Source organism: Tateyamaria sp. GN1-10, assembly GCF_055693845.1.
Genome location: NZ_JBVFUR010000004.1, coordinates 1,566,823 through 1,620,253, shown reverse-complemented (window position 1 = coordinate 1,620,253; position 53,431 = coordinate 1,566,823). Strand labels below are relative to the sequence as shown.

Genomic DNA, 53,431 nt, shown 5'->3' with positions numbered 1-53,431 from the left:
CTTGATCATGGTCACGGTGTTCGAGATCTGGCGCTATTTCCCGCTGTCCTTCCTTTTCATCCTTGCGCGGATGCAATCCATCGACACGGATATGTACGAGGCTGCCGATATGGATGGCGCGTCACCCTTCCAGAAGTTCTGGTACCTGTCGCTGCCCATGCTCTTGGGTATCCTGTCGGTCCTGTTCCTGCTGCGCTTCATCTGGACCTTCAACAAGTTCGACGACATTTTCCTGCTGACGGGCGGCAATGCGGGCACGCGGACACTGACGGTGAACGTCTATGAACAAGCCTTCGCCATCTCGAACATTGGTGCCGGTGCGGCTGTGGCTGTGGTGATCTTTGCCACGCTGCTTTTGTTCAGCTTCTTCTTCTTCAAGTACATTTCTCAGGAGGAAGGACTGTGATGTCGGGTGCCGCAAAACAAGTTTGTGTCTTGCCGGAGGCGGGCGGGGAGCGCGCGCTACGCGCGCAAGGGCTCTGCCCTTCGGCCTGCGGCCTCATCCCGAAGTTTATCTGGCAAAGTGAAGGAGGATCGGCATGAGCAGTCTGCGTCAAGGCGCGGTGACCGGGGCCGTCATCGGTTTGTTCTGGGCCTTTGTCATCGCCGTCACGGTGTCTGTTACCTTGTCCTTTGCTTCTGGCCTTGGGTTTCGGCCCGGCAGTCTGGGGTGCCTGATCCTTGGGTTGGGCGGCGGCATGGCAAGCATCTACTTGCGCGATGCACGACTGGTTATGAGTGGCTTCATCCTGCTGTGCGTCGTATTGATGTTCACACCGCTGTCGCCGATCCTGTTTCAAGAGAACGTCCCGGTTCTGTGGCAGCTTATGGCCGTCGTCTCCTTTGGTCTGTTCATGATCTGGCCCCTGACCCTCATGCTGGTCGAGGCGCATCCCGGTCCGCTCACCCGACATGCGTTTGAGGATGCGGTGATCCGGTTCCTGACCGGGTTCGGCTACATCGTCTTTACCGCCGCCGTGCTGATCCCCTTCTACGTGATGGTGATGACCAGCCTGAAATCGCAGCAGGCGCTGCTGAAGAACCCGCTCGATTTCTCCATCGAACTGAGCCGCGGCTGGGATCTGTTTCGCAGCTACATCGAGTTGTTCGGCCAGTTCAATTTCGGCAGCTACCTTTGGACCAGCTTCTATGTCTCGGTCCTGACGGTGCTGATCACGCTGCTGTTCTCGGTCCCTGGCGCCTATGCCGTGGCACGGCTGCGGTTCAAGGGGCGGGCGGCGTTTTCGCGGTCAATCCTGCTGATCTACATGGTCCCGATGATCGTGCTGGCGCTGCCAATCTACATCACCTTCTCCATGACGGGTCTGCGCAACACCATTCCAGGTCTGCTGATGATCTATCCGGTCACCACGATCCCCGTCGCGCTCTACATGCTGCAGGGATATTTCCGCGGCCTGCCCGGAGAGGTCGAAGAGGCGGGCCTCATGGACGGCCTGAGCCGCCTGCAAGTGATCTGGAAGATCACCCTGCCCCTGTCGCTGCCCGCGATGGTGTCGGTGTCGCTTTATGTCTTCATGATCGCCTGGAACGAATTTCTGCTGGCCTTCATGCTGCTGGACGATCCGTCGAAATTCACGCTGACCCGCGGGGTCGCGATGCTGAACTCCTCTGAAATTCCGCGCCAGCACCTGATGGCGGGCGCCGTGATCGCGACCATTCCGATCATGGCCCTGTTCCTGGGGCTGGAACGGTTCATGACGAAAGGGCTGACCGCCGGGTCGGTAAAGGGATGATGCGAGACATGACATCCACGGACATGCGCGACGAGGAAGCGCGCGCAATCCTGAAACGCAACGACAAGGGTGGGTACACGATCCCAACCTCGGGCCTGTATCCCTACCAATGGAACTGGGACAGTGCCTTTGCCGCAGTGGGTTTTGCCGAGTTCGACATCGACCGCGCCTGGGTCGAAATCGAAACCCTGTTCTCGGGCCAGTGGGACAACGGGATGGTGCCACACATCCTGTTCCATGTGCCGGACGAAGGGTACTTCCCCAATCACGACGTATGGCAGGGCACCGGTCCGATCCCATCGTCCGGCATCAGCCAACCGCCCGTCGCCGCGACCATGGCGCGGATGGTACTGGAAAAGGATACCGCCGTCGGTCGGGACCGCGTGGCCACACTTTATCCCAAGATGGTCGCCTGGCATCGCTGGTTCATGGACTGGCGCCTGGACCAAGGTGCAGTCTGCGTCACTCACCCGTGGGAAGCCGGACGCGACAATGCCCCCGACTGGGACGCGGCCATGGCCGCCATCACCCCCGAAGGCGTTGGAGACTACACGCGCCGCGACACGACCCATGTCGACAGCTCAATGCGGCCCACGAAATATGACTACGATCGATATATCTGGCTGGTGCAACGGGGCGCACGGTTGGGCTGGGATGAAGCCACAATGCTGCAGGACACCCCCTTCCGCGTGGCCGACCCGACCATGACCTTTATCCTGTTGCGTGCCACCCGTGACCTTATCGCGATCGGCGAGATGCTGGACGCGGATGTGCGCGAACTGCAAGGCTGGGCAGAAACGCTCAAGGTGGGCGCACAGACCCTCTGGAACCGGGCCCTAGGCTGCTTTGACAGCCGCGATGTGGTCAGCGGCCGCTGGTCCGGGTCAATCTCGAACGCGTCCTTCCTGTGCTGGTATGCCGGCATCAATCATCCCGACATGCGGGCGCGTCTGGCCGAGGTTCTGGCCCTTTGCAAATATGGCGTGCCCTCGCTGACCCCGGATGACACTCGCTTTGACGGCAAGCGCTATTGGCGCGGTCCGGTCTGGGGGATGATGAACCTGATGATCGGAACCGGCCTGTCCGAAATGGGCCTGGCCCAGGGCGATGCGCTCAGGCACAGCACCGCCGACCTGATCGCCGAACACGGCTTTGCCGAATACTTCGATCCCCGCGACGGGTCACCGGCGGGCGGCAGCACTTTCACATGGACGGCGGCCGTTTGGCTGGCCTGGGCCTCTCCAACCAATCAAGGAGCCTGAGCAATGGGCGCGATCACTCTCAACGCTGTCGAGAAATGGTATGGCGAGGTGCAGGTCATCAAGGGCGTCAATCTGGCGATCAACGATGGTGAGTTCATCGTCTTTGTTGGCCCCTCGGGTTGCGGCAAGTCCACCCTGCTGCGCATGATCGGGGGGCTTGAGGATATCAGCCGTGGTTCCCTGCTCATCGACGGGAAGGATGTCACCGATCAGCCGCCCAGCAAACGTGGCTTGTCGATGGTGTTCCAGTCCTATGCGCTCTACCCGCACATGTCGGTGCGGGACAATATGGGGTTCTCGCTGAAAACGGCGGGCGCACCCAAGGCCGAGATTGCAGAGAAGGTGGACGCTGCCGCCGAGACGCTGAAACTGGATCAGTATCTGGAGCGTCGGCCCAAGGACCTGTCGGGCGGGCAGCGCCAGCGTGTTGCCATTGGCCGCTCCATCGTACGCGAACCGACGGCGTTCCTGTTCGACGAGCCGCTATCGAACCTCGACGCGGCCCTGCGGGTCGAGATGCGTTATGAGATTTCCAAGCTGCACCAGTCCCTGTCAGCCACCATGATCTACGTCACCCACGACCAGGTCGAGGCGATGACACTGGCAGACCGGATCGTGGTGCTGGATGCGGGCCGGATCATCCAGGTCGGCACGCCGCGCGAGCTTTATAACCATCCGGGCAACGTGTTCGTGGCGCAGTTCATTGGCAGCCCGAAGATGAATGTGTTTGGGTGTTCTACAGCGAATGGCAGTTACACCGTGCCGGGCGGGCGCGGCGGTCCTTACAGCCTGAGCGGTGCGGCCACGCAGATGGGCATCCGGCCCGAACATGTTGCCGTAGGCGCAGCGGGCACTGGTCAATGCGATGGCACGGTCGATGTGGCAGAGTATCTGGGTGCCGACACGTTTGTGCTCCTGGATTGCGGGGCGGCAGGGCAGATCAACGTGCGGATTTCAGGTGATGCGGAGTTGAAGGTCGGCGACGTTGTGGGCCTCAGCTTCGATCCGGAGCGCACGCATTTCTTTGATGCCGACGGGAATACGATCAACACATGAGTCGTGTTAGGATACGACGCTAGTCATCCCACTCAACGTCGAACTTGGTCACAACCGCCCGCACCTGATCCTCGGTCAGGCCCTGCGCGGCCATGCCCCGGGTCATCAACGCGAGCCGCGCCGTATCTTCCAGCTCCTCAATGGCATTGCAGGCGGCCTCGACATCCTTGCCGGCCACCACCGGGCCATGGTTGGCCAGCATCACCGCTGACCGCTTGCCTGCAAGGCCGCGCACGGCCTCGCCCATTGCCGGATCACCGGGCAGGAAGAAGGGCAGAAGCTGCACCTTGCCCAGCTTCATGATGCCGTAAGGTGTGAGGGGCGGCAGGAAATTGTCGGCATCCGCATCTGGCAGCATGGACAGCGCGACCGAGTGACAGGAATGCAGATGCACCACCGCACCTGCCGTGCTGCGGGTGTCATAAAACGCGGTGTGCAAGGGCATTTCCTTCGTGGGTTTGTCGCCCGCCACATGGGCACCCGACGCATCAAACCGGCTCAGCCGCCCCGGATCAAGCCGCCCAAAGCTGGTGCCCGTGGGCGACACCAACAGCCCACCATCATCCGTCCGGGCCGAGATGTTGCCAGTCGATCCATGGGTCAGCCCCCGGTCGAACAAGGACTTAGCAAGCAGGCATATCTGTTCGCGCAACGCGCTTTCTTCACTCATGCCTGCAACACCCGATCCGCTTTTTCAAAGAAATCTTCGGCCCCGAAATTCCCCGACTTCAACGCCACAACCAGATCAGGCCCAGCCCGTAGCGCAGGCACACCGGGATCAATCTCCGGCCCGATGTCGAGCGTATCAAGCTCCAGCCCCTCGACCACCGCACCGGATGTCTCGCCCCCGGCCGTGATGATCCGGGTTGCCCCGCCGTCGCGCACCGCGCGCGCCACGTCGGCAAAAAAGCCCTCCAAAGCCTCTGCCGACCGCTCACGGCCAAACTGATCCTGCACCTGTCGCACCACCTCCGGATCGGCAGACGAATACAGCAGCGGCACGCCCTCCTGCGCCAAGGCCCACGCCGCCGCATCGCCAGCGGTCAACCGCCCCTCGATTACATCCGCTGCCACAACCTCGCAGGCCGGATGCCGCGCTGCGTGATAGGCAACCTGCGCCCGCGTCGCTACGGAACAGGAGCCGGACAACGCCACGGCGCGACCGCCCTGCCCGACCCAGGGAACGGCACCGGCCGCACAGCCAAAATTCGCAGGCAATCCCAGCGCCACACCCGACCCACCGGTGATCAGCCGCAAGTCCCGCGCCGCTGCGCCAATGGCGCGCAAGTCTTCATCCCGGATTGCGTCAACCACGATGTGGCGCTTGCCCGCCTCATGCTCGGCCTGCAATGCCTCGCGGATCGCCTCCGCGCCAGCAAACACCGATGCAGCCCCCACATGCCCAACATCATACCGCGTCTGCGGTGCCAACCATCGCCGCAAATCCGGGTCCGTCATCGGCGTGAGCGGATGGTTCTGCATCCCGCTCTCGCTCAGCAGCACATCATTCACGAACAAATGCCCCTGATAGACCGATCGCCCTGTACCCGGAAAAGCGGGACATACAATGACCCGGTGGGCATCCAACGCCTCTGCCAAGGCATCCGCGACGGGGCCGATATTGCCCTCCGGCGTCGAGTCAAAGGTTGAACAATACTTAAAGAAAAACTGCGTGCACCCCTGCGCGCGCAGCCAGTCCAAAGCCTCCAGCGACTTCACCACCGCCTCGGCCGGATCGATCGACCGGGACTTCAATGCCACAACGCCCGCCTCCACAGACGGATCCGCGTCGCCTGCAGGCACGCCGGTATATTGCGTCGTCCGCATGCCTTCCTTGGCCAGCGTGTTGGCCAGATCGCTTGATCCGGTGAAATCGTCCCCGATACATCCCAGTTTCAACGCGCCTCTCCCTTCGTTTTAACGCACGAAAGCACTGGCACCGCACGATTGGCAACCCCGGCAGCATGCGACACGAAAATTTCGGGATTTCCGCGACGGCGCAACAGCCTGTACCCCTTGCGAACAAGGGCGCGGCACCTGTAGGTTCACCCGACATGCGACAAGCCTGAAAGGGGCGCACCTTGGCCTTCACTCCTGCGATCACCGGCACGGGCGTCTTCACGCCAGAGCAATCCATTTCCAACGCGGAACTGGTCGAGGCTTTCAACGCTTACGCGGACCTCTACAACACCGAACATGCCGATGCGATCGCGGCAGGTGAGGTTGATCCCAAGGATCACTCATCAGAAGAGTTCATCTTAAAGGCCTCGGGCATCGAACGGCGCTACGTCATGGACAAATCCGGTGTGCTCGACCCCAAGGTCATGCACCCCCTGCTGCGCCAGCGCAGCGATGACGAACCATCGATCATGGCTGAAATGGCGGTTGATGCGGCAAACAAGGCACTGACACAGGCGGGCAAGACGGCGGCGGATGTGGATGCTGTCATCTGCGCTGCGTCAAACCTCGAACGTGCCTACCCTGCGGTCGCCATCGAAATTCAGGAACTTCTCGGGATCCAGGGCTTTGCCTTCGACATGAACGTCGCCTGTTCGTCCGCCACGTTTGGCATCCAGGCGGCGGCAGACATGGTACGCTCGGGCTCCATCCGGTCAGCGCTGGTGGTGAACCCCGAAATCTGCTCGGCCCACCTGGAATGGCGCGACCGCGACTGCCATTTCATCTTTGGCGACGTGGCAACGGCCACCCTGATCGAACGGGCCGAAGAGGCGAAAGGCCCCTATTTCGAAATCAAATCGACCCGCTGCGGCACCGCGTTTTCCAACAACATCCGCAATAACAACGGTTATTTGCGCCGGTCCCGCCCCGACGGGCTGGCCGACCGCCGCGACATGCAGTTCATGCAGAACGGGCGCAAAGTGTTCAAGGAAGTGCTACCCATGGTCAGCCAGCACATCGCCAACCACATGGGCGACGAAGGGGTCGAAGCGGCGGACCTGAAACGGCTCTGGCTGCATCAGGCCAACAAGACCATGAACGACTTCATCGGGAAAAAGTACTGGGGCGCACGCCGGAACCCGGCGAACAGCCCAACATCCTGCAGGACTATGCCAACACCTCTTCGGCCGGATCCATCATCGCCTTTTCGAAGTATTCAGGCGATCTCGGTGACGGGGACAAGGGGATCATCTGCTCGTTCGGTGCGGGGTACTCTGTGGGGTCTGTTCTGGTTGAACGGCACGGATAACGGCTAAGCCCCATACGACAAATGCATTGTGCCGCGATGAAACGTCACCGCGGCACGCAAATTCAGGTTTTGTCTTTCAGGCGGAAGCGGTCGCCTCAATCTCGAACATCAAACCGGGCAAGGCCAGGCGGGTGACACCCAGCAGAGTCATGGGCGGCGCGCACTGGATCGGACCAAAGCGCATGCCCATGAGGTCAAAATTCTTCAGCGCCTCATCCACATCCGTCGCATAGACACCCAGCCGGGTCACGTTGGCCAGGCTCATGCCCGCGCCTTCCAGAACAGCTTCGAGGTTGTCGAGCGCCAGGGCGATCTGCGCGCGCATGTCACCCGGGTGCTGCGGGGCACCATTGCCATCCACCGCCGTTTGGCCCGCGCAGATCAGCTGCCTTGATGCGCCTTCGATGATTTCGCCCTGATTGTAGCCCAGGTTCAGGGACCAGTCCCAAGGGTTCACTGCGGTCCGTTGCATTGTCATTTTCTCCTTCATGACGTGTCTGAAAGAGGCTTAGAGCTATTTGGTGCTAAAATTTGTCACCAAATGTGTTACCCTTCTCATATGAACATTCGACAACGACATGACAGCATCGTGCGTACCCTGCGGCGCAACGGCAGTTCCACCATTGACGATCTGGCGCGCGACGTCGGCGCTTCGCGGCGCACCGTGTTGCGCGATATCAGCGCCTTGCGCGACGAAGGCTTTGTCATCCATTCCGAAAGTGGGCGCGGCGGTGGCATTCAGCTTGATCCGCAATCCATGCAGACAACCGCGCGCCTTGCCGTGTCCGAGGTCTTTGCCCTGTTGATCAGCGTAGCCGCGATGCGCGCCGCACAGAACCTGCCCTTCTCCGATCTGGCGGATGCAGGGCTGGCCAAGATCGAAAAGTCACTGCCATCCGACAAGGTCCGCGATCTGCGGCGGTTTCTGGATTGCCTGCATATCGGTCAACTGTCACCGCATCAGGACCTGTCCGATTTGGGGCCGATGGATGCGGATCTGCTGCCTGTCTTTGAAACCGGGTTCCTGCAACGGGTGCATATCCAGTTCGACTATCGCGACGCCAAGGGGAACAAGACACGGCGCAAGGTCGAACCGCAAGCGATGCTGATCCTGCAACCGTTGTGGTATCTGGTGGCGTGGGATCCGACGCGGGACGATTTCCGCCACTTCAGAATGGACCGCATCAGCCGCCCCGAATGCCTTGAGGATGAACCGTTTCGCTGGCGTCACGTGCCGTTCGAGGATGATGTGTGCCCCTACGCGGATTTGCAGCGCTAGGGTCCGTCGCCCCTACCCGTCGCCCACAGCATCCCGCCAATGCCGCCTGCACAGCGACACGTAGGTCTCGTTTCCACCGATCTGCACCTGTGCACCATCGGTGATCGCGCGACCATCGGCATCCCGCCGGATCACCATCGTCGCCTTCTTTCCGCAATGGCAGATCGTGCGCACCTCGCGCATCTCGTCGGCCAGCGCCAGCAACGTGGCAGACCCGGGAAAAAGCTTGCCGCGAAAATCCACCCGCAACCCGTAGCACATCACCGGCATTCGCAGATCATCGACGGCGCGGGCAAGCTGCCACACCTGATCTTCGGTCAGGAACTGCGCTTCGTCGACGAAGACACAGGCGACAGGCCCCTCTGTTTGCCGTGCGACAAGCTTCCGGAACAGATCGTCGGCGGTTGTGAACGTGTCAGCCTCTGCCCCGATCCCGATCCGCGAGGCAATGCGCCCCGCCCCGGCCCGATCATCAAGGGATGCCGTCAGCAGATAGGGCTCCATGCCCCGCTCACGGTAGTTATGCGCGGCCTGCAACAGCACAGTCGACTTGCCCGCGTTCATGGTGGAGTAGTGGAAATAAAGCTTTGCCATGGGCGGCTGCTTAAATCGGTCGGCATGTCTGGGCAAGACCGGGTGGGTGCAAGGGCCGCGCGCATGGTCTTGTCGCCTGCGTCGCACGCCCCTGCGCCGCTTCGGCACTGGATGACACTAAGGTGGGCAATGGATGCTTGCGCACCCGAATTGGGGATAATGCCCACCCCGTTACTGGAAACCTCCGACGGCCCCACCACACCTGCTGCCGGTCAGACCGGCCTGTCGCCCCCACGGGACAGAGGATGTGGCGGACCTCACCCGAACCCGGCGCTTGGGGGCACCGGGCACTTGTTACATCCCGAAAACCACTGGGATGCTTTTAAAAATGACATTTGCTGGCGAGACGATTAATGGGAAAAGACCGGCCAAGTTCCCCCGCACAGGTGGTTGAACTGGGGAATTGCGTAGTAAGGGGGCAGGCTCATGACCGTTGGCAGCTATTTGAAAAAACACACCGAGTCCTTGGTGAAGGATGTCGGGATCGAAGCGGCGTGCAAACTGACCGGCAAGTCCAAGGCGACCCTGGGCCGATACTACTCCGACAACGAAGAGCACTCGGATCGCTTCATGCCCGTCGACGCGGTGATCGCATTGGAAGAAGCGGCAAGCTACCCGCACGTCACCGGCGCGCTGGCCGAACTGCAAGGCATCACGCTCAGCCACGATGACCGCCGCCCCAATTCTGACCGTCCCGGTGGTGTGAATTCCGACGTGATCGCGCTCAGCCAACGCTTTGCCATGTTGATGACCGAATACCAGCAATCGATCGAAGATGGCGTGATCACGGTCAACGAAGCCAAGCGATTGCTGAAAGAAACGACCTTGCTGCAACAGGTGCTGATCGACATGAAACTGCACCTTGAGGATGAAAGTGCCTGAGGATCTTCCGGCCCTTGTGGCCGAAGCGTTGCCGCAGATCGATACAGATGCCTTGCGCGCACCCGATGATCCGGGTCATCCACCGCGCATCCTGCTGCTTTACGGCTCGCTGCGCGATGTCAGCTACTCCCGCCGCGCCGCCGAAGAAGCGGCTCGTATTCTAAGGCATTTGGGCTGCGAAACACAGCTATTCGACCCGTCCGGCCTGCCGCTTGTCGATGATGCTGACGGGGCTCACCCCAAGGTGGTCGAACTGCGTGAACTGGCGACATGGTCCGAAGGCATGGTCTGGTCCAGCCCGGAACGCCACGGCGCCATGACCGGCCTGATGAAGACCCAGATCGACTGGCTACCCCTTTCCATGAAAGGCGGCATTCGCCCCACGCAGGGCAAGACGCTGGCCGTCATGCAGGTGTCCGGCGGATCACAAAGCTTCAATGCGGTAAACCAGATGCGTATCCTGGGCCGCTGGATGCGAATGGTCACCATCCCCAACCAATCCAGTATCGCCAAGGCGTGGCTGGAATTCGAGGACGGACGCCTGCCCGAGGGGCCGTTCTATCGCCGAGTCGTTGACGTGATGGAAGAGCTGGTGAAATTCACCTGGATGGTGCGGGGGCGTCAGGACTATCTGGTCGATCGCTATTCCGAACGGGCTGAAAGCGTCGAGGACGTGCACAAGCGGGTGTCGCTGAAAAAGCTGTAACTCTGCGAAGGTCAGAGCAAACCGCGACGGATTATCAGGGTCGGCAACCTCGAATTCCTACCGTCTGGCCTCACTGAGCGGACCAATCACCTCGATCCGGTTGGTCCACACATAGCCATCAAAAGCGTCCGGGACCTTGCCAAAGGCATCTGCGTCATCGATCCCGGTCGAAAACCCCGACCCGTCGTAGGGACCGGCCAGAATGACATCGGTTCCAACCGCCTCGAAACGACGGGTGAAGCGATGCGGCCATCCCCACAGAAAGCCTGCATAGTTTTGCGGAACCATGACAATCGTGTTGCGACAACTCTCCGGCACATAGCCACTCCAGCCTAGAATGAAGTACCGAACGAGGCAGGCCTGCAAAGAGGATCTATCAAATCCGCGCAGGTCAGTCGTTGCCTCCAATGCCACCCGCGTGGGTGGCCGCCCGCCATAGACACCATAAACCTGCGCGCGCGCCTCTGGCTTTTGCAGTATCTCGGCAAGCGCTACGCCCTCCTCATTACGACGACTTTTGAAATTGACAAGGAACTGGCCCGCCATGTTCTCCGCGAACACTTGCTCCAGCGACGGCATCAACCCTATCCCTTGTCCACGTAAGGGATAGGTGCCTGTGCCATCATCGATCCGGTAGCCCACATCAAGTGCCTGAAGCGCAGCGAAACTCTGTTGATGTGTGACGCCTGTTCCGTCAGTGCGACAATCCACCGTCCAATCATGGAAGACGGCAAACACATAGTCAGCCGTCAGATGAACATCGATCTCCACCACATCCGCTCCGAAGCGAAACGCCTCTCGCATGGAGGGCAGCGTGTTCTCGACGAAAGCATGTTCAATAGGCTCAACCGGCGACGCGTGACAGGCATCATTCGACCTGTCGGACCCGGTATAGATGTGATGAACGCCCCGATGGGCGATCACACGGGTTTTATGCTGATCCACCCCAGCGACAAAAAGCGACGTGTTCGCCCCCCACACGCCCAACACCAGAAGCAAAGCCACACAGGTCAGTCGTTTCATTATGCGCCGCATGGCTGGACACTAGAACGCGTGCAGACGTGTTGAAACGGCGAAAACAAACCTGCGCGCGGCAAAAGCAAGGATACGCCGGGTTCCCATCAAGCGCGCCCAAGTGGTGGGTCGCAGCTTGCCATCAATCGTCACTGGTCCAATCGGTTTTAAAGCTGGCGCTTACTATTGCGTGGTTGAGCGCCTTATGGCCTCACGGTAACGTCTTCCAGTTGCTGTTTTCCTGCCACAACAGCGATCAATGCGGAACCGAACGAGGCTTTTTCCAACACCTTGCCCGCTGCCGGGACGCAGGATGCGTTACGCCTGGTTAAAATCGTCCTTCCGGACCGTGCGGCGATCAACCCACTGATCCCACGCTCAGAACTGCAAAAGGTAAATTCCCGCCAAACCCGCCGAACGCCTTGTCCCCGCGGGGACACATCACTCTAAACCGCGTTTGGCAGCGGTTTTTCGTCCAGAAATGCCACGATATTCTCCACCGCCATCAGCCCCATCGCCTCCCGTACCTCAAGCGCGGCAGTGCCCAGATGCGGCAGCAAAGTCACGTTGTCCAAAGCCCGCAAGGCCTCCGGCACGGCAGGTTCATGTTCATAAACATCCAACCCAGCGCCACCAATGGACCCGGTTTCTAGGGCTGCGATCAAGGCGGCCTCGTCCACCACATCCCCGCGCGCGATGTTGACCAGATGCGCATGGCTCTGCATCGCCTCCAGCACGTGCGCATCAATCAAATGGCGCGTGTCCGTCCCCCCGGGGACAGCAACCACCAGCACATCGACAGACGCCGCAAGGTCGGACAATTCCTTGACCCGCTCAGCCTGAAAACCAAGGTCCTTCTTGGACCGGTTGAAATACGACACGTCCATTCCGAACCCGAAATGGCACCGATGCGCAATGGCCTGCCCGATCCGCCCCATCCCCACGATGCCAACACGCTTGCCGGTCATGTGCAGCCCCAGCATCTGTGTCGGATGCCAGCCGGGCCACGCCCCCGCCCGCACCAGCCGCTCGCCCTCCGCCGCGCGGCGGGCTGACATCAGGATCAACATCATCCCGATATCCGCGGTCGCATCGGTCACAGCGCCGGGCGTGTTGGTGACGGCGATCCCCTTGGCCTGCGCTGCGGCTGCGTCGATGTGGTTATGACCAACCCCGAAATTGGCCAGCAACTTGCAGCGTGGTGCAGCAACATCGGCAAACACTTCGGCCGAAAACGCGTCCCCCAAGGTCGGCAGAACCATATCGAAATCCATCAAAGCGCGCCGCAACTCTTCCGCCGTCAAAGGCAGAGTCTCTGTCCGCACCTCCACCTCGCATCGTGCCCGCGCGGCCTCAACCACCCTGTCTGGCAAGGGGCGTGTGATCCACAGTTTCATCAGTGCATCCGCCCGCCGACCGGCACGTCCTTGTCGGGTGTGGCCAGTACAATGTCTCCGTTGTCATCGGGGAACCCGAGGACCAGAACCTCGGACATGAAGGGGCCGATCTGGCGTGGGGGAAAGTTCACCACGGCCATCACCTGACGGCCCACCAACGCCTCGGGTTCGTAGTGCACGGTCACCTGGGCTGAGGTCTTGCGCTCGCCCAGATCACCGCCGAAATCGACCCACATCTTGATGGCGGGCTTGCGCGCCTCCGGGAAGGGTTCGGCTCGCACCACACGGCCCACGCGGATGTCGACCTTCATGAAGTCATCGAACGAAATCTCAGCCACGGGCCAGCTCCTTTGATCGTGTTGTGGCTGCTTCAACAGCGCGCGGTAACAGGCTGGGAAAGCCCACCTTTTCGTCCATCAACACCTCTAGCGCTGCCTGCGTTGTTCCATTGGGGCTGGTGACGTTGGCGCGCAATTGCGAGGGATCTTCATCGGCCTCCATCGCCAAATGCCCGGCCCCAGCCACCGTCGCTTTTGCCAGCTGCATCGCCAGATCCTCGGGCAAGCCCTGCGCCACACCGCCATCGGCCAGAGTTTCAATCAAATGAAAAACATAGGCCGGACCAGAGCCACTGACTCCGGTGACCGCATCCATTTGCTCTTCACTGTCCAGACGCACCACTTCCCCTACAGCAGAGAGCAGCATTTCCGCCTCATCCAGCGCCCCCTGCCCGGCATCATTAGCACAGATGGCCGTGATCCCTCGGCTAACGGCGGCGGGGGTGTTGGGCATCGCGCGAACAATTGGGCTGGCGGTGCCAAATGCCTCTTCGAACGCAGACAAAGGCGTTCCCGCGGCAACCGAAACAAACACGGTGTCACTGCCTCCAAAGGCCGCGATGCCGGGTAAGGCGTTGCCCATCATCTGCGGTTTTACGGCGATAAGAATGACGGCGGGTTCAGGGGGCAAATCGGTGTTCACGTGGACGCCGGTTGATTGCACCCATGGCGATGGCGCTGGGTCTTGCACCCAAACCGAGGTCGCAGGCAGGCCCCGTTCAAGCCATCCGGCGAGCATCGCCGACCCCATTTTACCGCAGCCCAGAAGCACGAGGCCCCGGGCTGCAATCCGACTGTCTTGCATGAAATCCCCCGTTCGTTCAGGGGCGCAGGTTAGGCGCGGCCATAAGCCTCCGCAATAGCGACCTGCATCGCATCTTTGGGTGTCCGGTCGCCCCAGACTAGAAGCTGCAGCGCGGGGTAGTAGCGCTCTGCACTCATCACCGCCGCACCAATCATCGTGTCGATCTGGTCAGCGCTGGCCATCTGGCCGCCCGACAGGACAAGACCGTAGCGGTACACCATCAGCTTTTGCTCTTGCCAATAGGTAAACGCACCCGCCCAGCATTGATCATTCACGAGGTTCAGAAGCTCATAAAGCCCGCCAAGTTTTTCCTCCGGCGGCTCCATTTCGAAAGTGCAGACCATGCGGAGCGTTTCGTCATAGCCGGACCAAGCAAGCGTAATGGAATAAGTGCGCCACTGCCCCTCGACCGCCATGGCGATCTGGTCATCGGCAATACGGTCGAAATCCCACTCGTGGTGTTCGGCCAGATGCTCGACGATGTCGATGGGATGAATTTCGTCTTCCAGGAACTGCTCGGAAAGTGCCATGGTGCCACCTCTTATTCGCTAGTAGCGCGGGGGCTGGCAGCGCCCCAAGCGCTAGGTGCCTGCTCTAGAAACCGGGGCGATCCCCCGTGCCTCTACAAGATATGGTGACGACGGTGCGGCCATCTGGCAACCCTTTATTTGGGGATAACCTCAATAAGTTGGGGATATGATGGATTCAGGGGCAAGATAGGCGAGTTGTGCGAAGGACGCGCAGCCTACCGATGCTTGGTCGGACGGAATGGCAGATGCGTGAACGAAACCGCCACTTATTCCGATCGCCGACCAGACCGGGATCAAGCCGAAGGCGCCGGTCCAACACAAACCCGTCCCGGCGGGCTTGTGTTGGACCCGGTCAAGGGCGGCTGTGCGGGACTTAGTTGCTGTTGGCACCTCTAGGTCGAAAGACCGCTTCGCGAAGGCAGCACCGGCGGGAAACTGATGGGTTGGATGGCTCCTGCTCCAACCGGCGTTGCGTTGCGCCATTTTGGCACTCTCGCCAACGACGCTTTTGGAGCCACCGGTGAGGTGGCTCCAAACTTTATCTCCTTTTCCGGTCCGCCAAGCAAACGGACCGGCGCGCTGAAAGGTCCAGCATTCTTTGCCTAGGCCGCGATTTTCCTCACATTATTGGCCAGGCTCAGGATCTTTTGAGCGTTGGAGGCCATGCTTGCGGCCTCGGTCCCCATGGTCCACTTGTCCATTTCCTTGATCTTGTCAAAGAGCGTCTTGTCGGACGTCGTGATCTTGGCCGTGTCCATCACGCTTTTCATTGCATCAAGAAACCTGATCCGGTCGTCCAGGGCCTTGGACATCTTTGTCACGCTACGCTGAAACTGCATGGCTTCGGCCGCCACCTTGATCGCCTCCGCGCTGATCTTCTTGCCCTTGGCACCTACGGGTACAAAGCCGGGTATCTTTTTGGCCTCGACCTTCAGCTTGTCCGACGCCGAAGACGCCTTGTCGACCACCTTGCGGTAGGACGCGATGCCATTGCGATAGTTCTTGCGCGCTGTCTCGGCCCCGCTTGCAGCCGCGTTCGTTTCTTTCTTGACGAAGCTGAACATCGATTTTGCGAAATCCGCAGCCTTTTGCGTCTTGGTGGTCGGCGTGCCTGCCACCTCGTCCTGCTCCGCTTGTTGCTCTGCGAGCTGTTCAGCGCGCTTGGCCAGGTCCATCAGGGCCTTAGCCGGGTCTTTCTTGTCGTAGCCCGTAAAATCCTGCGCGTATTGCTTCGCGGAGAGTCCCCAGCTTTTTCTCGCGCGCAGTCAGATACTTGTCGACGCCGTGTATGAGCGCTTGGCACTTTTTTGACTCATCAGCACACAAACCGTCGATCGCCTTGTAGGCGTCGTAGCAGGCCTTGGCGGCAAAAACGAACCCGGTGACATCCACGCCGGCGGTTGCCACGGATTTGGCCACCGCGGCGGTGGTCACCAGCGCCGCTTTGCCAACCTTGACGACAACCATCACTTTGGCCTCTTTCAGAAGTGCGTCTTGCTTGCCTTCCTTCTTGCGCTGCGCTTCGACCGCTTTCTGAGCCGCGCTCTCTGCGTGTTTGAGCCCATCTCGGATCGCGATATTGGCGCCCTGGATCAACTGGTTGGCCTTGGCGCTTGCATCCGGGTTCTGTTCTGCGATCAGCTTTTCGATTTTTTTGGTCGACTCCGCCGCGACCTTTACGATCAGCTTTTCGGTGTCTTCCAACGAATTGCGGGCAGCCTCTTCCAGGCGTTTCAGCTTGCTGGTGGGGACCTTCTCCTTTGCCTCGACCTTGATCGTGACATTCACCCGATAGGGAGGGATCGAGACATAGTCGCTTTTTGGTTTGTTCCGAACCAAATCGACGACGTAGAATTTGTGTTCTGTGGTGGTCTTTGCCATGTGATGTTTCCTCATCCGCGGGCGAGAACGGCCTCAGCCCTAGTACAATCCAATCGACTTTCGTCATTGGTTTGTGCCGCGAAGTGCGAATAGGGTTCATGGCTGCCTGCACCTAAGCTTTGACGAGGGGCAGAGATCAGCTTTATCGACCTTTCTCATAAAAGTCTGGCGGGCGTCTTGAGGCATCCAGTGTCTCAGGCCGGTAACATCGGATTCGTGGTGTTGGAGTGCTGTGGCAGGACGGAAGGAAAGCTTGCGGGTCCGCGCGTGCATCAAGACGAACCGCTGCAGTCCTCCAGAGGATCCGTGCCCTCGAAACGCTGTTTCTCGCGTGTGGAACAGCAGGTGGCTGTTCTCGGCAAGGCTGTCGAGACCCTTGTGCTGGCTGCGACCCAGCCCAAGCGCAATCGCGTTTTCTTCGGCACCGTAGGAGCGGAACCTGTCGGCAGTCCTTGCCATAGCCAAAGTGGGGCTTTTGCGCTTCGCTGATGTTCTTGCAGACTGCAGTATCTGACACTTTGGGCTCGAACCGGCCGGCCCATTGCAGTCTACACTCAGTCCAAATCGAAAACACTTGAGATCAACGATCCGCAACATGCACGCATGACCTGCGAGCAGCGCGCCCTACGTCCCCTTAGAATTTCTCGCAGCCTTCAAAGCCTTCGCTGTCCAAGAACTCCCCAAAGTCCACTGCGCGCGCGTCACCGATTTGCAGGACAAGGTTGAGGGAGGCGGCCTCGACCCGGGTGCGGTCGTATTCGTCAGTGCAGCGGTACTGCGTGGACCAATCGCTCCACCGGACGTCAAAAACCGTGCGGTCATCGCTTTGGCGGTAGAAGTAGGCGCGAACGCTGTCCTTGGCGACGATGTAGCGCCCGTTGACGACGATCAGGTCCGCCATGGCGCTTGTCGCCAAAAGCGACAGCACAATGGCAAGGGCGGCGGTTTTGAAGGACATTTCGGATCCACTTCTGACGCTGTTGATCGCACAACTCTTGGCCAGCTTATCACGGTATTGCCCTTTGCCCAGCGTGTGGCGCGTGCAACCACCCCGGCCGTAGATGCCAGCGAGAGTCTGCCAGCGGGTATCCAAAGGGAACACGCGGGGTCATGCACCACGCGGCAACAAAAAAAGCCCGGCAAGGGCCGGGCTTTCGCTATGTCGGACATAGGGAAGACTTATTTCCCTTCAAGCGCCTCGATCCGGGCCTTCAGCGCTTCGTTCTCTTCCCGCGCCTTCTGTGCCATCGCGCGCACGGCGTCGAACTCTTCGCGCGTGACGAAATCACGATCCGCCAGCCAGCGGTCCATCATGGATTTCATCGCCGTCTCGGCCTCGTCTTTCGCGCCTTGGGCCACGCCCATCGCGTTGGTCATCAATTGCGAGATGTCGTCGAAAATCTTGCCGCGTGCTTGCATGATGTCGTGTTCCTTTGAAACCTGCTGCCTATATGGGCACAGACACGGGGCGAGGCAAGGTTGACCTGCCCCCCAAGCAGAGGCATTGAGACGCAGATGACAGGCGCACTCCCCTTCCCCGACATCTCGCCCGAGATCTTCTCGATCTCGCTTTTCGGCATGGAACTGGCCCTGCGCTGGTATGCGCTGGCCTATATCGTGGGCATCATCATCGGCTGGCGGCTGGTGGTGATGGCGCTGAAGGCCCCGCGCTTGTGGCCGAACCAGACACCCCCCTGAGCCCCGGCCAGACCGAGGACATGCTGACCTGGATCATTCTGGGCGTCCTGTTGGGTGGGCGCCTGGGCTATGTGCTGTTCTACCAGCCGGGGTCGTATCTGGACGATCCGCTGTCCATCATCGCGATTTGGGAGGGCGGGATGTCCTTTCATGGCGGTATGTTGGGCGTGATCCTGGCCTTCTGGCTGTATACCCGCCGCCACAGGCTGCCCCTGCTGACCACCGCCGATGCGGTCGCGATTGGCACGCCGCCCGGTCTGCTTTTGGGTCGGATGGCGAATTTTATCAATGCCGAGCTGTGGGGACGGCCGACCGAGTTGCCCTGGGGCGTGGTGTTTCCCGGGCAGGCGGCGCAGTACTGTCCTGACATCGTGGGGGCCTGTGCGCGGCATCCGTCGCAGCTCTACGAGGCATTTCTGGAAGGGTTTGTCCTGCTGGTTGTCCTGTTGTGGATGGCGTGGCGGCGGGATGGGTTCAAGAAACCGGGCCTGCTGACGGGCGTGTTCCTGGCGGGCTACGGCATCAGCCGTTTCCTTGTTGAATTCGTGCGCCAACCCGATGCGCAGTTCATCTCCGATGGCAATCCGTTGGGCCTTGCCTGGCACATCGGTGGCTATGGTTTGACTATGGGCCAGATTCTGTCCCTGCCGATGATCCTTCTGGGCCTGTGGCTGATCACTCGCGCCCGCCGCCGGGTTGCAGCACCGGCATGAGCCTGAAGGACGGCCTTATCGCGCGCATTGCGACGCATGGGCCAATCACTGTCGCGGACTACATGGCCGAGGCGTTGCTGCATCCGGTGCACGGCTACTACACCACCCGCGATCCGCTGGGGGCTGCGGGCGACTTCACCACCGCGCCCGAGATCAGCCAGATGTTTGGCGAGCTTATCGGCCTGTCGCTGGCCCAAAGCTGGCTGAACCAGGGGGCGCCTGCGCCGTTCACGCTGGCCGAATTGGGTCCGGGACGCGGAACACTGATGGCCGATATTCTACGCGCGACAGCGCGGGTGCCCGGATTTCATGAGGCAGCACGAGTCACCTTGATCGAGGCGTCTCCTTCATTGCAGGAGGTGCAGCGCCGTACCCTTGACCGATTTGATTTCACCTATGTTGAGGGGGCCGACCATCTGCCTGACGCACCGCTGTGGCTGGTCGCAAACGAGTTTTTCGACGCTTTGCCGGTAAGACAATTTCAGCGCGATGGCACGGGCTGGCGCGAACGGTGCGTGGGGCTCAGCGACAACACGCTGTCCTTTGGCCTGTCGCCCGCCGCGCCGCAAGCCATGTTGGCGCATCGGCTGGACGACACCGAGGACGGCCAGCTGGTCGAGATCTGCCCATCAGCCGCGCCGATCATATCGGCCATCGGCACCCGGATCGAGACACATGGCGGGACCGCGCTGATCATCGACTATGGCGATTGGCGGTCGCTGGGTGACACGTTACAGTCCCTGCAAGACCACAAAGCCGTCGATCCGCTGGCAGATCCCGGCCAGGCCGATCTGACGACCCACGTGGATTTCGAAGCACTGGCGCGGGCCGCCGCCCCTGCCTCCTGTGCCCGGATCACCCCTCAAGGCGTGTTCCTCGAACGGCTGGGCATCACGGCGCGCGCGCAGGCATTGGCCGCAAAACTGGACGGTTCCGCACTGGATGCTCACATTGCGGCACATCGACGGTTGACGCATCCCGATGAAATGGGAAACCTGTTCAAGGTTCTGGGACTTTTCCCAACCACTGCTGCACCACCGCCCGGACTGGAACGATGACGTTGGAAATTCTGACTGCCGAGAGCCTGATACCTGTCCGGCACGGGTTTTTCACCCGCAAGGGGGGCGCATCCTCGGGCATCTTTGCAGGTCTCAATTGTGGGACGGGCAGTTCTGATCAAACTGAAATCGTAGCGATCAACCGCAGGCGCGTGGCCGAAGCGATGGGCGTTGGATCAGACAAGCTTGCCGGGGTGCATCAGGTTCATTCCGGCGATGCGGTGCAGGTCTCAACAGCCCCTGAACCAAAACCCAAGGCGGATGGGTTGGTCACAGCAACGCCCGGTCTGGCCCTCTCCGTGCTGACCGCGGACTGCCAGCCCGTTTTGTTTGCAGATGCAGAGGCACAGGTCATCGGTGCCGCACATGCGGGCTGGAAAGGCGCGCAGGCCGGGATCATGGAGGCGACAGTCGACGCCATGGTCGCCCTTGGCGCCACGCGCGAGAACATCCATGCGGTCATTGGCCCTACGATCAGCCAACGCGCCTACGAGGTTGGTCCGGAATTTTTTGACATCTTCCTGGACGAGGACCCGGAGAACACCCGCTTTTTTGCAGGTGGGGATGGTGATCGGATGCATTTCGACCTTGCGGGATACGGGCTGATGCGCCTGCGGGCAGCAGGGATCGCATCGGCTGAATGGACCCGGCATTGTACCTATTTTGATCCTGACAGGTTCTATTCCTATCGGCGGTCCGTGCATCAGAAGGACCCCGACTACGGGCGTCTGATCTCCACCATCGTTCTGTGATTGGGGCACAAATCGGGCGGGCCTTGCCACCCTGCTGTCCAATTGTTTCCAGATCGGGACCAATCAAGTGCCAAACGGGCAACAAACACAGGCGATCCTGACACGCCACAATTGTGCATCCACGTATTTGAATTTTTCTGAAAATTGTTTCCGTCGGCCCAAAACCTGCCCGATTGCACCGTCATTCTGTTTCTTAACGGGCAACAGACCCAGAGCATTGAGCAGAGGACAGACCATGACAAACGCACGCTTCATCAAATCGGTGACCGACGCCGCCAAGCAAGACGCACCACAAATGCCGTGGGCACGTGGCAAACGGCGCGCGGCTTTTGTCGCAAAGCGCAAGGCCGCGTTGGAGCTGCGCAAGTCCGCCTGAGTGGCGAATCGGAATGTGGCAGACCTGCCCCGTTTCATGTGAACAATGTCTTAAGCGGCGCGCCATTGGTGCGCCGTTCATAGTTTATAGCCCCGATTCTTTGACAATTTGCGGCAATTTTAAGAATTAAGCCTCATAAACTTGACACAAGGACGCGCTCCGTCTGTCGTCGTCGGTGGGGGCCGATACGGATGTGACTGGTACTGCGAGGTTACATTTCATATATGACGTTCCCTGCTGCCCTGCGCGCACCGCGCGCAATTGAAGAACGATTTGCGACGCCCATGGCTCGGCCTGACTATCCTCCACTCCGCACATTCGAGGTTGCGGCACTGCGCGCCGACGGGTCGCGCAGCATCGGCACGTTCAAGGCCCCGGCCCTGCCGCTTTTTGAATCCGCTTTCTCGGCCTTTGCACGTGGCGTGGTGTTGTCCAGCCCGGCCGGCGGCATTGCGATCGAGGATTTGCAGCCGGGCGATTGGCTGAACACTTCATCCGGTGATCCGGCGCAGGTCATATGGATCGGGTCATCGAATTTTGTGCCGTCGGATATGGGGCGTCGCATTCCGCTGATCCGGGTCATGGCCGACAGCTTTGGCCAGCAGCGCCCCAGTTCATTCCTGACCGTGGGTCCCGGCGCGCGACTGCTGCAAACGCCGGCGCATCTGCGCGGCACAACCGGTGGCGAATCCCTGCTGACGCCCGCGTCGGAATTCGTGGACAACGTCAATGTCATCGAGGTCGTTCCACCAACCCCCATTCGGCTGTTCCACATCTGCTTGACGCGCCACGCGGCTGTGGATGTCGGGGGAATCGCAGCCGAAACATTCCATCCGGGCATGAACGCCACGCGGCAGGTGACACATGCACAACGCGATTTGTTCCTGTCGATGTTTCCCCACATCTCACGCGTGACAGATTTCGGGCCGCTGGCCCATCCGCGTGCCCCGGAACGGGACAGCGTCAGCAGCTGACCCGGCGGCTGCCGGAGCCGATCAGGCGGATTTCGCCAACCGCGCTTCCAACACGTCGAACGGCACGCCGGGGGAATCCTTGGCCTGCCGGATCACCAGCGAGGTCTTGACCGAAGCCACGTTCGGCGTCGTCAGCAACTCGCCCGTCAGAAAGCTTTGAAAGCTGGACAGGTCGGGCGCCACGCATTTCAGGATGAAATCGACCTCGCCGTTCAGCATGTGGCATTCGCGGACCAGCGGCCAAGCGCGGCACTTGTCCTCGAAGGCGCTCAGGTCCGCCTCGGCCTGGCTGGCCAGCCCCACATTGGCAAAGACCTGCACCTCGAACCCCAGCTCATGGCTGTCCACGTCCGCATGGTAGCCGCGGATGTATCCGCTTTCCTCCAACGTCCGCACCCGGCGCAGGCAGGGCGGCGCCGAGATGCCGACCTCGCTTCGCAAGCTCCACATTGGTCATGCGACCGTCCGCCTGCAGTTCTGCCAGAATTTTCCGGTCAATCGGATCGAGTCGCGTGCTCGCCATCAAAGCCCCCATGAATTTGCGGTTGTTATAACACGCCCGCAGGCGCGCGCAATAATATTTCACAATTGCGCAATTTTCCGAAATGACGCATTGCGTGCACTGCAACCCGGCTGCCCATTTCCAGGGTTCAATCCCGCGCGTCCGGCGTCTATATCAGACAGGCTTTCAAACACCAGACGGGGGTCAAAATGGCTGAGACGAAGCGCACAAAGGTTCTGATCATCGGGTCGGGTCCTGCGGGATACACTGCGGGGGTCTATGCCAGCCGCGCCATGCTGAACCCGATCCTTGTGCAGGGGATCGAGCCCGGCGGCCAGCTGACCACCACAACGGAAGTCGAGAACTGGCCCGGCGACACCGAGGTTCAGGGCCCCGACCTGATGATCCGCATGCAGGAACACGCCAAGGCGATGGGCACCAAAATCATCGGTGACATCATTACATCCGTCGACTGGTCCAAACGCCCCTTCGTGGCCCAATCCGACAGCGGCACCGAATACGTGGCCGATCCCGTCATCCTCGCCACCGGTGCCCGTGCCAAATGGCTGGGCATGCCATCCGAAGAAAAATTCAAAGGCTTTGGCGTATCCGCCTGTGCCACCTGCGACGGTTTCTTCTATCGCGGGCAAGAGATCGTCGTGATCGGAGGCGGCAACACCGCCGTGGAAGAGGCGCTGTTCCTGACCAACTTCGCCTCCAAGGTCACGCTGATCCACCGCCGAGACGAGTTGCGCGCCGAGAAAATCCTGCAGGACCGCCTGTTCAAGAACCCCAAGATCGAACCCCTTTGGTTCCACCAACTGGAAGAGGTCTATGGCACCGACAGCCCGCTGGGGGTCGAGGGCGTGAAGGTGAAGAACGTAAAGACGGGCGAGATCACGGACATCCCCGCCAAGGGCGTCTTTGTCGCCATCGGTCACGCACCGGCCAATGAGTTGGTCAAAGACACGCTAGAAACCCATATGGGCGGCTACGTGGTGACCAAGCCCGACAGCACCGAAACGTCGATCCCCGGTGTGTTTGCCGCGGGTGATATCACCGACTGGCAATACCGCCAGGCGATCACATCCGCCGGCATGGGCTGCCAGGCGGCACTTGAGGCCGAACGGTTCATCGCGGAAACCGAAAGCGGCGCCGAGGAGATGGCAGCCGAGTAGGTAAATACACTACGGCGTATCCAGTGCTTTCTCGACGGCATGCTTCAACGCGTCGTATTCCCGTTGCGGGATACCCGTCATTGCAGCACTGACAGACGATATCTCGTCGGCGTAAGCGTCGGGAGCGTCGAATAGCGCGCCCGGTGCCTTGAACTGGCTATCTGTCAGATCATATCGCTCATCATTGATCCGATTGTAGTAGTGCCAGACACCGGGCAACCGCGTGCGCAACACCTCTCCACCGAACATGTCGCAGATGACCGCCGCAGTGACATTGCACTGACCTAAGGCGGGATTGTCCGCCTGCCATTGCACTGCCGTTTTGAGCGACCAGGCCCCATGCAATGCAGAACGTACCGTTTGTTCGTCAAAGGTCATGCGCCACTGCTCTCCGCTTCATTAATGCCAATGCTATCGCCGTCGATGACGAACGCAACACGATCACCGTTCGACGCCTTGACCAGACGGATCGCCCCGGCCACCCTGTACCGAAGCAAAAACAAGCAAAGGGCAGTCATGGCGCACGCGATCTGGCGCGGCAGTTTGGCAACAAGGATCAGGATCGTCAGCGGTCTGATCCTGATGGTCTATCTGACCCTGCACATCCTGAATCTTGCAACGATCCTGATTTCGCCCACGGCTTTTGACACGTTTCAGGCCGCACGCCTTTGGGTGATCCGGTCGGATGTGGGCACGGCAGTGATTATGTCGGCCTTCTTGGCCCATATGCTGTTGTCTCTGGGCAAAGTCGTTGTGGCACGGACGTTGCGCATGCCGCTAACCGACTGGGTGCAAATCCTTTTGGGCCTGCTGATCCCCATCATGTTGGTGGATCACCTGATATACACCCGCGCCGCACACGAGATGCTGGGCGTCACCACGATGTTTGGATACGTCAACCGGCTGATCTGGGGGACGGGGGATGGCTGGGCACAAGCCGTTCTTTTGCTGGTGGCGTGGGGCCATGGCTGGATCGGCCTGCACATGTGGCTGCGCCTGACATCCTGGTGGCAACGGGCCATCCCATGGCTGATCGGCATCGCGGTCATATTGCCGACGCTGGCCCTGGTTGGGTACATGACCTTTGCCCGCACAATCACCGGATTGCTCAGCAATCCGCGCGCTGAAGAGGTGGCGCACGCGGCGTGGAACTGGCCCGACGCACAGGGCTTCGCGGCGCTGGCAGCCGCCGCCAACAACATGACGCTGGCGGTCTGGGCCGTGCTGGGGTTCGCCATTGTCGCCTTTCTGGCGCGGCGCGGGCTCGCGGCCATCGCCCGCCCCATCCGCATCCACTATGTGGACGGGCCCAGCGTCCGGGCCCCGCGTGGTCAGACCATTCTTGAAACCTCCCGCAGCAGCGGTGTCACCCATACGGCTCTGTGTGGTGGGCGGGGTCGGTGTACGACCTGCCGCGTGATTGTCGAGGAAGGGCTGGAAGACTTGCCTGCCCCGTCAGAGGCCGAACAAAAAAGCCTGATCGCTGTGAACGCGCCGCCCAACGCGCGGTTGGCCTGCCAAGTGCGGCCAACAAGCTCGGTTCGGGTGTTCCGCGTCTTTGACCGCGATGGCAAACGCGGGCGCGCCCATGCCAGTCAGGGCAAAGAGGCGCAGCTGGCCGTTCTGTTTCTGGACATGCGCGGGTTCACGGCCCGGACGGATGGGCAATTGCCCTATGACGTTGTGCATCTGCTGAACCGCTTTTTTGACGAGATTGTCCCCCCGATCAACGCCGCTGGCGGGACGGTGGACAAGTATATGGGTGATGGGTTGATGGCGGTGTTCGAAAGCGCCACCGCCGAAATATCCGCCCGCTCCGCCATTCAGGCGGTTGAGGGTATTGGAAAAGCCCTCGCCGATTTCAATCAAAGACTGGACAGCGAAGGCAGCGCACCGGTGGCCATCGGGATCGGCGTGCATCTGGGCAATGTTGTGCTGGGCGAAATTGGCGCTGCGGGTCACGCCCCCCGCACGCTGATCGGTGACACCGTGAACATTGCATCGCGATTGGAAAGCGAGACGAAGGCGCGCGGCGCACAAGTGCTTGTGTCCCTGGACACGTTGCACGCCGCCGGTCTGGACGCGCCCAAGGATGTCGTGGTGTCCTTGTCACTGCGCGGGCGCGAGGCGCCGCTGGAGGCGGTCCCCTTGGCCAATGCAACCGATATCGGCGCCCTTGCGCTGTGGATTGCCGCACCTGCCTGACACTGTTGACGCGGCACACATAGCCGTTACGCATTTGCCACAACTGCGGAAATCCGCGCATTGCAAAAGTTTGTTCTTTCGTGAACAAACTTTCTGTGAAATGTGTTCACCCGTGAACGCAACCGAATGCATGTGATGTCAACCGCACCCAAATCAACACCGGAAAGCGACGACCAGTTGTTCCGCCTGTTGCGGCAGCTGGATCAGGCCTCTGGTGTCACCCAACGCGCTATGGCGCAAGAGATTGGCGTGTCCCTTGGACGCCTCAACACCCTTTTGCGACAGGCCACCGATGCGGGCTTTGTTCAGGTGAATGACATGGACGGCCCGGACAAGCGGCAACGCTTTTCCTACGCGCTCACCACGCGGGGGGCCGCCGAAAAGAACAGGCTCACCGATCAATTCCTCGCCCGCAAGTTCGCGGAATACGACGCACTTTTCGCCGAACTGACCGGCACCACGTCCGGGTTAAACCCCCTGAAACACAGGACCAAATTGATGGAAAACAACCTTGCTCCGATCCCTGAGCTGTATGTCTCCTATGACAGCGCCCAGAAGATGAAGATGGAAGCGGCCGACTTGGTAAGCTGGGATCTGACCCCGCGCCAGATCTGCGACCTGGAATTGCTGATGAATGGCGGTTTCAACCCGCTCAAGGGGTTCCTGTCGGAAGCGGACTACAACGGCGTTGTGGAGACCATGCGCACCGCGGATGGTGCCTTGTGGCCGATGCCTATCACGTTGGATGTAAACGACAAATTCGCGAGCAGCCTCGAAATCGGTCAGGACATCGCCCTGCGCGACCAGGAAGGCGTGATCCTCGCCACCATGACGGTGACTGACCGCTGGACCCCCAACAAGAGCCACGAGGCCGAGAAGGTTTTTGGCGCCGATGACAGCGCCCATCCAGCCGTGAACTACCTGCACAACACTGCGGGCGAGATCTATCTTGGTGGTCCGATCACTGGCATTCAGCAGCCCGTGCATTATGATTTCCGCGGACGTCGCGACACGCCGAATGAGCTGCGCGCCTATTTCCGCAAGATGGGTTGGCGCAAGGTCGTGGCCTTCCAGACCCGCAACCCCCTGCACCGCGCGCACCAGGAACTGACCTTCCGTGCCGCGCGGGAGGCGCAGGCCAACCTGTTGATCCACCCCGTTGTGGGTCTGACCAAGCCCGGTGATGTCGATCACTTTACTCGCGTGCGCTGCTACGAGGCCGTCCTCGACAAGTATCCGCAGGCCACCACGTCGATGAGCTTGCTGAACCTGGCCATGCGCATGGCCGGCCCGCGCGAGGCGGTCTGGCACGGCCTGATCCGCAAGAACCACGGCTGCACCCACTTCATCGTTGGTCGCGACCACGCAGGTCCCGGCAAGAACTCGGCCGGTGAGGATTTCTATGGCCCCTATGACGCGCAGGACCTGTTCCGCGATCATCAGGAGGAGATGGGCATCGAAATGGTCGACTTCAAACACATGGTCTATGTGCAGGAGCGCGCCCAGTACGAACCCAATGACGAGATTGCGGACAAGGACAATGTCACCATCCTGAACATCTCGGGCACCGAACTGCGCCGCCGTCTGTCCGAGGGTCTTGAGATCCCCGAATGGTTCAGCTTCCCCGAAGTGGTCAAGGAGTTGCGCCGCACCAAGCCGCCGCGTTCGCAGCAAGGCTTTACCGTGTTCTTCACGGGCTTCTCAGGCTCGGGCAAGTCGACCATTGCCAACGCGCTGATGGTCAAGCTGATGGAGATGGGTGGCCGTCCTGTGACCCTGCTGGATGGGGACATCGTGCGGAAGAACCTGTCCTCGGAACTGGGCTTTTCGAAAGAGCACCGCGATCTGAACATCCGCCGCATCGGCTATGTCGCGTCCGAGATCACCAAGAACGGTGGCATCGCGATCTGTGCCCCTATTGCGCCCTACGCGACGACCCGTCGGGCCGTGCGCGAGGATATCGAAGAGTTCGGCGCCTTTGTCGAAGTGCACGTCGCCACCTCGATCGAGGAATGCGAGCGCCGCGACCGCAAGGGTCTGTACAAGCTGGCGCGGGAAGGCAAGATCAAGGAATTCACCGGCATCTCCGACCCTTATGACGTGCCACAAAGCCCCGAGCTGAGCGTCGAGACCGAGAATGTGGACGTGGACAACTGCGCCCACCAGGTTTTGCTGAAGCTGGAAAGCATGGGGTTGATCGCCGCCGAGTAAGGCGGGGCGGAGGGCACCTCCGCCTTACTTTAAGACTTAAGGCGCACCATTCTGGTGCGCCTTTTTCGTTTTGTCCCCGCGGGGACAGCCTGTGCGGCGCAATCAGGCGATGTTCAGCAATCTGTGTTCCAGCAAGAATATCAGATGCTTGCGCGGCGCGCGGTGCGGTTTTCGGATGTTAACCACGCAAATGGCACACTGCCCGATGACGGCGGGCGGCGCATCAGGATGCGCCTTACCGGCTTGCACTATAGGTGCAGTTGACCGCTCATCAGGATATGCGCCTGCCCTTCCACGACCACCCCGGTGATGGCGTCACGGGCACCCTCTATGGCCACGCGCGCCTGTCCGGGACGGCCCAAACCGTGCCCTTGTTCAGCAGTGAAGTCCGGGCTGTCGATCAACCCTTCGGACCAGAGATAGGCGGCCATTGCGCCAGTGGCAGAACCGGTGAAGGGGTCCTCTGCCGGGCTGGGTGGTGCCATCAGCAATCGGGCAAAGGTGTCCCCCGCCTTGGTCGCGCCTTCAAGCGTACACCAGAACGGTTCCATCACGTCCGTGCCGTGCACACCCAACGCGCCGAGATAGGTTTGAAAGGCGTCCATGTTGAACGTCGCACGCTCAAGCGTTGCGCGATCCTTGAGCACCGTGATCGTGAAGGGCAGTCCGGTTGACACAACGCGGGGCGGATGAATGATCGCGTCCGCAGTTAGGCCACCCACCGCCGCTACCAGCGCCGGATCGGGATGCGCGCCAAATGTCGGCGCAACCTGAGTCATGCGAATGGACATACCGTCCACTTCGACCGGGACAATCCCGGCGTTGGTTTCGAGGGTCAGGGCGCCATCCGTGATCAGATTGCGGTGACGCAGCGCCGCGACTGTGGCCACCGTTGGGTGGCCGGCAAAGGGGATTTCACGGCTGGCGAGGAAATAGCGGATGCGGATGTCGGCCACATCGGACGGGCCGGTGAACGTACATTCCACCAAAGAGGTTTCGCGCACAAAGGCCATGCACGTCGCGTCGTCCAGCCCAGCGCCGCCATGCACCACGGCGCAGCCATTGCCACCAAAGGCCCGATCGGTGAATGCGTCCACCCAATCGACATCAAAACTCATGCCATGTCCCTTTCCCATCGCGCCGCACTGTCACCGCTCGAACAGCGCATTGCTTGGAGACAAGGTCAAGTCGAAGGCGTGGTTGGCGCAGACCGTGCGGGACGGACGTTGTGCAATTCAAATCTGGGCATTCCGGGCAAGATCGGAAACGGACACGCGGCCAAGCTCTTTTTCGAACACCTGTCTGGCCGCGCCCATCGCTGCCCGAGTTGCGTCGCTTGCGGCATGTTCCAGCAGACAGGGCGACAAAGGTTCCGGTGCGCCGATGGCAAACACACTTGGTGAGCCAAGCGCGATGTAGACATCCATAAGACTGATTTCAGACAAGGGGCGTTGCAGGTGCCAGCCACCGCCGTGCCCCTTGGTCGATGTCACGAGGCCATGCTTGCGCAATCCCCCCATGGTGCGGCGCACCAATGACGCATCCATTCCGAACATCTCGCCCATGCGTTCCGATGTCACTGGCTCATCTATCTCGTCCAGATGCAGCAGTATGTGCAGCACCCTGGGAAGCCGATTGTCTGTTCTCATGGGACATACATATCCGAACTGACATCTTGTGACAATTGTTATCACGAGAGATTGACGGCACCCATCATGTGACATTAAAAGTCACGTGAATCAATCAAGATTGGAGTGCGATAATGTCACTGCTTCACACCTTGCCCCAGCCTGCACCGAAAGCCCAATGGATCGCCGTCTGGGCCCTTTTGGTTGCGGCCTTTGTGTCCCTGCTGGACGTAACGGTGGTGAACCTGGCGGTGCCGAGCATTGCACGGGACCTTGGTGCGACGGGAACGCAATCCCAGTGGATCTTGCTGGCCTATCTGGTGCCCTTTGCCGCGTTGCTGTTGCCTTTGGGGCGGTTTGGCGACGTGCTGGGGCGCCGCCGCCTTTTTCTGATTGGCGTTCTTGCATTTGCAATCGGCGGGCTTGGGGCGGGCACCGCGCAAAACAGTGCAACGCTGATCGTTGCACGCGCCTGTCAGGGCATCGGTGCGGCGACCATGATGCCCCAGGTCCTTGCCCTGACCCAGGTGATCTTGCCGCCCGAGCAAAGGCGGCGTGCGGTTGGGTATTTCGGCATGGTGAGCGCGCTGGGGGCCATCGCGGGCCCGATTGTCGGCGGCCTGATCCTGACCGTCGATCCCTTTGGTCTGGGCTGGCGCATGGTTTTCCTGGCAGCACTCACACCCTGTGTTCTGTCAGCCGCTGTGGTCGCTGTGTATGTGCCCCGTGACGCCACCCGGACCTTGAAGAGGCTTGACGTGCGGAACGGTGCGCTGGTCGCGTTGGCCGTCACCGGATTGGTCTATGCAGCGGTGCAAGGCAGGGTGTTTGGATGGCCCATTTGGATCGTGGCCATTCCCCCGCTCAGTTTGCTGATCTTGGCATATGTGGCACGAAACCAACTGTATCACGTGCGTTCCGGTGTCGAGCCGTTATTGCCCGGTGCGTTGTTGCTGTCCCGCCCGTTTTTGCAAGGTGCCGCGATGATCCTGTTGGTTTTCTGTGGCATCGCGGGGGTTCCATTCCTTCTGGCTCTGGCGTTGCAGGCGGGTCCGCAACTGTCGCCCGGGGCGGTTGCCGTTGCCCTTGTCGCGCATCCGGTGTTCGCGGCCATGGGGGCTGCGATTGCCGGGCGCATCGCACCGGCAAACCCATGGGCGCTGCCCTGCCTTGGATCGGCCTTGACCTGCGGCGGTGTTGTTCTGGTCATCCTGGCCTTCTGGACCTTTGGCGATGGCATCGGGGTCCTATCCCTGCTGTTGCCCCTTTCACTGATCGGGTTTGGCATGGGGCTGAGCAATGTCTCTCTCATGTCGAACACGCTGGCCCTTGCGCCCAAGGAGTTTGCGGGCGCCGCCTCCGGCGTCATTCAAACCGGGCAGCAGATCGGGATCACGCTTAGTATCGCCATTGTTGGTGGTCTGTATCTGGGGCGGCTGGGGTCCACGACGGCAGACGCCGCGGCACTGGCGCTTTTGTTTCCAGCCGTTGTTTTTGCAGCTGCGACGGTGCTTTGCCTGCTTGCTGCGCGCCGGGGGCAACATGAGGTGACAGGGTGACGCCGACCCTCAGACACTCGCCGGGAATGCTTGGCGACAGCCGCGCGGGTTAGGAGAGGACCACTCGCCAAGATGCAGCCGGCAATGGTCCGTCACGTTACGGTAAACTGCCCCATCATCCCGCAGTCTTCATGTTCGAGGATATGGCAGTGATACATGTATGGGGCATCCTCTGGCGCGTCGTGCTCGAACTTGACCAAGACTTCGGACCAGCCTTCATCCACATGAACCATGTCTTTCCAGCCTTGTACATGGGCCGCTGGTTCCGTGCCGTTCTGGGTGAGAATGCGGAAGGAGCATCCGTGGATGTGAAACGGGTGCAACATGTCGTCCACCGCGATCCTCCATATCTCGGTATCGCCCTTGCGGACCCGTTCGTCGATCCTGCCCATGCGCATCGGTTGTCCGTTGATGCTCATCACACCGCCACCGCAGACATTGCCCCAGGCCAGCGCCAGCGCGGCGAGGTCAGCGCCCCCGCCCATCTCAAGCTGGAATGAGCGGGTCGTGGTGGCTTGGGAGCGATCAGGCGGCGAAAGGTTTGCGAGAGTGTTTGGCATGGTGCAGGAAAACCCCTTGTCTCCATTCGCAGTCAGGGTCAGCGCAGCAATCGTCTGGTTGCCGCCGAACAGGTTCGCCAGGAAACCGCCACCTCCGTCCAGGCTGACGTTCAGGGCGTTGCTTTCGACTGACTTCATATCGACAAGCACCTCGTAGCGTTCGCCAGGCGACATCAGGACGCTTTCCGCCTCGACCGCAGAGGCAAGATACCCGCCATCGGATGCGATGACCGTCAGGGGGCCGGTTGTCATCGAGAGCTCCAGAAACCGGGCGGTGCAGGCGTTGAGGATGCGCAAGCGTACCAACCCGGTCGGCACGGATTGTGCAACGGGCGCGATGGCCCCGTTGACCACCAATGTGTCCCCCTCAAACCCATCTTCGAAGACTTGGCCGGTCAGTTCATAGGTCATCTGTCCGGCGGGATCGAACGCCTTGTCCTGAAGAACCAAGGTGAAGTCATCGACGCCGTAGGTCTTGGGCAAGTCGGCTGACAGGCTGGCGTCATCTTCGATCAGCATTACCCCTGCCAGACCCTTGTATGTCTGCTGCGCGGTCTTTCCGTGCATGTGAGAGTGAAACCAGTTCATGGACGCGCTTTGAACGATGGGCACGTCGGGAGACCACGTGGCACCCGGTTCGATCTCTTAATGCGGGCCGCCATCCACGTCGCCCGGAATGTGCAGGCCATGCCAATGCAATGTGGAGACTTCGTTGATGCCGTTGCGCACATCGAAGGGCAGTGTTTGCCCCTGTTGCACCCGCAAGACCGGACCCAGATAGCTGTTGTTGATGCCAAAGGTCTAGCTGGCCGTACCGGTGCCGAAATCGTGGGTACCGGGGCCCAAGGCAAGGGGGATGCGGTCATTGATGCCATCGGTCAGGTTAGTCAACGAGATCACGGGAAGACGTCGCACCGATTGGGCCCATGCCGGACTATCGCTTGCCACAAACGCGCCCGCAGCTGCCGTTCTGTGAAAAGCACGTCTGTCCATTGGAGTCTCCAACCCTTATCAACTATGGTTGATGAATGGGTATCAGAGAGCATTTCATCAACCATGGTTGATAAAACGGATAACAACTTTCTCGGGCAAAACATCAAGGGTCTGATGATGACGCTGCTTGCGCAATGGAACCAGCGGATGGACGAGGCGCGGGCCGAGACGGAATTCGTGACTGTTCGCCCGGCAGACATTCGAGTGTTTACACAGCTTCGCGGACGCACGATCAAACTGTCAGACATACACCGGGAAATGGGGTTTTCACGCCAAGCGGCGCAGCAGGCTGTTGATCGCCTTGTGGCACAGGACATGCTGTCCGTTGACCCGGTTCCCGGCAGCAAGCGGGACAAGGTCGTTTCAATCACCGACAAGGGGCAACGGTGGCGTACGATCGCAGCGTATCAAATCCGAGGCATAGAGGAAGAGATCGCGGACGTGCTTGGAGAAGACGGGCGAGAGGTCATGCGGCAGTGTCTTGTCGAACTGTTATCCAAAACGTCTCCCTGAGAGGGGCAGCGGCATTCCGAATACCCTTCGTAGCCGGATGCAGCGCACTTGATTGCCCGTTCAAATGTGATCGCTGGCCTACCCAGCGATCACAAGCGGATTGAGCCGGGTTGCCTTGGTCATCAAAGCGAAGCCCACGCAAAGCGTAGAAAGACGACGTCCTTTTCGCTATCGCAAGCGGCCAGACGGCTCAGTGTATCAATGTAGTGGTTGGGGTGCGTAGTCGTGCTGACGCGCCAGCGCGAAGGCCAGTTTGCGGTCAGCCACAAGGGCCAGTTGCTGCCCTTCGGCATCGTGCACGGCAAAGAGCTGGTCCAGCCCTTCGGCCTGCTCCTGCACCTCTTGCGGCAGGGCATCCACATCGATGGCCTTTACATAGACCATCCGGCCCACATCGGCGTTCAAATCATAAGGCGTGTTCATGACTTATCCTTTCCTGATGTTGATCGTCTGGACGATTGTTTCGGGCTTTGACCGGGTGAGATCGACGTGTAGCAGACCGTTTTCCATGATGGCTTCGCCCACTTCGACACCGTCGGCGAGGACGAGAACTGCGCTGGAATTGTCGCGCGGCGATGCCACGGTGCAGAAAAGCGCGTTCTTCGGTCTCTTCGGCCTGACGGCCCCGGATCACAAGCTGACGATCTTCCACGGTGATCGACAGGTCAATTTCCGCAAAGCCGGCCACGGCAAGCGTGATGCGGTAGGAATAGTCTGATGTCTGTTCGATATTGAACGGAGGGTAGCCCTCGGAGCTTTTGGCTGTGCGTTCCAGCAGCCGTTCAAGTTGCTCGAGATCCCAACATATGTGGGTACGAGGCAAGGGTCATCTTCGTCATGCGACACGTCCTTTTGGTCAAGCGACAGTCTGTATCCGCCCCTGATGCGGCAGCGGATGGTATAAATATGGGCAGAAACCATGTTGGGAACAAGGTCTAGGCGCATCGCAGGGTTGTGATTATATTAAAGGCTCCGCAATTGCTTGGAATCGCATCATGAATGCTCCTTCTGATATCTCGATGAAGACCGACGAGGTATTGCGCGTTGAACTGGAAGTGTTCAAACGCGAGCATCGTGATTTGGACGAAGCCATTCATGCATTGCAGGAAAAGGCCACGGGCGATCAGCTGACCATCCAGCGCCTGAAGAAGAAAAAGCTTAGGCTGAAGGACCAGATCGCGATCATCGAGGATCGCTTGACCCCTGATATCATCGCCTGATCCCTATTCACTGCGCGTGAGGGTACGCCAGCCATCCTTGTCCACCGCCTTGAGCCGTGCCAGGGCACGTTCAGCATCCGCGCGGATCGTGTCCTTGCTTTGATCCTTTACGCCTTCGATCTGGGCCACCAGTGCGTCGATCTCGGGCAGGTCCGTCTTGGTTGCCGCCGCGAGGGTCTGCAATGCTTCGAGCACCTTGCCCAGTTGCGTGCCGTAGCTGGCCACGTCTGTCTGGATCCTGGCCTCAATCTCGGCGCTGCCTGCGATATCAGGGGAAAAGACGCGCGGCACGATTTCTTGCGTCACATCGCCCGAAAAAGGGGCGCGGAACATGGGGGCCCAGACGTCAAATGGGGTCATCATTTTGCAATCTCCTTGTCTCAATGCTGCCAGCCTTGCCGCAGTGCAGCATCGTGTCAAATGAAACCCGCTGTGCCGCCATTGCCCCGCGCCGCGATCTGGCTATAGTGCGCGCTTTCTGACCGCAGGGCGATTTGAGATGACAGACACCCCTCCCCCCGTTGGCATCATCATGGGCAGCCAGTCGGATTGGCCCACCATGCGCGAGGCTGCCGAGATGCTGGACGCGCTTGAGGTGCCGTACGAGGCGCGCATCGTGTCCGCCCACCGCACGCCGGATCGGCTGTGGGATTACGGCAAGACGGCTGTGGACCGGGGACTGAAGGTCATCATTGCAGGTGCTGGCGGTGCGGCCCATTTACCGGGCATGATTGCGTCAAAGACGCGCGTGCCTGTGATTGGTGTGCCGGTTCAAACTAAGGCGCTGAGCGGGGTTGATAGCCTGTATTCCATTCTGCAGATGCCCCGCGGCTTTCCCGTGGCAACTATGGCGATTGGGGCAGCAGGCGCGGCCAATGCAGGATTGATGGCGGCTGGCATTCTGGCCGTGTCGGACCCGGCCTTGGCCGAGCGGCTGGAGGCGTGGCGCGACGCCCTGTCCGCCTCAATACCAGAGGTGCCAAGCGATGACTGAGCCACTGGCGCCGGGATCGACCATTGGAATTCTGGGCGGCGGCCAGTTGGGCCGTATGCTGTCTGTCGCCGCGAGCCGTCTGGGCTTTCGCACGCATATCTTTGACCCATCCGCGCAACCACCCGCGGGTGATGTCGCACATATGGTGACAACAGCGCCTTACGAAGACAACGACGCCCTTTACGCCTTTGCCACGACGGTTGACGCTGTAACTTATGAATTCGAGAACATCCCCACGCTGACGCTGGATGCCCTTGAGGATCACGTACCCATCCGTCCGGGCCGCGAAGCGCTGCGGGTGAGCCAGGATCGTTTGGTCGAAAAGGACTTCCTGACCGGTCTGGGGCTGAAGACTGCGCCTTTTGCGGATGTGTCGGACATAGACGCCCTTACCGCCGCGCTCGCTGATATTGGCACACCGGCGATCCTGAAGACCCGTCGCTTTGGCTATGATGGCAAGGGACAGGCCCGCATCATGGATGCAGCGGGGGCCGAGGCAGCGCTTGCCGAGATGAAGGGCGCGCCCGCGATCCTGGAAGGCTTTGTCGATTTCAGCCACGAGGTGTCCGTCATCGCGGCCCGTGGGCTAGATGGGGCTGTTGCCTGCTTCGATCCCGGCGAAAACGTGCACAAGGATGGTATCCTGCACACCACCACCGTCCCTGCCCGCCTGAGCGCCAGCCAGCGCACGGACGCGGTCTTGCTCGCTGCCAACATCCTGAATGCTCTGGACTATGTTGGCGTGCTAGGCGTTGAGTTGTTTGTGACGCCTAAAGGCCTGATCGTGAACGAGATTGCGCCGCGTGTACACAATTCCGGGCACTGGACCCAGAATGGGTGCGTTGTGGACCAGTTCGAGCAGCATATCCGCGCCATTGCGGGCTGGCCGCTGGGTAATGGTCAGCGTCATTCGGATGTTGTGATGGAAAACCTGATCGGAGATGATGTCGACCGGGTTCCGGCATTGGCCGCCGAGGCGGGCACCGCCGTGCATCTTTATGGCAAGGCCGAGGCCCGTCCGGGCCGCAAGATGGGCCATGTGAACCGGGTGGTCGGCTAGGCCGCTGCCACGAAGCGTTGCGCGATATCACCGGACATGTAGCTGACCCGCCCGCCCGAGAGTGTGGCGGCCACCCGGTCCGTTTCATCCAGGATCACGATATCCGCCCGTTTGCCCGGTGAAAGCGTGCCGCGATCCGTGAGTCCCAGCACTTTTGCCGGGCCGGATGACACAAGCGCCCAGGCTCCGGCCAAATCCATCAACCCAGTTTTGGCCAGCATCAGCGCGGCGCGGCGCGGCGATGGGTAGTGGTAGTCGGATGCGATCGCGTCACAAAGCCCCATGGTGATCAGGTCCAGAGCGGAGGCGTTACCCTTGTGCGACCCGCCCCGGACGACATTGGGTGATCCCAGCACGACGAGGTCGCCTGCCGTGTGTGCGGCCTCTGCCGCCTCTGCTGTTTCAGGGAACTCGGCAACGGTGGCCCCACGCGCGCGCCATGCGGCGCGCTGACCACCGGTAGTGTCGTCGTGACTACCGATTTGCACACCTTGCTGCCGAAGCTGCACGCACAGCGCATCAAGCGCCTCGGGCACCTCATCCCCGCGCGCATTCAGGTCCAACAGCATCTGGAAATGGACATCCGGGTTCCGCCCCGCCTTGAGCGCCTGCCCCGTCAGGCGCGGCGGTTTGCGTCCCTCGGCCAAGCGGTCATGCGGCAAGTGGTCGTTGAAGACAACATAGCCCACCTGCCAATCCGCAATCCGCTGCGGCATGTCCGCATAGAGGTCGAGCATATGAGTTTCGAACCGCAATTGCGGGCGCAGGTCTGTTACAACGTCACCGCGCGTGGCGATCATGGCGTTGAACACCTGATCGGCAAAGTCGAGGCTGCGCAGCCCGCCTTCCCAGCTGATGAACTGTGCCATAACGGCAGTGGTGATACCATTGGCCGCAATCTCGGCCTCGGCCGCGACAATCCCTTCGTTCATCTGCTTCATCGCGCCGCGGCGCGGGGCCATGTGCCGTTCGAACCCGTCGCCATGTACGTCGATGATTCCGGGCAGGATGCGGTAACCGCCTAGGTCGACGGACCGGCCCACGGGTGCATCGACCACAACACCATCGGCCATCGACAGGCGGGCGGTTTCCAGTCCGGAGGGCAGCAGAACGGCACCACCAACCAGATCAATCTTCAGCATCATCGCTTCCTTGCAGGCAATCGCCGTCCGGACATCCCAACTGTTCCAGCACGGCATCGATCCAGCGGAGTTCGCGGTCAAAGGCGCCATTGTCAAGAAAGGTCAGCACCTGCGCGATGACATTCGGGTTGTTCATCATGAAGGTGTGGGTGACAGGCAGCACGATGTGATCGGCCATACCCGCCACCGGGGTGGCCAGCACCGACACCTTGCCATCATCCCGCCCCGGCAGGAGCGACGAGAAATACGGATTAAGGGATTGTTCCCCAGCGATAATGCCCACCGGGTACGTGACGGCGGGCAAGCTGCGCGGCAGGCTGTCATCACCCGTGCCAAGTTGCCGGCCTGCGGGGCCGTTGAACCAGCCGAAAGCCTCAAGGTCACCAAGTTCATCCACCACTTCGCTGCCACGGTTGGGCGGGGCCAGCATCACCACACGGCCCAGATTGGCGGGCACGCCATGGTTGGCAAACCAATAGCGCACAAGAATGCCCCCCATGGAGTGCGTGACGAAATGCACCATTTCGGCACCGCAGCTTTCGAGGGCACGGGGCACAACGTCACGCGCCAGCGTCTCAACCGTTTCGTTGGTGGACGGATAGCCCGGGCGTACAACGCGGTAGCCATCCGTGAGCAGCGCCTGTTGCAGCACCAGAAGCGATGCCTCGGTCCGCGCGAGGCCATGCAACAGCACCACGCAGTCGGCGCGGGCGCCGGTCGCCAAGAGGGCCAGAACGAGGGCGGCAATCCATCTCATACCCTTGAGATAGCCCCACGCGCCCGCTTATGGAATGATTACGCGTCGTCGCCCTTGGAAAGGTTTTACCCATGCGCCCGAAATCCCCCCGCATTGCCGTGCGCGCCGTTATCGTTGAGGATGACCGCTTGTTGATGGTCAACGCATGGCATACGGCCAAGAGCGCCTTGATGTGTGCCCCCGGAGGCGGGGTCGAGGTTGGCAGCAGCTTGCCGGACAACCTGGCGCGTGAGGTCCATGAAGAAACCGGGCTGACGGTCGAAGTTGGCGCGCCGTGTCTGGTCAATGAATACCATGATCCGCCCAGCCAGTTTCATCAGGTCGAGGTGTTCTTTCGCTGCACCATTGTTCCGGGGACGCTGCGCCCGGAGGTTTGGCACGATGCCGAAGCGGTTGTTACCGAGCGGCGTTGGCTGACGGCAGAGGAACTGTCGCAGGTGCCGCACAAGCCCGACAGCCTTGGGGCTGTTGCCTTTGGCGGCGCAGGTGTCAGTTACGACCCGATTGAGCCGCTGATGCGGTGATTGCAATTGCGATGCCGCCAATGACCAGGGCTGCGGAAAGCGCAAGCGTGAGCGACAGGGCTTCGCCCAAAAGCAAGGCACCAGCTGCGATTGCGATGATGGGCACGCTCAGCTGCACCACCGCCGCTGTCTGACCCTGAAGCTGTGGCAGCACCGAATACCACAAGGCGTAGCCAAGCCCCGACGTGACGGCCCCCGACAGGATGGCAAGCGCAATGCCAGATGGCGCGGCGTGCAAGCCCGTTCCAAGCAACAAGACTGCCAGCAGTGGTGTGGCGACAACAAAGTTGGCCGCTGTCGCGGACAGCGGGTCCTGCGCCCCTTTGCCCGCAAGGGTGTACGCGGCCCAGCCAAGTCCCGCGATGACCATCAAGAGGGCACCGGCGATGTCTCCGCCTGCCCCATCCGTCGGCCAGAGGGCGATCAACAGCCCGGCAAAGGCAATGCCTGCCCCCGCAACCTGCCGCACCGTGGGTCGCGCCCCACGCATGGCCGACCAGCCGAACATGCTGACCTGCACCGTGCCGAACAGGATCAGCGCCCCAAGGCCCGCATCCAGCGTCACATAGGCCAGCGAAAACCCGATCATGTATGCAGCGAGGCTTGTGGCCCCGACAAGTCGTCCGCGTTGTAGCAGTGGAAGGCCACCGCCGCGCACCGTGAGGATCATGCAAAGGGCAACGGCCCCCGCCAAAATGCGGATCATCGCAAAGCTGGACGGGTCAATGGCACCGATGTCGACCGCCATACGGTTCAGGACCGAATTGGCGGCGAAGGCAATCATGGTGAGGCAGGTCAAAAGGATCAGGCGCATGGTATCAGCGGTGTGGAATGCCGAGGTTGCCGATGGCAAGTGCCGTTTCAAGGTCTGACAGAAAGTTGTGGACCTGGGTGCGGGACGTGAAGTGATACTTGGTCTTTTCCCGAGGCGCGTTTTCATAGAGAGCACGTGCCCTTTCGCGGGCGCTGTTGCGCGTCCGCCAAATGAAGGACAGGAAGTCCCAATCCAGCTGTTCCGGGCACCCTTCGGGCAAGTCCGGTCGGCTTTGACCGAAATACCGCAGGGACCGCCACAGCACGCGACGCAGGCGCAGTCCGACAGGCAGGTCGAGCCAGATCAGCGTATCGGCACGGGCCAGCCGCTCGGGCCATGTTGCGGTGTGTCCGCCTTCGAAAATCCACTTGGGCTGTTCAATGGCGTCGAGTGTCATCCGCGTCTTCTCGGCCCTGTCACGCTCGACCCATCCGGGTTTCCAGTGGATGTGGTCGATATGGATGACGGGGAGAAACGTCTTGTCCCCCAGATGCCGCGCCAGGGTCGATTTGCCGGATCCGGGCTGCCCGATGATCATTACACGCTGCATGTGTCGGACCGTGGCGCAAGGTGGGAACAGGTGCAATAGGACGCGCCGCGATTGGAGCCTGAGCACCGGCAGATGCATGTCCGGGCCGACCCGCCAGCAGCTCTTGTGTCTGCTCAGCATAGCTCCATATAGTTATCATGCTAACCATTTGGAGAATCTGCCATGACCGAGCTCAGCGTGTTCGCTACCATTCGTCCGAAACCCGAGCATAAATCAGACGCCCTAGCGGCAATCGAGGGTATTCTGTCGGCCACCCGCGCCGAGCCGGGGTGCCACCGGTTTGAGTTGAATGTGGGAGTGGAGGACACAGGCGCACTCTATCTTGTGGAGCATTGGGCGGACGACGCCGCGCTCGATGCGCATTATGACATGGACTATATAAAACGTGTCTTTGCCACCTATGAGGACTGGCTGGCAGAACCGGTTGAAATCGTGCGGATGCGGCGGCACGCCTGATGTTCTTTCTGAAAGAGCTGCCCAGCACTGAAATGATTGCAGGCGTGACGGCGGACGTCCCCAACGTTGACGCAGCACACGTGCTGACCGTGCTGGAGCGTCTGCGCCAAGCAAGTATCCTGCTGCGCGACATTGAGGCGTTCCTGCGCACCCACACCCTTTCACAAACGCAGTTTCTGTCGTTGATGATGATCGTGCGGGAACCTGATCGCGACAGCCTGTCGGCGGCTGAAATTGCCAAACGGCTGGATGTGTCAAAGCCGGTGCTGAGCAAGGCGATTGGAAGCCTGATGGACAAGGGGTTACTTGCCCCCGCCACCAAGCAACCTGCCGACCAACGCCAAAAGCAACTGAGCCTGACAGAAAAGGGTCACGGGGTTTTTGCCGGTGTCCTGCCCGGTTACTTCGCCCTTTTGCACAAGTCCGAAGTATGAGCGTTCAAGGGCCAAGTGATCCCCCCGCCCGTGTGGTCAAAGCGAAACAGGTTCGCTTGCACATCTTGCCGGAGCGATGCCTCCACTCTTGAATCCGAGGTGCAATCAGCGGGCGATTGCTTCGCCCATTCATGTGTTTCTTTGTCGGCACAAAACGTAACTCTTACTGTTGCATTAAATTCGCAACTCAATAAGTTACGTAACTTGTATATCAAGCAAAGGAGTGATGCATGTCAGATACCCGTCTTCCGGTCACGGTGCTCTCAGGCTTTCTTGGCGCGGGAAAGACCACGCTGCTGAACCGTGTCCTTAACAATCGCGACGGTCGCCGGGTCGCGGTGATCGTGAATGACATGTCCGAGGTGAATATCGATGCAGACCTCGTGCGCGCGGACACGGAACTCAGCCGGACGGACGAAACTCTGGTCGAGATGTCGAATGGCTGCATCTGCTGCACTTTGCGCGACGACCTGTTGGACGAAGTGCGCCGTCTGGCTGCCGAAGGGCGTTTCGACTACCTGTTGATCGAATCCACAGGTATTTCCGAACCATTGCCTGTGGCTGCAACGTTCGACTTCACGGATGAGGCTGGCGACAGCCTCTCGGACGTTGCGCGGCTTGATACGATGGTGACGGTCGTTGATGCGGTGAACCTGTTGAACGATTTTGCATCGCATGACTTCCTGCGCGACCGGGGCGAGACCATGGGAGAGGAAGATGAACGCACCCTCGTCCACCTTCTGACTGACCAGATCGAGTTCGCCGACGTGGTCATCCTGAACAAGGTCGCCGACGCAGGTTCAGAAAAGGTCGATGCCGCCCGAAAGATTATCCGCAGCCTCAATGCCGATGCCGAAATCATCGAAACCAACCAATCTGCGGTCGACGCACAGAAAATTCTCGATACCGGTCGCTTCGACTTCGAGAAGGCGCACGAACATCCCATGTGGGCCAAGGAGCTGTATGGATTTGCCGACCACGTTCCAGAGACGGAAGAATATGGCGTGGCCTCTTACGTGTATCGGGCCCGGCTCCCATTTGTTCCGGAGCGTATTCTTGAGGTTCTAAACAGCGATCTGCCGGGCGTGATCCGGGCCAAGGGGCATTTCTGGATATCCACGCGCCCCGATTGGGTGGCTGAGTTTTCTCTGGCCGGAGCGCTGTCCAGCGTCCAACCCTTGGGCACTTGGTGGGCCTCGGTTCCAGAGAAGCGACGCCCGACGCATGACAGCGCCCGCGCGTATATGGAGGCGCATTGGCAGGAACCATGGGGCGACCGCCGCCAAGAGATCGTATTCATTGGTGCAGGTATCGATTGGCAGACCCTGAAGGCGCGATTGGACACGTGCCTTGTCCCGGCTGTTGCTGCCAAGGAGCCTGATGACTTGCCAGACTACCCCGATCCATTCCCGATCTGGAAACGGGTGGAGGATGCGGCATGAATTTCGTGCGAGACGTGATCAAGGATGCCGCCATAGGCGTGGGGATCGCGGATGATCCAGAATCGCTCGATACATTCCTGAAACCGGGGTGCGCGGCCGCGATATGGCGTCGGCAAATCCCACCGAGTGTTCAAGGCTGGCTAAACGCACTTGACCCGGACGTTCTGCCGCGCGGTCGTGTCATGCTGCCGACCAGCGCAGTCGCTGAGACGGTCGGGCATCTGTTCGACATGTCCGGTTTGCCGTCTGGACCCGAACGGGACTGGCTGCAGGCAGATATCAGCTTGCTCGCCGACACGTTTGCGGACCTGATGTCTGCCGCTTTACTGCGGCTGCGTCTGGATGTGGTGACGACCAACGCCTGCCGCAAGTTCCACATCGACGCCGTAACCGCGCGATTGGTCTGCACCTATCGTGGCACCGGAACACAGTACGGCGTGTCGCCCCGTGGGAACGCGCCGGGACGCGTGTTTACTGTCCCAACGGGCGCTCCGATCCTGCTGCGCGGAACACTTTGGCCCGCCGCCCAGCCGTCGTCCGGCCTGTTGCATCGCTCGCCCCCGATCGAGGGCACTGGCGAAACCCGTCTCGTGCTTGTGCTGGACCCCATATCTGAGCCGGACGGTGAGGAGTGAGCGCAACCTCTGCCAATCATGCAGTTGATTGTCCGCATTGAACGCTGAGCCAACAATACAGAAAAAAGAGGCCGCCCTGTTGGACGGCCTCTCTCAATTTCAGCGGTACAAGCTTCTGCGGAGCAGAAACCCTGATTACATCATGCCGCCCATGCCGCCCATGTCGGGCATTGCAGGTGCGCCGGCACCTTCTTTGGCGGGCTTGTCAGCCACCATCGCTTCAGTGGTGATCAGCAGCGAAGCAACCGAAGCTGCGTCTTGCAGGGCTGTACGCACCACTTTGGCCGGGTCGATCACGCCGAAGTTGAACATGTCGCCATATTCTTCGGTCTGAGCGTTGAAGCCAAAGGTCACGTCGTCGCTTTCGCGGATCTTGCCAGCCACAACGGCGCCATCGACACCGGCGTTTTCAGCGATTTGACGCAGAGGCGACTCGATAGCCTTGCGCACGATCGAGATACCGACGTTCTGGTCGTTGTTCACACCGGTCAGGCCGTCAAGCGACTTGGCCGCCTGAACCAGGGCAACACCGCCGCCCACAACAACACCTTCTTGCACAGCAGCGCGGGTCGCGTTCAGGGCGTCATCGACACGGTCTTTGCGCTCTTTCACTTCGACTTCTGTCATGCCGCCGACGCGGATAACAGCAACACCGCCTGCCAGTTTGGCAACGCGCTCTTGCAGCTTCTCACGGTCGTAGTCCGACGTGGTTTCTTCGATCTGGCCGCGGATCTGGGCAACGCGTGCCTCGATCTCGGCTTTCTCGCCGTTGCCGTCGATGACTGTGGTCTCGTCCTTGGTGATCTGAAGACGCTTGGCGGTGCCCAGCATGTCCATGGTCACGTTCTCGAGCTTCATGCCGAGATCTTCGGAGATCACTTGGCCGCCGGTCAGGATCGCGATGTCTTGCAGCATGGCTTTGCGGCGGTCGCCGAAACCAGGTGCTTTGACAGCTGCGATCTTCAGGCCGCCGCGCAGTTTGTTGACCACGAGGGTCGCCAGCGCTTCGCCTTCAACGTCTTCGGCGATGATCAGCAGAGGCTTCTGCGACTGGATCACCGACTCGAGCAGCGGAACCATGGGCTGCAGCGACGACAGTTTCTTTTCGTGCAGCAGGATCATGCAGTCTTCGAGCTCGGCGGTCATTTTGTCCGCATTGGTCACGAAGTAAGGCGACAGGTAGCCACGGTCGAATTGCATACCTTCGACAACGTCGGTTTCTGTTTCCAGACCCTTGTTCTCTTCAACGGTGATGACGCCCTCGTTGCCGACCTTCTGCATCGCGTCTGCGATCTGCTGGCCGATCTCGGCTTCGCCGTTGGCGGAGATGGTGCCGACCTGTGCCACTTCGGCACTGTCGTTCACTTCACGCGAGGCTGCCTTGATGGCTTCAACCACTTTGGTGGTCGCCATGTCGATGCCGCGCTTGAGGTCCATCGGGTTCATGCCAGCGGCAACCGATTTCATGCCTTCCTTGACGATGGCCTGGGCCAGCACGGTTGCGGTTGTTGTACCGTCACCTGCTTCGTCATTGGTGCGCTGGGCCACTTCTTTGACCATTTGCGCGCCCATGTTTTCGAACTTGTCTTCCAGTTCGATTTCCTTGGCGACCGATACACCGTCCTTGGTGATGCGGGGTGCGCCGAAGGATTTGTCCAGTACCACGTTGCGGCCTTTGGGGCCCAGCGTCACTTTGACGGCGTCAGCCAGAATGTTCACGCCGGCCAGCATGCGCCCGCGGGCATCTGTGTCGAACTTGACGTCCTTTGCCATGTATTTTCTCCTTTGAGAATTAGGGAATGAAGATCAGAGAAACGCGGACGCGCTTACTCGATGATCCCCATGATGTCGGATTCTTTCATCATCAGCAGCTCTTCGCCGTCGATGGTGACCTCGGTGCCGGACCATTTGCCGAACAGCACCTTGTCGCCGGCTTTCACACCCATTTCGATCAGCTCACCGCTGTCTTTGCGGGCGCCGGGGCCTGCAGACACGATTTCGCCTTCGCTGGGCTTTTCCTTGGCGCTGTCGGGGATAATCAGCCCACCAGCGGTTTTCTCTTCGCTTTCCGTGCGGCGTACAAGCACGCGGTCATGAAGCGGTTTCAATGCCATCTTTGCAGCTCCTTGAGGCTCAAAGTTACTCCCTTGGCCCCCGGATCGGGGACCGTTAGCACTCAGCATGTTCGAGTGATAACGTTGCGTATCTAGGGAAGGCTCAACCATGAGTCAACCAGTGTCGCCGCCATAATTTTGCAAAGATTTTTGACACATCCTTGGCAATGGGGCGGAGCTGACTTAGCGTTCGGTGCGGGCGGACAAAAAAGGAAATGCAGGATGGTTCGACAGCTTTTGTTGGCTTTGTCATTTATGGCGCCCTTGGCGGCACATGCCGCGTGCACCGGAACTGATCTGCGCCCCACACTTGATGATGCCGCGCAGGATGAGATTGCTTCGATTTCGACCAACCTGCCATTTTCCGAGGGAAACCATTGGCGCGCGGTCCGGGACAACCAAGTGATCAACCTTGTCGGCACGATGCATATCTTCGATGCGCGTATGGAGGCTATTGTGGACCGGTTGGAACCGGTGGTTGAAACAGCCGACCTGTTGATGGTCGAGATCACCGCCAAGGAAGAAGCGGCGTTGCTGAATGCCATCGCGACCGATCCGTCCATCGCGTTCCTGTCAGATGGCCCAAGCCTGATTGACCTTGTTTCGCCCGAAACCTGGACCGTGTTGTCCGAGGCGGCGCAGGCCCGCGGCGTGCCGCCCTTCATGGCTGCAAAATACCAGCCATGGTTCCTGTCACTGACATTGGGAATAGCGCCCTGCGCCATGGCTGATCTGCATGCCGGTAAGGTTGGGCTGGACAAGATGGTCATGGCCCGGGCCACTGCGGCGGACGTACCCATCGTCGAATTGGAGACCCATCAGGATTTGATCGCGCTGCTTGGATCGGAGCCGATTGAAGAACAGGTGCGGTTTTTGCCGATGATTGCTCAGATGGAGCAGTTCATCGTGGATTCGACCGCGACAACTGTCGAAAGCTACTTCGATGAGAAGCATGGCGAGCTTCTTGCATTCTCACGTGTGTTTTCGCGGGGTCAGGTCGATCTTCCTGATGGCGAGTTTGACGTGCTGTTTGACGACATGATGGAGGAGTTGCTGGTCCAACGGAATCTGGCGTGGATGGACCGGATCGATGCACGCACTGAAGCCAATATCGTCATCGCTGTGGGTGCTGCGCATTTGTCCGGCGACTCCGGCTTGCTGCAGCAACTGTCAGATCGTGGGTTTGAATTGGAGCGTATGCCGTTCTGAGCGCTGCATGGCGTTGGCCCGCAATCAACAAGCCTGACTAGCCCCCAAGAACCTGCCCAGACTGCGCCACCGCTTCGGCCCCCTTGGGCGTCAGGCCATAGACGCCCTTTTCGACCTTTTCGAACCAGCCGTAATGATCGTCGCGCATCATCGCTGTCGCCCGGGTCACACCCGTCTCACGTGCAACATCTGCGCCCTTGCTGGCGCCGACTTCGTACAGAAACAGCGCCAGCTTCAGCGCGTCCTGACGATAGGCGGTGATCAGCCCCACGCGGGTCTGCCCCCCGTCGTTGGGATCACCCTGCCGGGCAGCAAATTCTTTGAGCAACCGGCCCTGCCGCTTGGCGTTCTTGCGGGGTGCATAGAGGCCGGGATCACAATGGACCTGTACCAGCCCATCGGACAGGCGCACGGTCAAAAGGCCAAGTCCAAGGCGACGACACAGGCGCGTCATGTCCTTGGTCGCCTTGAGGAAGCGTTTTCCCTTGCCCCGTTCGACGGCCATATAAACATCGTCGCTGACCCCAAGCCGGGCGACACATTGGTGTACAAGCGCCAGTGAAAATCCCAGCTTCAACTCGACAATGACTGGCGGTTCTCCACCGCGCACGGCCACGACATCGGCGGCCCCAACCTCGGACTTCACCACGTACCCTTGCCCTTCGAGAAAGGTTTTGACGGGTGGGTAGAGGTCGGTTTCGCGGGCTGTCACGTTTGTTTCCAAGCAGTTGGCCCGTGCGAGGAAACCCCACGCACGGGACCGTTGGCAAGCCCTATCGCCCGCCGGTGCGCCCGGGAAAGCGCGGAGGACGCCCGCCGCGCACCTGCGTGTGCAGGACGTGGTCAGGCCTGCGGTTGACGCTTGGCCGCTGTGCACCGGGTTTGCGAGGTTGTGATGTCGTGCGGGTGTCGCCCAATTTCAGGGCTCTTTTCTTGGATATGGGCATGGGGTGCCCCTTCTGTCTGAATTGGATGGGACTGCACATACGTGCAGAACGATCCCCGCAGATGCGGGTCAGGCAGGCTTGTCCATTGGAAAACACTCCTCTGAAAAGGTGCGCGTATCGTGCGCGGAACAGGTGGGCAGTCAGGCCAGCTTGTTCATTTTCAGAGCACTCCTTGGTTTGTGTTTCGCAATCATACAACAGATCGTCAGGCGCGACAATTGCACTCTGACCGGCCCCCGTGACACGCAGGCCAAGCTTGCTATAAGGGCGCCAAATTCTCTTCTCCCAAAGGAATCCCCATTATGACAACGCTCGTTTTTGGCCACAAATCGCCTGATACGGACTCCACCGGTTCGCCCATCATCTGGGCGTGGTATCTGAATGAGATCAAGGGCGTTGAGGCCGAGCCTGTGCTGCTGGGTGAGCCCAACACGGAAGCCGCCTTTGTTCTTGAGAAATGGGACTTGCCCAAGCCGCGCATCATCAGTGCCGTGGACGCGGACCAGCCGGTTGTCATCGTCGACACCAACAACCCGGCCGAGCTGCCCGACGCCATCAACGATGCCGATATCACCGCCATCATCGACCACCACAAGCTGGTCGGCGGTCTGGAAACCAAAGGTCCTATCGATATCCGCATCGAGCCGCTGGCCTGCACCGCTACCATCATGTGGAAGATGATCGGCAAGGACATGGCGCAGATGCCGAACGGTGTGAAAGGCGCGATGCTGTCCTGCATTCTGTCGGACACGCTGGAATTCCGCTCGCCCACCACCACGCAGGAAGACAAGGCGATTGCCCATGATCTGGCGAAAGATCTGGGTGTCGATTTGTCGGCCTATGCGTCAGAGATGTTCGAGGCGAAATCGGACGTATCGGCCTTTTCTGATGCCGAGCTGCTGCGGATGGACAGCAAGGAATATGCCGTCGATGGCACGCAATTCCGCGTGTCGGTTCTGGAAACCACTGCGCCCAAGCTGGTTTTGGACCGCAAGGACAGCCTGATGGCGTCCATGGTCGATGTGGCGAAAGAGGATGGCGCGGACGAAGTGCTGTTGTTCGTGGTCGACATCCTGAACGAGGAAGCCACCATGCTGATCCCCAATGATCGGGTGAAAGGCGTGGCCGAGAAGAGCTTTGATGCCACCGTGTCGGGCGACACCGTCGTCCTGCCCGGCATCATGAGCCGGAAAAAGCAGATCATACCGAACCTCAAGGTCTGAGGTTGCGTGGCGGAGGACACCTTCGCCTTACAGATTGAAGATGCGCAAGGTAGGCGGATCAGTGGTCCGCCTTACTTTTTTGTGCCACCGTTGCTGCGGGAGGACATCATGCGCACCATCAAGACCGAAAAAGACGGCCGGATCGGCCGCATCATCCTGAACCGCCCAGACGTGATGAATGCCATCGACGACGATCTGCCGCACGAATTGCAGGCCGCGGTCGAAGCGTTTGATGCGGACAGGGACGTGCATGTGATGGTACTGTCCGGAGCGGGCCGCGCCTTTTGCGCCGGCTATGACCTCGCGCACTATGCGCAGGACCCGGACAACAAGATCACGCAAGAGATGCCGTGGGACCCGATGCAGGACTATCAATTCATGTGGGCCAATACGCAGTGTTTCATGTCGCTGTTCCGGGCCATGAAGCCGGTCATCGCGAAAGTGCACGGTTTTGCCGTCGCTGGCGGATCGGATATCGCCCTGTGTTGCGACATGGTGGTGATGGAGGATGACGCCCAGATTGGCTACATGCCCGCCCGTGTTTGGGGCTGTCCGACGACGGCCATGTGGGTTTACCGGCTGGGACCGGAGCAGGCCAAACGGATGCTGCTGACCGGCGACAAGATCACAGGGACGGAAGCGGCTGAGATGGGGTTGGTGTTGAAGGCCGTGCCAGTCGATCAATTGGATGCCGAGGTTGAAGCGCTTGCCGCGCGCATGGCGTCGGTGCCGATCAACCAGCTGGCCATGAACAAGATGGTGATCAACCAGACGCTTGAGGCCACGATCAACCAGACCCAGCGTCTTGCTACCGTTTTTGACGGGATCACCCGGCATTCACCCGAGGGGCTGAATTTCAAGGCCCGATCCGAAGCCGTGGGTTGGAAACAGGCCGTGAAGGAGCGGGACGAGGGCCTGTATGACTGGACGAGAGACCACCCGTTGAACGACCCGGATCGTCGCGCCGACTAGGCCCTTTCGCCCCTGCCCCTGCTGTGGCACACCCCGATTGACCAATTCATACCGGAGGCGTCATGGCCCAGATCATCACTTCCCTGTCCGAGATCTCGGATCGTTATGACGCGTTGTTTGTCGATCTGTGGGGCTGCGTCCACAACGGCGTGCATGCCCTGCCCGAGGCCGTGGCCGCGTTGCAAGCGTATCGGGCCAAGGGCGGCAAGGTGGTGCTGGTTACAAACTCACCCCGTCCCCGCGCAGGTGTGACAAAGCAGTTGGTGCATTTTGGTGTGCCGGATGATGCCTGGGACACGATCACCACGTCAGGCGACAGCGCGCGCGCGGCCATGTTCCGGGGATTTGTTGGGTCCAAAGTGTATTTCATTGGGCAGCCGGGCGAAGAGAAATTCTTTGAGCCCATTGGCGTTATCCAGGATCCGGTGAAGATCGAGATGGTGCCCTTGCAGGAGGCCGAAGGGATCGTGTGCACCGGTCCACGCGACCCGATGGCAGACCCGGACGTGATGCGCCCCGAGTTTCTTATGGCCAAACAACTGGGGCTCAAGCTGCTCTGTGCCAACCCCGACATCGTTGTCGATCGTGGCGAGGTCCGTGAATGGTGCGCGGGTGCATTGGCGAAGCTGTATACCGAGATGGGCGGCGAGAGCCTGTATTTCGGAAAGCCCCATCCACCGATCTATGACTTGGCACGCCGACGGCTGGCAGAGCTTGGCGTGGATGTGCCCGACAGCGGTATTCTGGCCATCGGTGACGGTGTGTTGACCGATATCGCGGGTGCGATGGGAGAGGACATTGATTCTCTGTTCATTTCAGGTGGATTGGCAGCGGCGGAAACCAAAACGTCGCACCAGCCGGATCCAGATGCGCTAAGCTCCTACCTTGAAAAGGAAAAAAGCGCGCCGACCTTTGCGATAGGGCATTTGCGCTGACCTACTTTTAGCTTGCTTTTCTGCGCGCGCAAAGTAATTAGATTGCGCGAATACCGAATAAATGTTCGGAAAATTACCGGAGCAAGCTCATGTTGGACAATATGCCCCGCGGCACGATCTGTATCGAAGACATCGAAATGGGGATGTCCCGCCACCTGCGGAAAGTCGTCACGGACGAAGACATCGAGATGTTTGCGCAGGTCTCGACCGACCGGAACCCGGTACACCTGGATGACGACTATGCCCGCGACACGATCTTTCAGGGGCGTATCGCGCATGGGATGCTGACCGCCGGTCTGATCTCAGCCGTTATCGGTGAACAGCTTCCAGGGCATGGCACCGTCTATATGGGCCAATCGTTGAAGTTTCTGGCCCCGGTGCGTCCGGGCGACATGGTCTATGCCGAGGTCAAAGTAATCGACATCGACTTTGCCAAGCGCCGCGTGAGGCTGGATTGCCACTGTGCCGTGGACGGCAAGAAGGTGTTGATCGGCGAAGCAACGGTACTCGCACCGTCGCGGAAGTTCGACTAAACCTCTCATTTAAAACGGCTTTGGGGGCTCTGCCCCCGGCCTTCGGCCTCCCCGTGGTATTTTCAGTCAGAAGAAACGGGTCCTTGCCCTTGTCTGACCGCTTGGCTAGGCAAGGGTCATGAAGATCATTCGGGACTACCAGTTTGTTGATGCCGTCGACCGGGGGGCCAGCGTCGCCATCGGCAACTTTGATGGCGTGCATGTGGGTCATCGGTCCGTTATTGATCTGGCCCAGTCGGCGGCCCCGGACGCGCCATTGGGCGTGTTGACGTTCGAGCCGCATCCCCGTGAGTTTTTTGCGCCGGATGCCCCACCCTTCCGCCTGATGAGCCAGGCCGCGCGCGCGAGCCGCTTGGAGAAGATGGGTATCCGCTATCTCTTTGAATTGCCTTTTCATTCCGGGTTGGCAGGGCTGAGCCCGGAAGAGTTCGCGCAGGATGTCATTTGCGACGGGTTGGGCCTGTCTCACGTCGTGGTGGGGGCCGATTTCTGTTTTGGCAAGAAGCGTGCGGGCACCGCCGCAGACATGAAGCGTTTTGGGCGGGAGATGGGGTTTGGCGTGACTGTCGCGCCCTTGTTGGAACGCGCCGACAACACCGTATCCTCGACCGCCATCCGTCAAGCCTTGTCCGATGGCAGACCGCAGGATGCAGCGGACATGCTGGGGCACTGGCACCGGATCGAGGGGCCGATCATCGGGGGCGAGCAGCGCGGGCGTACCTTGGGATATCCGACAGCGAACATGTCGATTGATGGGCTGCACCCGCCCGCCTTTGGCGTTTATGCTGTTCTTTTCAACGTGTTGGATGGGCCTCATGCGGGTTCGTATCATGGGGTTGCGTCACTGGGTGTGCGCCCGATGTTTGGGGAAAACCGACCGAACCTTGAGACCTTTGTCTTTGATTTTTCAGGTGATTTATACGGTGCGCCGGTGTCTGTCGCCTTGGTTGCGCATCTGCGGGGCGAGGTGAAATTTGACAGCGTGGACGCATTGGTTGAGCAGATGGATACCGACAGTGCGCAGGCGCGCGCTATCCTGGCTGACCTATGAGTGATCCGATTGACCGTGATGGTCTAACCCCCGTTTTTGGGAGAAAAAATCTATTGCAAAGCTGACCCGCAAGGAGTGGGAAGCGCTGTGTGATGGGTGCGGAAAATGCTGTCTGAACAAGCTCGAAGACGAGGATTCCGGTGAGGTGGCGTTGACCCGCGTGGCGTGCCGGTTGCTGGATGACGACACCTGCCGATGTGCCCATTACGAGACGCGGCATCAATTCGTGCCGGATTGCATTGTGCTCAAACCGTCGAATATCGAAGAGCATTTGTATTGGATTCCAAAGACTTGCGCCTATCGCCTCGTTTATGAGGGCAAGCCATTGTTTGATTGGCATCCGTTGATCTCGGGCACCGCGGACACGGTCCATGCGGCGGGTGTGTCGATGCAGGGGCGCACCTTTAGCGAGTTCGACGTGGCGGACGACGATTGGGAAGACCACATCATTGAAGAGCCGACCTAAAAAGCGCGCGGTGTGTTAACCTTGGGCTTGGGCGACGGAATTGACGTTTTCAGAGGCCCCGATGGCGGCAAATCGCGATGTTTTCCCCTGAAACTGCGTATTTTGCGCCCGCAGAAGTCGCCCGAAACCGAGGGCATTTCGCGAAACTGCACATTTTGCCACCCAAACTGCGGATTTTCCCCAACCTCTTGATAAAGCGTTAAGAAAAAGAGTTAATCCGGGGCGTTACGCCGCGGTATCAGACCGCATTCAGGAAGGTGTGCCAGACCTGCGCCACGGCGTCGGGATGTGTGATCGGTCCCATGTGCCCCACCCCGTCGAACACAT

59 protein-coding genes and 6 pseudogenes (2 of these 65 running past the window's edge) are annotated in these 53,431 nt (G+C 60.2%); 33 read left to right on the top strand and 32 right to left on the bottom strand.

What is annotated here, in order from left to right; all coding sequences use genetic code 11:
• The 4 genes from ACZ1HN_RS09790 to ACZ1HN_RS09775 all read left to right on the top strand — a co-directional run.
• Positions 1-406, top strand: partial view of a carbohydrate ABC transporter permease gene (locus tag ACZ1HN_RS09790; protein WP_472727351.1) — the end only. 827 nt of this gene lie to the left of the window's left edge; the window shows 406 of its 1,233 coding nt (coding positions 828-1,233); the start codon falls outside the window, past its left edge; its stop codon occupies positions 404-406.
• 133 nt (positions 407-539) lie between these two features.
• Positions 540-1,754 carry a carbohydrate ABC transporter permease gene (locus tag ACZ1HN_RS09785; RefSeq protein ID WP_299210176.1) on the top strand — a complete coding sequence of 405 codons (1,215 nt, stop codon included), beginning with the start codon at positions 540-542 and terminating at the stop codon, positions 1,752-1,754.
• An 8-nt stretch (positions 1,755-1,762) separates the two neighbouring features.
• Positions 1,763-3,016 (top strand): MGH1-like glycoside hydrolase domain-containing protein, encoded by a 1,254-nt coding sequence (locus ACZ1HN_RS09780; protein WP_472727350.1) that lies wholly within the window; start codon positions 1,763-1,765, stop codon positions 3,014-3,016.
• Between the two features lie 3 nt (positions 3,017-3,019).
• Positions 3,020-4,072 carry an ABC transporter ATP-binding protein gene (locus ACZ1HN_RS09775; protein ID WP_299210180.1) on the top strand — a complete coding sequence of 351 codons (1,053 nt, stop codon included), beginning with the start codon at positions 3,020-3,022 and terminating at the stop codon, positions 4,070-4,072.
• Positions 4,073-4,091: 19 nt separating this feature from the next.
• Here the strand turns inward: ACZ1HN_RS09775 and otnC are convergent, their stop codons facing one another.
• A complete protein-coding gene (gene otnC, locus ACZ1HN_RS09770; RefSeq protein WP_472727349.1) occupies positions 4,092-4,742 on the bottom strand; it encodes a 3-oxo-tetronate 4-phosphate decarboxylase in 651 nt (216 codons plus the stop codon).
• Positions 4,739-5,971, bottom strand: a complete 1,233-nt coding sequence (otnK, locus tag ACZ1HN_RS09765) for a 3-oxo-tetronate kinase (protein ID WP_472727348.1) — start codon at positions 5,969-5,971, stop codon at positions 4,739-4,741. Before otnK ends, otnC begins: the two co-directional genes overlap by 4 nt.
• 182 nt (positions 5,972-6,153) lie before the next feature.
• On the opposite strand from otnK, the pseudogene ACZ1HN_RS09760 reads away from it, so the two are divergent.
• Positions 6,154-7,280: pseudogene (locus ACZ1HN_RS09760) on the top strand (beta-ketoacyl-ACP synthase III).
• 76 nt (positions 7,281-7,356) lie between these two features.
• Here the strand turns inward: ACZ1HN_RS09760 and ACZ1HN_RS09755 are convergent.
• Positions 7,357-7,752: a RidA family protein gene (locus ACZ1HN_RS09755; protein ID WP_472727347.1), complete on the bottom strand. Its 396-nt coding sequence runs from the start codon at positions 7,750-7,752 to the stop codon at positions 7,357-7,359.
• A gap of 87 nt (positions 7,753-7,839) precedes the next feature.
• On the opposite strand from ACZ1HN_RS09755, the gene ACZ1HN_RS09750 reads away from it, so the two are divergent.
• Entirely contained in the window at positions 7,840-8,559 is a 720-nt protein-coding gene (locus tag ACZ1HN_RS09750) for a helix-turn-helix transcriptional regulator (RefSeq protein ID WP_472727346.1), read from the top strand.
• A gap of 12 nt (positions 8,560-8,571) precedes the next feature.
• On the opposite strand, the gene ACZ1HN_RS09745 is transcribed toward ACZ1HN_RS09750, so the two are convergent.
• Positions 8,572-9,153 carry a thymidine kinase gene (locus ACZ1HN_RS09745; protein WP_472727345.1) on the bottom strand — a complete coding sequence of 194 codons (582 nt, stop codon included), beginning with the start codon at positions 9,151-9,153 and terminating at the stop codon, positions 8,572-8,574.
• Positions 9,154-9,579: 426 nt separating this feature from the next.
• On the opposite strand from ACZ1HN_RS09745, the gene ACZ1HN_RS09740 reads away from it, so the two are divergent.
• Both ACZ1HN_RS09740 and arsH read left to right on the top strand, forming a co-directional pair.
• Positions 9,580-10,035: a hypothetical protein gene (locus ACZ1HN_RS09740; protein ID WP_189369492.1), complete on the top strand. Its 456-nt coding sequence runs from the start codon at positions 9,580-9,582 to the stop codon at positions 10,033-10,035.
• Positions 10,022-10,741, top strand: a complete 720-nt coding sequence (gene arsH / locus ACZ1HN_RS09735) for an arsenical resistance protein ArsH (RefSeq protein WP_472727344.1) — start codon at positions 10,022-10,024, stop codon at positions 10,739-10,741. The genes ACZ1HN_RS09740 and arsH overlap by 14 nt, the downstream gene beginning before the upstream one ends.
• A 57-nt stretch (positions 10,742-10,798) precedes the next feature.
• On the opposite strand, the gene ACZ1HN_RS09730 is transcribed toward arsH, so the two are convergent.
• The 9 genes from ACZ1HN_RS09730 to ACZ1HN_RS09690 all read right to left on the bottom strand — a co-directional run bounded on the left by ACZ1HN_RS09730 (position 10,799) and on the right by ACZ1HN_RS09690 (position 18,125).
• Complete coding sequence (locus ACZ1HN_RS09730; RefSeq protein ID WP_472727343.1) at positions 10,799-11,764, bottom strand: glycerophosphodiester phosphodiesterase family protein; 966 nt, start codon at positions 11,762-11,764, stop codon at positions 10,799-10,801.
• Between the two features lie 437 nt (positions 11,765-12,201).
• Complete coding sequence (locus ACZ1HN_RS09725) at positions 12,202-13,152, bottom strand: 2-hydroxyacid dehydrogenase (protein WP_472727342.1); 951 nt, start codon at positions 13,150-13,152, stop codon at positions 12,202-12,204.
• Complete coding sequence (locus tag ACZ1HN_RS09720; protein ID WP_472727341.1) at positions 13,152-13,490, bottom strand: tRNA-binding protein; 339 nt, start codon at positions 13,488-13,490, stop codon at positions 13,152-13,154. The genes ACZ1HN_RS09725 and ACZ1HN_RS09720 overlap by 1 nt, the downstream gene beginning before the upstream one ends.
• Positions 13,483-14,295, bottom strand: a complete 813-nt coding sequence (gene proC / locus ACZ1HN_RS09715) for a pyrroline-5-carboxylate reductase (RefSeq protein ID WP_472727340.1) — start codon at positions 14,293-14,295, stop codon at positions 13,483-13,485. Before proC ends, ACZ1HN_RS09720 begins: the two co-directional genes overlap by 8 nt.
• 29 nt (positions 14,296-14,324) lie before the next feature.
• On the bottom strand, positions 14,325-14,825 hold the full coding sequence (locus ACZ1HN_RS09710) for a type III secretion system chaperone family protein (RefSeq protein ID WP_299210205.1): 501 nt from the start codon (positions 14,823-14,825) through the stop codon (positions 14,325-14,327).
• Between the two features lie 602 nt (positions 14,826-15,427).
• On the bottom strand, positions 15,428-16,000 hold the full coding sequence (locus ACZ1HN_RS09705) for a hypothetical protein (protein ID WP_472727339.1): 573 nt from the start codon (positions 15,998-16,000) through the stop codon (positions 15,428-15,430).
• Between the two features lie 7 nt (positions 16,001-16,007).
• On the bottom strand, positions 16,008-16,706 hold the full coding sequence (locus ACZ1HN_RS09700) for a hypothetical protein (protein ID WP_472727338.1): 699 nt from the start codon (positions 16,704-16,706) through the stop codon (positions 16,008-16,010).
• Between the two features lie 634 nt (positions 16,707-17,340).
• The gene (locus tag ACZ1HN_RS09695; protein WP_472727337.1) at positions 17,341-17,664 is read right to left on the bottom strand and encodes a hypothetical protein; all 324 of its coding nucleotides are present in this window, start codon (positions 17,662-17,664) and stop codon (positions 17,341-17,343) included.
• A gap of 221 nt (positions 17,665-17,885) precedes the next feature.
• Positions 17,886-18,125: an accessory factor UbiK family protein gene (locus ACZ1HN_RS09690; RefSeq protein WP_189369483.1), complete on the bottom strand. Its 240-nt coding sequence runs from the start codon at positions 18,123-18,125 to the stop codon at positions 17,886-17,888.
• Between the two features lie 96 nt (positions 18,126-18,221).
• Here ACZ1HN_RS09690 and lgt point away from each other — a divergent pair.
• The 5 genes and pseudogenes from lgt (at position 18,222) to ACZ1HN_RS09665 (ending at position 22,277) form a co-directional block, all read left to right on the top strand.
• Positions 18,222-19,117, top strand: a pseudogene (lgt, locus tag ACZ1HN_RS09685) (prolipoprotein diacylglyceryl transferase).
• Entirely contained in the window at positions 19,114-20,175 is a 1,062-nt protein-coding gene (locus ACZ1HN_RS09680) for a class I SAM-dependent methyltransferase (RefSeq protein ID WP_472727336.1), read from the top strand. The pseudogene lgt and the gene ACZ1HN_RS09680 overlap by 4 nt, the downstream one beginning before the upstream one ends.
• Positions 20,172-20,927 carry a peptidoglycan editing factor PgeF gene (gene pgeF / locus ACZ1HN_RS09675; RefSeq protein ID WP_472727335.1) on the top strand — a complete coding sequence of 252 codons (756 nt, stop codon included), beginning with the start codon at positions 20,172-20,174 and terminating at the stop codon, positions 20,925-20,927. Before ACZ1HN_RS09680 ends, pgeF begins: the two co-directional genes overlap by 4 nt.
• 235 nt (positions 20,928-21,162) lie before the next feature.
• Complete coding sequence (locus ACZ1HN_RS09670) at positions 21,163-21,303, top strand: hypothetical protein (protein ID WP_299604270.1); 141 nt, start codon at positions 21,163-21,165, stop codon at positions 21,301-21,303.
• A 284-nt stretch (positions 21,304-21,587) separates the two neighbouring features.
• Entirely contained in the window at positions 21,588-22,277 is a 690-nt protein-coding gene (locus tag ACZ1HN_RS09665) for a Hint domain-containing protein (RefSeq protein ID WP_472727334.1), read from the top strand.
• A gap of 21 nt (positions 22,278-22,298) precedes the next feature.
• Here ACZ1HN_RS09665 and ACZ1HN_RS09660 read toward each other — a convergent pair.
• Positions 22,299-22,800, bottom strand: a pseudogene (locus ACZ1HN_RS09660) (Lrp/AsnC family transcriptional regulator).
• 188 nt (positions 22,801-22,988) lie between these two features.
• Between ACZ1HN_RS09660 and trxB the strand changes: the two are divergent.
• The gene (trxB, locus tag ACZ1HN_RS09655; protein ID WP_472727333.1) at positions 22,989-23,957 is read left to right on the top strand and encodes a thioredoxin-disulfide reductase; all 969 of its coding nucleotides are present in this window, start codon (positions 22,989-22,991) and stop codon (positions 23,955-23,957) included.
• Between the two features lie 9 nt (positions 23,958-23,966).
• On the opposite strand, the gene ACZ1HN_RS09650 is transcribed toward trxB, so the two are convergent.
• The gene (locus ACZ1HN_RS09650; protein ID WP_472727332.1) at positions 23,967-24,335 is read right to left on the bottom strand and encodes a YunG family protein; all 369 of its coding nucleotides are present in this window, start codon (positions 24,333-24,335) and stop codon (positions 23,967-23,969) included.
• Positions 24,332-24,475, bottom strand: coding sequence for a hypothetical protein (locus tag ACZ1HN_RS09645; protein ID WP_472727331.1), 144 nt, complete (start codon positions 24,473-24,475; stop codon positions 24,332-24,334). The genes ACZ1HN_RS09650 and ACZ1HN_RS09645 overlap by 4 nt, the downstream gene beginning before the upstream one ends.
• Between ACZ1HN_RS09645 and ACZ1HN_RS09640 the strand changes: the two genes are divergently transcribed.
• Positions 24,474-26,162, top strand: a complete 1,689-nt coding sequence (locus ACZ1HN_RS09640; protein WP_299705476.1) for an adenylate/guanylate cyclase domain-containing protein — start codon at positions 24,474-24,476, stop codon at positions 26,160-26,162. The two genes, ACZ1HN_RS09645 and ACZ1HN_RS09640, sit on opposite strands and share 2 nt — an antisense overlap.
• A 135-nt stretch (positions 26,163-26,297) precedes the next feature.
• Positions 26,298-28,373, top strand: a complete 2,076-nt coding sequence (locus ACZ1HN_RS09635) for a bifunctional sulfate adenylyltransferase/adenylylsulfate kinase (RefSeq protein WP_472727330.1) — start codon at positions 26,298-26,300, stop codon at positions 28,371-28,373.
• 248 nt (positions 28,374-28,621) lie between these two features.
• Here ACZ1HN_RS09635 and ACZ1HN_RS09630 read toward each other — a convergent pair whose 3' ends face one another.
• Complete coding sequence (locus ACZ1HN_RS09630) at positions 28,622-29,491, bottom strand: PhzF family phenazine biosynthesis protein (RefSeq protein WP_472727329.1); 870 nt, start codon at positions 29,489-29,491, stop codon at positions 28,622-28,624.
• A 117-nt stretch (positions 29,492-29,608) separates the two neighbouring features.
• Entirely contained in the window at positions 29,609-30,022 is a 414-nt protein-coding gene (locus tag ACZ1HN_RS09625) for an RrF2 family transcriptional regulator (protein ID WP_472727328.1), read from the bottom strand.
• Positions 30,023-30,135: 113 nt separating this feature from the next.
• On the opposite strand from ACZ1HN_RS09625, the gene ACZ1HN_RS09620 reads away from it, so the two are divergent.
• Positions 30,136-31,560, top strand: a complete 1,425-nt coding sequence (locus ACZ1HN_RS09620) for an MFS transporter (RefSeq protein ID WP_472727327.1) — start codon at positions 30,136-30,138, stop codon at positions 31,558-31,560.
• Positions 31,561-31,652: 92 nt separating this feature from the next.
• Here the strand turns inward: ACZ1HN_RS09620 and ACZ1HN_RS09615 are convergent, their stop codons facing one another.
• From ACZ1HN_RS09615 to ACZ1HN_RS09605, 3 genes and pseudogenes are all read right to left on the bottom strand, one after another.
• A complete protein-coding gene (locus tag ACZ1HN_RS09615; RefSeq protein WP_472729302.1) occupies positions 31,653-32,258 on the bottom strand; it encodes a multicopper oxidase domain-containing protein in 606 nt (201 codons plus the stop codon).
• A pseudogene (locus ACZ1HN_RS09610) lies at positions 32,250-32,912 on the bottom strand (multicopper oxidase domain-containing protein); the annotation flags it as partial. The pseudogene ACZ1HN_RS09610 and the gene ACZ1HN_RS09615, both read right to left, overlap by 9 nt.
• Positions 32,913-32,921: 9 nt before the next feature.
• A complete protein-coding gene (locus ACZ1HN_RS09605) occupies positions 32,922-33,113 on the bottom strand; it encodes a hypothetical protein (RefSeq protein WP_472727326.1) in 192 nt (63 codons plus the stop codon).
• Between the two features lie 63 nt (positions 33,114-33,176).
• Here ACZ1HN_RS09605 and ACZ1HN_RS09600 point away from each other — a divergent pair, with 63 nt between their 5' ends.
• On the top strand, positions 33,177-33,626 hold the full coding sequence (locus ACZ1HN_RS09600) for a MarR family winged helix-turn-helix transcriptional regulator (protein WP_472727325.1): 450 nt from the start codon (positions 33,177-33,179) through the stop codon (positions 33,624-33,626).
• A gap of 198 nt (positions 33,627-33,824) precedes the next feature.
• On the opposite strand, the gene ACZ1HN_RS09595 is transcribed toward ACZ1HN_RS09600, so the two are convergent.
• Together ACZ1HN_RS09595 and ACZ1HN_RS09590 are read right to left on the bottom strand one after the other, a co-directional pair.
• Complete coding sequence (locus ACZ1HN_RS09595) at positions 33,825-34,049, bottom strand: DUF1150 family protein (protein WP_299210236.1); 225 nt, start codon at positions 34,047-34,049, stop codon at positions 33,825-33,827.
• Between the two features lie 3 nt (positions 34,050-34,052).
• Positions 34,053-34,465: pseudogene (locus ACZ1HN_RS09590) on the bottom strand (Hsp20 family protein).
• A gap of 156 nt (positions 34,466-34,621) precedes the next feature.
• Between ACZ1HN_RS09590 and ACZ1HN_RS09585 the strand changes: the two are divergent.
• Positions 34,622-34,846 carry a YdcH family protein gene (locus tag ACZ1HN_RS09585; RefSeq protein ID WP_299210241.1) on the top strand — a complete coding sequence of 75 codons (225 nt, stop codon included), beginning with the start codon at positions 34,622-34,624 and terminating at the stop codon, positions 34,844-34,846.
• Between the two features lie 3 nt (positions 34,847-34,849).
• On the opposite strand, the gene ACZ1HN_RS09580 is transcribed toward ACZ1HN_RS09585, so the two are convergent.
• Positions 34,850-35,209 (bottom strand): hypothetical protein, encoded by a 360-nt coding sequence (locus ACZ1HN_RS09580; RefSeq protein WP_472727324.1) that lies wholly within the window; start codon positions 35,207-35,209, stop codon positions 34,850-34,852.
• Positions 35,210-35,345: 136 nt separating this feature from the next.
• On the opposite strand from ACZ1HN_RS09580, the gene purE reads away from it, so the two are divergent.
• Both purE and ACZ1HN_RS09570 read left to right on the top strand, forming a co-directional pair.
• Positions 35,346-35,840, top strand: coding sequence for a 5-(carboxyamino)imidazole ribonucleotide mutase (gene purE / locus ACZ1HN_RS09575; RefSeq protein ID WP_472727323.1), 495 nt, complete (start codon positions 35,346-35,348; stop codon positions 35,838-35,840).
• The gene (locus tag ACZ1HN_RS09570) at positions 35,833-36,900 is read left to right on the top strand and encodes a 5-(carboxyamino)imidazole ribonucleotide synthase (RefSeq protein WP_472727322.1); all 1,068 of its coding nucleotides are present in this window, start codon (positions 35,833-35,835) and stop codon (positions 36,898-36,900) included. Before purE ends, ACZ1HN_RS09570 begins: the two co-directional genes overlap by 8 nt.
• Here ACZ1HN_RS09570 and ACZ1HN_RS09565 read toward each other — a convergent pair.
• On the bottom strand, positions 36,897-38,045 hold the full coding sequence (locus tag ACZ1HN_RS09565; RefSeq protein WP_472727321.1) for an alpha-D-ribose 1-methylphosphonate 5-triphosphate diphosphatase: 1,149 nt from the start codon (positions 38,043-38,045) through the stop codon (positions 36,897-36,899). The genes ACZ1HN_RS09570 and ACZ1HN_RS09565 overlap by 4 nt on opposite strands.
• A complete protein-coding gene (locus ACZ1HN_RS09560; protein WP_472727320.1) occupies positions 38,029-38,799 on the bottom strand; it encodes an alpha/beta hydrolase in 771 nt (256 codons plus the stop codon). Before ACZ1HN_RS09560 ends, ACZ1HN_RS09565 begins: the two co-directional genes overlap by 17 nt.
• A 71-nt stretch (positions 38,800-38,870) precedes the next feature.
• Here ACZ1HN_RS09560 and ACZ1HN_RS09555 point away from each other — a divergent pair, with 71 nt between their 5' ends.
• Positions 38,871-39,323, top strand: a complete 453-nt coding sequence (locus ACZ1HN_RS09555) for an NUDIX domain-containing protein (RefSeq protein ID WP_299772867.1) — start codon at positions 38,871-38,873, stop codon at positions 39,321-39,323.
• Here ACZ1HN_RS09555 and ACZ1HN_RS09550 read toward each other — a convergent pair.
• Both ACZ1HN_RS09550 and ACZ1HN_RS09545 read right to left on the bottom strand, forming a co-directional pair.
• On the bottom strand, positions 39,289-40,137 hold the full coding sequence (locus ACZ1HN_RS09550; protein WP_472727319.1) for a DMT family transporter: 849 nt from the start codon (positions 40,135-40,137) through the stop codon (positions 39,289-39,291). The two genes, ACZ1HN_RS09555 and ACZ1HN_RS09550, sit on opposite strands and share 35 nt — an antisense overlap.
• A 4-nt stretch (positions 40,138-40,141) precedes the next feature.
• Positions 40,142-40,687, bottom strand: coding sequence for a P-loop NTPase family protein (locus ACZ1HN_RS09545; RefSeq protein WP_472727318.1), 546 nt, complete (start codon positions 40,685-40,687; stop codon positions 40,142-40,144).
• Positions 40,688-40,849: 162 nt separating this feature from the next.
• Here ACZ1HN_RS09545 and ACZ1HN_RS09540 point away from each other — a divergent pair, with 162 nt between their 5' ends.
• From ACZ1HN_RS09540 to ACZ1HN_RS09525, 4 genes are all read left to right on the top strand, one after another.
• Positions 40,850-41,143 carry a putative quinol monooxygenase gene (locus tag ACZ1HN_RS09540; RefSeq protein ID WP_472727317.1) on the top strand — a complete coding sequence of 98 codons (294 nt, stop codon included), beginning with the start codon at positions 40,850-40,852 and terminating at the stop codon, positions 41,141-41,143.
• Entirely contained in the window at positions 41,143-41,577 is a 435-nt protein-coding gene (locus tag ACZ1HN_RS09535) for a MarR family transcriptional regulator (protein ID WP_472727316.1), read from the top strand. Before ACZ1HN_RS09540 ends, ACZ1HN_RS09535 begins: the two co-directional genes overlap by 1 nt.
• A 230-nt stretch (positions 41,578-41,807) precedes the next feature.
• Positions 41,808-43,019 carry a GTP-binding protein gene (locus ACZ1HN_RS09530; RefSeq protein ID WP_472727315.1) on the top strand — a complete coding sequence of 404 codons (1,212 nt, stop codon included), beginning with the start codon at positions 41,808-41,810 and terminating at the stop codon, positions 43,017-43,019.
• Positions 43,016-43,654 carry a DUF1826 domain-containing protein gene (locus ACZ1HN_RS09525; protein ID WP_472727314.1) on the top strand — a complete coding sequence of 213 codons (639 nt, stop codon included), beginning with the start codon at positions 43,016-43,018 and terminating at the stop codon, positions 43,652-43,654. The genes ACZ1HN_RS09530 and ACZ1HN_RS09525 overlap by 4 nt, the downstream gene beginning before the upstream one ends.
• A gap of 135 nt (positions 43,655-43,789) precedes the next feature.
• On the opposite strand, the gene groL is transcribed toward ACZ1HN_RS09525, so the two are convergent.
• Together groL and ACZ1HN_RS09515 are read right to left on the bottom strand one after the other, a co-directional pair.
• Positions 43,790-45,427, bottom strand: a complete 1,638-nt coding sequence (gene groL, locus ACZ1HN_RS09520) for a chaperonin GroEL (RefSeq protein ID WP_299210266.1) — start codon at positions 45,425-45,427, stop codon at positions 43,790-43,792.
• A 53-nt stretch (positions 45,428-45,480) separates the two neighbouring features.
• Positions 45,481-45,768, bottom strand: coding sequence for a co-chaperone GroES (locus ACZ1HN_RS09515; RefSeq protein ID WP_147109029.1), 288 nt, complete (start codon positions 45,766-45,768; stop codon positions 45,481-45,483).
• Positions 45,769-45,990: 222 nt separating this feature from the next.
• Here ACZ1HN_RS09515 and ACZ1HN_RS09510 point away from each other — a divergent pair, with 222 nt between their 5' ends.
• A complete protein-coding gene (locus tag ACZ1HN_RS09510) occupies positions 45,991-46,977 on the top strand; it encodes a TraB/GumN family protein (RefSeq protein WP_472727313.1) in 987 nt (328 codons plus the stop codon).
• 37 nt (positions 46,978-47,014) lie between these two features.
• On the opposite strand, the gene ACZ1HN_RS09505 is transcribed toward ACZ1HN_RS09510, so the two are convergent.
• Positions 47,015-47,689, bottom strand: coding sequence for a DUF2161 domain-containing phosphodiesterase (locus tag ACZ1HN_RS09505; protein WP_472727312.1), 675 nt, complete (start codon positions 47,687-47,689; stop codon positions 47,015-47,017).
• 537 nt (positions 47,690-48,226) lie between these two features.
• On the opposite strand from ACZ1HN_RS09505, the gene ACZ1HN_RS09500 reads away from it, so the two are divergent.
• The 6 genes and pseudogenes from ACZ1HN_RS09500 (at position 48,227) to ACZ1HN_RS09475 (ending at position 53,104) form a co-directional block, all read left to right on the top strand.
• Positions 48,227-49,147: a manganese-dependent inorganic pyrophosphatase gene (locus tag ACZ1HN_RS09500; RefSeq protein ID WP_472727311.1), complete on the top strand. Its 921-nt coding sequence runs from the start codon at positions 48,227-48,229 to the stop codon at positions 49,145-49,147.
• Positions 49,148-49,255: 108 nt separating this feature from the next.
• Complete coding sequence (locus tag ACZ1HN_RS09495) at positions 49,256-50,119, top strand: crotonase/enoyl-CoA hydratase family protein (RefSeq protein ID WP_472727310.1); 864 nt, start codon at positions 49,256-49,258, stop codon at positions 50,117-50,119.
• A gap of 62 nt (positions 50,120-50,181) precedes the next feature.
• The gene (locus tag ACZ1HN_RS09490; protein WP_472727309.1) at positions 50,182-51,054 is read left to right on the top strand and encodes a TIGR01459 family HAD-type hydrolase; all 873 of its coding nucleotides are present in this window, start codon (positions 50,182-50,184) and stop codon (positions 51,052-51,054) included.
• 89 nt (positions 51,055-51,143) lie between these two features.
• Complete coding sequence (locus tag ACZ1HN_RS09485; protein WP_299210279.1) at positions 51,144-51,587, top strand: MaoC family dehydratase; 444 nt, start codon at positions 51,144-51,146, stop codon at positions 51,585-51,587.
• Between the two features lie 118 nt (positions 51,588-51,705).
• Positions 51,706-52,638, top strand: a complete 933-nt coding sequence (locus tag ACZ1HN_RS09480) for a bifunctional riboflavin kinase/FAD synthetase (protein ID WP_472727308.1) — start codon at positions 51,706-51,708, stop codon at positions 52,636-52,638.
• A pseudogene (locus ACZ1HN_RS09475) lies at positions 52,635-53,104 on the top strand (YcgN family cysteine cluster protein). Before ACZ1HN_RS09480 ends, ACZ1HN_RS09475 begins: the two are co-directional and overlap by 4 nt.
• 238 nt (positions 53,105-53,342) lie before the next feature.
• Here ACZ1HN_RS09475 and ACZ1HN_RS09470 read toward each other — a convergent pair.
• Positions 53,343-53,431: the final stretch of an alpha/beta fold hydrolase gene (locus tag ACZ1HN_RS09470; protein ID WP_472727307.1), read on the bottom strand. Its footprint extends 709 nt past the window's final position; the window shows 89 of its 798 coding nt (coding positions 710-798); its start codon lies off the right edge, out of view; its stop codon occupies positions 53,343-53,345.

What these genes read in the sequence shown, in the direction of transcription:
- ACZ1HN_RS09785 (WP_299210176.1), top strand. Translation starts at nt 540, where the DNA reads ATGAGCAGTCTGCGTCAAGGCGCGGTGACCGGGGCCGTCATCGGTTTG.
- ACZ1HN_RS09780 (WP_472727350.1), top strand. Translation starts at nt 1,763, where the DNA reads ATGACATCCACGGACATGCGCGACGAGGAAGCGCGCGCAATCCTGAAA.
- ACZ1HN_RS09775 (WP_299210180.1), top strand. Translation starts at nt 3,020, where the DNA reads ATGGGCGCGATCACTCTCAACGCTGTCGAGAAATGGTATGGCGAGGTG.
- otnC (WP_472727349.1), bottom strand. Translation starts at nt 4,742, where the DNA reads ATGAGTGAAGAAAGCGCGTTGCGCGAACAGATATGCCTGCTTGCTAAG.
- ACZ1HN_RS09755 (WP_472727347.1), bottom strand. Translation starts at nt 7,752, where the DNA reads ATGCAACGGACCGCAGTGAACCCTTGGGACTGGTCCCTGAACCTGGGC.
- ACZ1HN_RS09750 (WP_472727346.1), top strand. Translation starts at nt 7,840, where the DNA reads ATGAACATTCGACAACGACATGACAGCATCGTGCGTACCCTGCGGCGC.
- ACZ1HN_RS09745 (WP_472727345.1), bottom strand. Translation starts at nt 9,153, where the DNA reads ATGGCAAAGCTTTATTTCCACTACTCCACCATGAACGCGGGCAAGTCG.
- ACZ1HN_RS09740 (WP_189369492.1), top strand. Translation starts at nt 9,580, where the DNA reads ATGACCGTTGGCAGCTATTTGAAAAAACACACCGAGTCCTTGGTGAAG.
- arsH (WP_472727344.1), top strand. Translation starts at nt 10,022, where the DNA reads ATGAAAGTGCCTGAGGATCTTCCGGCCCTTGTGGCCGAAGCGTTGCCG.
- ACZ1HN_RS09730 (WP_472727343.1), bottom strand. Translation starts at nt 11,764, where the DNA reads ATGAAACGACTGACCTGTGTGGCTTTGCTTCTGGTGTTGGGCGTGTGG.
- ACZ1HN_RS09725 (WP_472727342.1), bottom strand. Translation starts at nt 13,152, where the DNA reads ATGAAACTGTGGATCACACGCCCCTTGCCAGACAGGGTGGTTGAGGCC.
- proC (WP_472727340.1), bottom strand. Translation starts at nt 14,295, where the DNA reads ATGCAAGACAGTCGGATTGCAGCCCGGGGCCTCGTGCTTCTGGGCTGC.
- ACZ1HN_RS09710 (WP_299210205.1), bottom strand. Translation starts at nt 14,825, where the DNA reads ATGGCACTTTCCGAGCAGTTCCTGGAAGACGAAATTCATCCCATCGAC.
- ACZ1HN_RS09705 (WP_472727339.1), bottom strand. Translation starts at nt 16,000, where the DNA reads ATGGACCTGGCCAAGCGCGCTGAACAGCTCGCAGAGCAACAAGCGGAG.
- ACZ1HN_RS09700 (WP_472727338.1), bottom strand. Translation starts at nt 16,706, where the DNA reads ATGGCAAAGACCACCACAGAACACAAATTCTACGTCGTCGATTTGGTT.
- ACZ1HN_RS09695 (WP_472727337.1), bottom strand. Translation starts at nt 17,664, where the DNA reads ATGTCCTTCAAAACCGCCGCCCTTGCCATTGTGCTGTCGCTTTTGGCG.
- ACZ1HN_RS09690 (WP_189369483.1), bottom strand. Translation starts at nt 18,125, where the DNA reads ATGCAAGCACGCGGCAAGATTTTCGACGACATCTCGCAATTGATGACC.
- ACZ1HN_RS09680 (WP_472727336.1), top strand. Translation starts at nt 19,114, where the DNA reads ATGAGCCTGAAGGACGGCCTTATCGCGCGCATTGCGACGCATGGGCCA.
- pgeF (WP_472727335.1), top strand. Translation starts at nt 20,172, where the DNA reads ATGACGTTGGAAATTCTGACTGCCGAGAGCCTGATACCTGTCCGGCAC.
- ACZ1HN_RS09670 (WP_299604270.1), top strand. Translation starts at nt 21,163, where the DNA reads ATGACAAACGCACGCTTCATCAAATCGGTGACCGACGCCGCCAAGCAA.
- ACZ1HN_RS09665 (WP_472727334.1), top strand. Translation starts at nt 21,588, where the DNA reads ATGGCTCGGCCTGACTATCCTCCACTCCGCACATTCGAGGTTGCGGCA.
- trxB (WP_472727333.1), top strand. Translation starts at nt 22,989, where the DNA reads ATGGCTGAGACGAAGCGCACAAAGGTTCTGATCATCGGGTCGGGTCCT.
- ACZ1HN_RS09650 (WP_472727332.1), bottom strand. Translation starts at nt 24,335, where the DNA reads ATGACCTTTGACGAACAAACGGTACGTTCTGCATTGCATGGGGCCTGG.
- ACZ1HN_RS09640 (WP_299705476.1), top strand. Translation starts at nt 24,474, where the DNA reads ATGGCGCACGCGATCTGGCGCGGCAGTTTGGCAACAAGGATCAGGATC.
- ACZ1HN_RS09645 (WP_472727331.1), bottom strand. Translation starts at nt 24,475, where the DNA reads ATGACTGCCCTTTGCTTGTTTTTGCTTCGGTACAGGGTGGCCGGGGCG.
- ACZ1HN_RS09635 (WP_472727330.1), top strand. Translation starts at nt 26,298, where the DNA reads ATGTCAACCGCACCCAAATCAACACCGGAAAGCGACGACCAGTTGTTC.
- ACZ1HN_RS09630 (WP_472727329.1), bottom strand. Translation starts at nt 29,491, where the DNA reads ATGAGTTTTGATGTCGATTGGGTGGACGCATTCACCGATCGGGCCTTT.
- ACZ1HN_RS09625 (WP_472727328.1), bottom strand. Translation starts at nt 30,022, where the DNA reads ATGAGAACAGACAATCGGCTTCCCAGGGTGCTGCACATACTGCTGCAT.
- ACZ1HN_RS09620 (WP_472727327.1), top strand. Translation starts at nt 30,136, where the DNA reads ATGTCACTGCTTCACACCTTGCCCCAGCCTGCACCGAAAGCCCAATGG.
- ACZ1HN_RS09615 (WP_472729302.1), bottom strand. Translation starts at nt 32,258, where the DNA reads ATGAAGTCAGTCGAAAGCAACGCCCTGAACGTCAGCCTGGACGGAGGT.
- ACZ1HN_RS09605 (WP_472727326.1), bottom strand. Translation starts at nt 33,113, where the DNA reads ATGGACAGACGTGCTTTTCACAGAACGGCAGCTGCGGGCGCGTTTGTG.
- ACZ1HN_RS09600 (WP_472727325.1), top strand. Translation starts at nt 33,177, where the DNA reads ATGGTTGATAAAACGGATAACAACTTTCTCGGGCAAAACATCAAGGGT.
- ACZ1HN_RS09595 (WP_299210236.1), bottom strand. Translation starts at nt 34,049, where the DNA reads ATGAACACGCCTTATGATTTGAACGCCGATGTGGGCCGGATGGTCTAT.
- ACZ1HN_RS09585 (WP_299210241.1), top strand. Translation starts at nt 34,622, where the DNA reads ATGAATGCTCCTTCTGATATCTCGATGAAGACCGACGAGGTATTGCGC.
- ACZ1HN_RS09580 (WP_472727324.1), bottom strand. Translation starts at nt 35,209, where the DNA reads ATGATGACCCCATTTGACGTCTGGGCCCCCATGTTCCGCGCCCCTTTT.
- purE (WP_472727323.1), top strand. Translation starts at nt 35,346, where the DNA reads ATGACAGACACCCCTCCCCCCGTTGGCATCATCATGGGCAGCCAGTCG.
- ACZ1HN_RS09570 (WP_472727322.1), top strand. Translation starts at nt 35,833, where the DNA reads ATGACTGAGCCACTGGCGCCGGGATCGACCATTGGAATTCTGGGCGGC.
- ACZ1HN_RS09565 (WP_472727321.1), bottom strand. Translation starts at nt 38,045, where the DNA reads ATGATGCTGAAGATTGATCTGGTTGGTGGTGCCGTTCTGCTGCCCTCC.
- ACZ1HN_RS09560 (WP_472727320.1), bottom strand. Translation starts at nt 38,799, where the DNA reads ATGAGATGGATTGCCGCCCTCGTTCTGGCCCTCTTGGCGACCGGCGCC.
- ACZ1HN_RS09555 (WP_299772867.1), top strand. Translation starts at nt 38,871, where the DNA reads ATGCGCCCGAAATCCCCCCGCATTGCCGTGCGCGCCGTTATCGTTGAG.
- ACZ1HN_RS09550 (WP_472727319.1), bottom strand. Translation starts at nt 40,137, where the DNA reads ATGCGCCTGATCCTTTTGACCTGCCTCACCATGATTGCCTTCGCCGCC.
- ACZ1HN_RS09545 (WP_472727318.1), bottom strand. Translation starts at nt 40,687, where the DNA reads ATGCAGCGTGTAATGATCATCGGGCAGCCCGGATCCGGCAAATCGACC.
- ACZ1HN_RS09540 (WP_472727317.1), top strand. Translation starts at nt 40,850, where the DNA reads ATGACCGAGCTCAGCGTGTTCGCTACCATTCGTCCGAAACCCGAGCAT.
- ACZ1HN_RS09535 (WP_472727316.1), top strand. Translation starts at nt 41,143, where the DNA reads ATGTTCTTTCTGAAAGAGCTGCCCAGCACTGAAATGATTGCAGGCGTG.
- ACZ1HN_RS09530 (WP_472727315.1), top strand. Translation starts at nt 41,808, where the DNA reads ATGTCAGATACCCGTCTTCCGGTCACGGTGCTCTCAGGCTTTCTTGGC.
- ACZ1HN_RS09525 (WP_472727314.1), top strand. Translation starts at nt 43,016, where the DNA reads ATGAATTTCGTGCGAGACGTGATCAAGGATGCCGCCATAGGCGTGGGG.
- groL (WP_299210266.1), bottom strand. Translation starts at nt 45,427, where the DNA reads ATGGCAAAGGACGTCAAGTTCGACACAGATGCCCGCGGGCGCATGCTG.
- ACZ1HN_RS09515 (WP_147109029.1), bottom strand. Translation starts at nt 45,768, where the DNA reads ATGGCATTGAAACCGCTTCATGACCGCGTGCTTGTACGCCGCACGGAA.
- ACZ1HN_RS09510 (WP_472727313.1), top strand. Translation starts at nt 45,991, where the DNA reads ATGGTTCGACAGCTTTTGTTGGCTTTGTCATTTATGGCGCCCTTGGCG.
- ACZ1HN_RS09500 (WP_472727311.1), top strand. Translation starts at nt 48,227, where the DNA reads ATGACAACGCTCGTTTTTGGCCACAAATCGCCTGATACGGACTCCACC.
- ACZ1HN_RS09495 (WP_472727310.1), top strand. Translation starts at nt 49,256, where the DNA reads ATGCGCACCATCAAGACCGAAAAAGACGGCCGGATCGGCCGCATCATC.
- ACZ1HN_RS09490 (WP_472727309.1), top strand. Translation starts at nt 50,182, where the DNA reads ATGGCCCAGATCATCACTTCCCTGTCCGAGATCTCGGATCGTTATGAC.
- ACZ1HN_RS09485 (WP_299210279.1), top strand. Translation starts at nt 51,144, where the DNA reads ATGTTGGACAATATGCCCCGCGGCACGATCTGTATCGAAGACATCGAA.
- ACZ1HN_RS09480 (WP_472727308.1), top strand. Translation starts at nt 51,706, where the DNA reads ATGAAGATCATTCGGGACTACCAGTTTGTTGATGCCGTCGACCGGGGG.